This is a genomic window from Phycisphaerae bacterium (assembly GCA_035275405.1).
GTDB lineage: Bacteria > Planctomycetota > Phycisphaerae > UBA1845 > UTPLA1 > DATEMU01.
In genome coordinates this window covers 1-43,859 of the sequence record DATEMU010000018.1, presented here as the reverse complement: position 1 = coordinate 43,859, position 43,859 = coordinate 1, and the positions used below count along the sequence as shown (strand labels likewise).

At 61.3% G+C, this 43,859-nt stretch carries 40 protein-coding genes, 2 tRNA genes, 1 pseudogene and 1 riboswitch; of the genes and pseudogenes, 27 read left to right on the top strand and 16 right to left on the bottom strand.

Annotated elements, in window-relative coordinates; all coding sequences use genetic code 11:
* A partial coding sequence (locus VJZ71_21720; GenBank protein HKQ50702.1) for a hypothetical protein occupies positions 1 to 239 on the top strand: 239 nt, incomplete at its 5' end.
* A gap of 48 nt (positions 240 to 287) precedes the next feature.
* On the opposite strand, the gene VJZ71_21715 is transcribed toward VJZ71_21720, so the two are convergent.
* Positions 288 to 1,307 (bottom strand): inorganic phosphate transporter, encoded by a 1,020-nt coding sequence (locus VJZ71_21715; GenBank protein HKQ50701.1) that lies wholly within the window; start codon positions 1,305 to 1,307, stop codon positions 288 to 290.
* 12 nt (positions 1,308 to 1,319) lie between these two features.
* Positions 1,320 to 1,943, bottom strand: coding sequence for a DUF47 family protein (locus VJZ71_21710; protein HKQ50700.1), 624 nt, complete (start codon positions 1,941 to 1,943; stop codon positions 1,320 to 1,322).
* 303 nt (positions 1,944 to 2,246) lie between these two features.
* On the opposite strand from VJZ71_21710, the gene VJZ71_21705 reads away from it, so the two are divergent.
* The 8 genes from VJZ71_21705 to VJZ71_21670 all read left to right on the top strand — a co-directional run bounded on the left by VJZ71_21705 (position 2,247) and on the right by VJZ71_21670 (position 13,198).
* On the top strand, positions 2,247 to 2,957 hold the full coding sequence (locus VJZ71_21705) for a response regulator transcription factor (GenBank protein ID HKQ50699.1): 711 nt from the start codon (positions 2,247 to 2,249) through the stop codon (positions 2,955 to 2,957).
* 16 nt (positions 2,958 to 2,973) lie between these two features.
* Positions 2,974 to 4,779, top strand: coding sequence for an ATP-binding protein (locus tag VJZ71_21700; GenBank protein ID HKQ50698.1), 1,806 nt, complete (start codon positions 2,974 to 2,976; stop codon positions 4,777 to 4,779).
* 49 nt (positions 4,780 to 4,828) lie between these two features.
* Positions 4,829 to 5,332, top strand: coding sequence for a MogA/MoaB family molybdenum cofactor biosynthesis protein (locus VJZ71_21695; protein ID HKQ50697.1), 504 nt, complete (start codon positions 4,829 to 4,831; stop codon positions 5,330 to 5,332).
* Positions 5,329 to 6,168, top strand: a complete 840-nt coding sequence (locus VJZ71_21690) for a rhomboid family intramembrane serine protease (protein ID HKQ50696.1) — start codon at positions 5,329 to 5,331, stop codon at positions 6,166 to 6,168. The genes VJZ71_21695 and VJZ71_21690 overlap by 4 nt, the downstream gene beginning before the upstream one ends.
* Positions 6,169 to 6,501: 333 nt before the next feature.
* Positions 6,502 to 8,199, top strand: a complete 1,698-nt coding sequence (locus VJZ71_21685; GenBank protein HKQ50695.1) for a tetratricopeptide repeat protein — start codon at positions 6,502 to 6,504, stop codon at positions 8,197 to 8,199.
* A 674-nt stretch (positions 8,200 to 8,873) separates the two neighbouring features.
* Positions 8,874 to 9,060, top strand: a riboswitch (cobalamin riboswitch).
* A gap of 166 nt (positions 9,061 to 9,226) precedes the next feature.
* Complete coding sequence (locus tag VJZ71_21680; protein ID HKQ50694.1) at positions 9,227 to 10,312, top strand: hypothetical protein; 1,086 nt, start codon at positions 9,227 to 9,229, stop codon at positions 10,310 to 10,312.
* 3 nt (positions 10,313 to 10,315) lie between these two features.
* Entirely contained in the window at positions 10,316 to 11,221 is a 906-nt protein-coding gene (locus VJZ71_21675) for a prepilin-type N-terminal cleavage/methylation domain-containing protein (protein HKQ50693.1), read from the top strand.
* Between the two features lie 60 nt (positions 11,222 to 11,281).
* The gene (locus VJZ71_21670; GenBank protein HKQ50692.1) at positions 11,282 to 13,198 is read left to right on the top strand and encodes a MutS2/Smr-associated SH3 domain-containing protein; all 1,917 of its coding nucleotides are present in this window, start codon (positions 11,282 to 11,284) and stop codon (positions 13,196 to 13,198) included.
* A gap of 8 nt (positions 13,199 to 13,206) precedes the next feature.
* Here the strand turns inward: VJZ71_21670 and VJZ71_21665 are convergent, their stop codons facing one another.
* A complete protein-coding gene (locus VJZ71_21665) occupies positions 13,207 to 14,583 on the bottom strand; it encodes a cystathionine beta-synthase (GenBank protein ID HKQ50691.1) in 1,377 nt (458 codons plus the stop codon).
* A 203-nt stretch (positions 14,584 to 14,786) separates the two neighbouring features.
* On the opposite strand from VJZ71_21665, the gene VJZ71_21660 reads away from it, so the two are divergent.
* The 4 genes from VJZ71_21660 (at position 14,787) to VJZ71_21645 (ending at position 18,249) form a co-directional block, all read left to right on the top strand.
* Positions 14,787 to 15,047: a hypothetical protein gene (locus tag VJZ71_21660; protein ID HKQ50690.1), complete on the top strand. Its 261-nt coding sequence runs from the start codon at positions 14,787 to 14,789 to the stop codon at positions 15,045 to 15,047.
* Positions 15,048 to 15,058: 11 nt separating this feature from the next.
* A complete protein-coding gene (locus VJZ71_21655; GenBank protein ID HKQ50689.1) occupies positions 15,059 to 15,769 on the top strand; it encodes a CPBP family intramembrane glutamic endopeptidase in 711 nt (236 codons plus the stop codon).
* A gap of 3 nt (positions 15,770 to 15,772) precedes the next feature.
* Entirely contained in the window at positions 15,773 to 16,579 is an 807-nt protein-coding gene (locus VJZ71_21650) for a TatD family hydrolase (protein ID HKQ50688.1), read from the top strand.
* 113 nt (positions 16,580 to 16,692) lie between these two features.
* On the top strand, positions 16,693 to 18,249 hold the full coding sequence (locus tag VJZ71_21645) for a hypothetical protein (GenBank protein HKQ50687.1): 1,557 nt from the start codon (positions 16,693 to 16,695) through the stop codon (positions 18,247 to 18,249).
* A gap of 37 nt (positions 18,250 to 18,286) precedes the next feature.
* On the opposite strand, the gene VJZ71_21640 is transcribed toward VJZ71_21645, so the two are convergent.
* The 6 genes from VJZ71_21640 to VJZ71_21615 form a co-directional block, all read right to left on the bottom strand.
* Positions 18,287 to 19,591: an alkaline phosphatase family protein gene (locus VJZ71_21640; protein ID HKQ50686.1), complete on the bottom strand. Its 1,305-nt coding sequence runs from the start codon at positions 19,589 to 19,591 to the stop codon at positions 18,287 to 18,289.
* Between the two features lie 6 nt (positions 19,592 to 19,597).
* Entirely contained in the window at positions 19,598 to 20,446 is an 849-nt protein-coding gene (locus tag VJZ71_21635; protein ID HKQ50685.1) for a sugar phosphate isomerase/epimerase family protein, read from the bottom strand.
* Between the two features lie 9 nt (positions 20,447 to 20,455).
* Positions 20,456 to 21,349: a UbiA family prenyltransferase gene (locus VJZ71_21630; protein ID HKQ50684.1), complete on the bottom strand. Its 894-nt coding sequence runs from the start codon at positions 21,347 to 21,349 to the stop codon at positions 20,456 to 20,458.
* Positions 21,346 to 22,197: a sugar phosphate isomerase/epimerase family protein gene (locus VJZ71_21625; GenBank protein HKQ50683.1), complete on the bottom strand. Its 852-nt coding sequence runs from the start codon at positions 22,195 to 22,197 to the stop codon at positions 21,346 to 21,348. The genes VJZ71_21630 and VJZ71_21625 overlap by 4 nt, the downstream gene beginning before the upstream one ends.
* Entirely contained in the window at positions 22,194 to 23,420 is a 1,227-nt protein-coding gene (locus VJZ71_21620) for an inositol-3-phosphate synthase (protein ID HKQ50682.1), read from the bottom strand. The genes VJZ71_21625 and VJZ71_21620 overlap by 4 nt, the downstream gene beginning before the upstream one ends.
* A 77-nt stretch (positions 23,421 to 23,497) precedes the next feature.
* Positions 23,498 to 23,570: transfer RNA gene (locus VJZ71_21615), tRNA-Lys, on the bottom strand.
* Between the two features lie 200 nt (positions 23,571 to 23,770).
* On the opposite strand from VJZ71_21615, the gene VJZ71_21610 reads away from it, so the two are divergent.
* Both VJZ71_21610 and VJZ71_21605 read left to right on the top strand, forming a co-directional pair.
* Positions 23,771 to 23,844 (top strand) — tRNA-Val (locus tag VJZ71_21610).
* 296 nt (positions 23,845 to 24,140) lie between these two features.
* Positions 24,141 to 24,800 (top strand): rRNA adenine N-6-methyltransferase family protein, encoded by a 660-nt coding sequence (locus tag VJZ71_21605; GenBank protein ID HKQ50681.1) that lies wholly within the window; start codon positions 24,141 to 24,143, stop codon positions 24,798 to 24,800.
* Positions 24,801 to 24,876: 76 nt separating this feature from the next.
* Here the strand turns inward: VJZ71_21605 and rpsU are convergent, their stop codons facing one another.
* Positions 24,877 to 25,074: a 30S ribosomal protein S21 gene (rpsU, locus tag VJZ71_21600; GenBank protein ID HKQ50680.1), complete on the bottom strand. Its 198-nt coding sequence runs from the start codon at positions 25,072 to 25,074 to the stop codon at positions 24,877 to 24,879.
* A 308-nt stretch (positions 25,075 to 25,382) separates the two neighbouring features.
* Here rpsU and VJZ71_21595 point away from each other — a divergent pair, with 308 nt between their 5' ends.
* From VJZ71_21595 to VJZ71_21585, 3 genes are all read left to right on the top strand, one after another.
* A complete protein-coding gene (locus VJZ71_21595; GenBank protein HKQ50679.1) occupies positions 25,383 to 27,752 on the top strand; it encodes a PEP/pyruvate-binding domain-containing protein in 2,370 nt (789 codons plus the stop codon).
* 153 nt (positions 27,753 to 27,905) lie between these two features.
* Positions 27,906 to 28,628: a PEP-CTERM sorting domain-containing protein gene (locus VJZ71_21590; protein ID HKQ50678.1), complete on the top strand. Its 723-nt coding sequence runs from the start codon at positions 27,906 to 27,908 to the stop codon at positions 28,626 to 28,628.
* A gap of 227 nt (positions 28,629 to 28,855) precedes the next feature.
* Positions 28,856 to 29,710 carry a hypothetical protein gene (locus VJZ71_21585; GenBank protein HKQ50677.1) on the top strand — a complete coding sequence of 285 codons (855 nt, stop codon included), beginning with the start codon at positions 28,856 to 28,858 and terminating at the stop codon, positions 29,708 to 29,710.
* Between the two features lie 485 nt (positions 29,711 to 30,195).
* Here the strand turns inward: VJZ71_21585 and VJZ71_21580 are convergent, their stop codons facing one another.
* Positions 30,196 to 30,885, bottom strand: a complete 690-nt coding sequence (locus VJZ71_21580) for a DNA alkylation repair protein (protein HKQ50676.1) — start codon at positions 30,883 to 30,885, stop codon at positions 30,196 to 30,198.
* A gap of 324 nt (positions 30,886 to 31,209) precedes the next feature.
* Here VJZ71_21580 and VJZ71_21575 point away from each other — a divergent pair, with 324 nt between their 5' ends.
* Positions 31,210 to 31,878: a hypothetical protein gene (locus VJZ71_21575; GenBank protein ID HKQ50675.1), complete on the top strand. Its 669-nt coding sequence runs from the start codon at positions 31,210 to 31,212 to the stop codon at positions 31,876 to 31,878.
* An 18-nt stretch (positions 31,879 to 31,896) separates the two neighbouring features.
* Here VJZ71_21575 and VJZ71_21570 read toward each other — a convergent pair.
* Positions 31,897 to 32,070 (bottom strand): annotated as a pseudogene (locus tag VJZ71_21570) (adenosylhomocysteinase).
* A 134-nt stretch (positions 32,071 to 32,204) separates the two neighbouring features.
* On the opposite strand from VJZ71_21570, the gene VJZ71_21565 reads away from it, so the two are divergent.
* The 3 genes from VJZ71_21565 (at position 32,205) to VJZ71_21555 (ending at position 35,578) form a co-directional block, all read left to right on the top strand.
* The gene (locus VJZ71_21565; GenBank protein HKQ50674.1) at positions 32,205 to 33,083 is read left to right on the top strand and encodes a 4-(cytidine 5'-diphospho)-2-C-methyl-D-erythritol kinase; all 879 of its coding nucleotides are present in this window, start codon (positions 32,205 to 32,207) and stop codon (positions 33,081 to 33,083) included.
* A 151-nt stretch (positions 33,084 to 33,234) separates the two neighbouring features.
* Complete coding sequence (locus VJZ71_21560; GenBank protein HKQ50673.1) at positions 33,235 to 33,900, top strand: SpoVG family protein; 666 nt, start codon at positions 33,235 to 33,237, stop codon at positions 33,898 to 33,900.
* Positions 33,901 to 34,162: 262 nt separating this feature from the next.
* Complete coding sequence (locus VJZ71_21555; GenBank protein ID HKQ50672.1) at positions 34,163 to 35,578, top strand: hypothetical protein; 1,416 nt, start codon at positions 34,163 to 34,165, stop codon at positions 35,576 to 35,578.
* Here VJZ71_21555 and VJZ71_21550 read toward each other — a convergent pair.
* On the bottom strand, positions 35,568 to 35,849 hold the full coding sequence (locus VJZ71_21550; protein HKQ50671.1) for a hypothetical protein: 282 nt from the start codon (positions 35,847 to 35,849) through the stop codon (positions 35,568 to 35,570). The two genes, VJZ71_21555 and VJZ71_21550, sit on opposite strands and share 11 nt — an antisense overlap.
* A gap of 119 nt (positions 35,850 to 35,968) precedes the next feature.
* Between VJZ71_21550 and VJZ71_21545 the strand changes: the two genes are divergently transcribed.
* The 3 genes from VJZ71_21545 to VJZ71_21535 are packed head-to-tail and all read left to right on the top strand — an operon-like array spanning position 35,969 to position 38,180.
* Positions 35,969 to 36,892: a hypothetical protein gene (locus VJZ71_21545; GenBank protein ID HKQ50670.1), complete on the top strand. Its 924-nt coding sequence runs from the start codon at positions 35,969 to 35,971 to the stop codon at positions 36,890 to 36,892.
* Positions 36,893 to 36,950: 58 nt separating this feature from the next.
* Entirely contained in the window at positions 36,951 to 37,616 is a 666-nt protein-coding gene (locus tag VJZ71_21540) for a hypothetical protein (protein ID HKQ50669.1), read from the top strand.
* 42 nt (positions 37,617 to 37,658) lie between these two features.
* Complete coding sequence (locus VJZ71_21535) at positions 37,659 to 38,180, top strand: transcriptional repressor (GenBank protein ID HKQ50668.1); 522 nt, start codon at positions 37,659 to 37,661, stop codon at positions 38,178 to 38,180.
* Positions 38,181 to 38,596: 416 nt separating this feature from the next.
* Here VJZ71_21535 and VJZ71_21530 read toward each other — a convergent pair whose 3' ends face one another.
* Entirely contained in the window at positions 38,597 to 40,258 is a 1,662-nt protein-coding gene (locus VJZ71_21530; protein HKQ50667.1) for a hypothetical protein, read from the bottom strand.
* Positions 40,259 to 40,553: 295 nt separating this feature from the next.
* Between VJZ71_21530 and VJZ71_21525 the strand changes: the two genes are divergently transcribed.
* Together VJZ71_21525 and VJZ71_21520 are read left to right on the top strand one after the other, a co-directional pair.
* Positions 40,554 to 41,201, top strand: a complete 648-nt coding sequence (locus VJZ71_21525; GenBank protein HKQ50666.1) for an endonuclease/exonuclease/phosphatase family protein — start codon at positions 40,554 to 40,556, stop codon at positions 41,199 to 41,201.
* 222 nt (positions 41,202 to 41,423) lie between these two features.
* Positions 41,424 to 42,959 (top strand): glycine--tRNA ligase, encoded by a 1,536-nt coding sequence (locus VJZ71_21520; protein ID HKQ50665.1) that lies wholly within the window; start codon positions 41,424 to 41,426, stop codon positions 42,957 to 42,959.
* A 12-nt stretch (positions 42,960 to 42,971) separates the two neighbouring features.
* Here VJZ71_21520 and VJZ71_21515 read toward each other — a convergent pair whose 3' ends face one another.
* Positions 42,972 to 43,562 carry a hypothetical protein gene (locus VJZ71_21515; GenBank protein ID HKQ50664.1) on the bottom strand — a complete coding sequence of 197 codons (591 nt, stop codon included), beginning with the start codon at positions 43,560 to 43,562 and terminating at the stop codon, positions 42,972 to 42,974.
* Positions 43,563 to 43,728: 166 nt separating this feature from the next.
* A partial coding sequence (locus VJZ71_21510) for an IS5/IS1182 family transposase (GenBank protein HKQ50663.1) occupies positions 43,729 to 43,859 on the bottom strand: 131 nt, incomplete at its 5' end.

Sequence of the window (43,859 nt, the reverse complement as noted above, 5' to 3'; positions counted from 1 at the left end):
TCCTGGCCCTGGCAAACGTCCAACGCTGTAGCGAGAAAATGCCCACGCTCCTGATCGCCGTGTCCGACGTCAACCTCGACGCGTCCGCCTGGCTCGGCCAGCTCTGGGCGGATACCACCCTCGTGTATTCGCGGCTGATTGGCGTCGATCCCGGCTCCAACCCGGAAGTCAAAGCCGTCCGCACACGTGCGGCGCAGTGGCTCGCCGACTCGGACAAAGCTCGCGCGCTTCTGCGCTGACGGCTTGAGTGCCGACCCTGCCGGCGTCGGCGGGACCTTCCGATCCGATCAACGAACGATCAAGTTAATGAGAAAGTAAATGGCCGCGGCCATGCCCGCCGACGCCGGCAGGGTCAGCACCCAGGCTGTCAGGATCTCCGTGCCTACGCCCCAGCGCACGGCGGAGAGCCGCCGCGTCACGCCCACTCCGAAGATCGCCCCGGTGATCGTGTGCGTCGTGCTCACCGGGATCCCGAAACTCGAGAGGGCCAGGATTGTGACACCGCCGCCGGTCTCCGCGCAAAACCCGCCCACGGGTTGCAGTTTTGTCACTCGGTGTCCGAGCGTTTGAACGACTTTCCATCCCCCCATGTAGGTTCCCAACGCGATCGCCAGGTGGCAGGAGATGATGATCCACCATGCCAGTTCCTTGGAGTTGGGATCGCCCCCGTGCCGGGCATAGGCGGCCAGGGTCGGTTGACTGACCAGCAAGGCGAAGATGATCCCCATCGTCTTCTGGGCGTCGTTGAGCCCGTGGCTCAGGCTATAGACCGCCGCGGAGATTAGTTGCAGGAACCGGAAGGTCTTATCCACGCCCCTCGGCGTGCGGTACCTGCAGATCCAGGAGACCGCCACCATCAGCGACCAGGCGATGGCCAGTCCGATCAGGGGGGAAAACACAATAAACATCGCCACTTCGCCCAGCTTCGACCAGATCAGCGCCGCCACGCCTCCTTTCACGAACGCGGCGCCTGCAAGAGATCCGATGAGGGCGTGGGAAACGCTGATGGGAAGCCCTTTCTGAGTACAGAGGATCGTCCAGGTAATCGCGGAAAGGAGGGTTGCGAGAATCAGATGGGGGTCGATGACGTTTGCGGCTAGCAGTCCTTTGCCAATGGTCGAGGCCACGTGTGTCTCGAACCCGAACGCGGCGATAAAGTTGAAAAACGCAGCCCACAACACGGCCTTGCGCGGCGATAGCACGCGCGTCGCGACAATGGTGGCGACGGAATTGGCTGCGTCATTAAACCCATTGCTAAAGTCGAAGAGAAGGGCGATGACGACGATGATGATGATGTAGGTCAGCATGACGTGCGAGGATCACGTGTTCTTCAAGACGATGGCCTCGATCGTGTTGGCGATATCCTCGCAGCGGTCGATGGCCCGCTCCGTCAGGTCGTAGATCTCCTTCCACTTCATCGCCAGGATGGGATCGCGCGTCGTGGCATACAGCTCGGCGATAGCGGAGTGGTTGTTTTCGTCGCCCATGTTTTCGAGCAGGTGAATCTCCACCAGCTTCTGCTGAAGCCCGTTGGGGCGGCGAAGATCGCGCAGCCGCTTGACCGCCTCGCCGACCAGGGTGCAAGAACGCACCAGGATTTCGGTCTGCTTGATGATCCACGGCGTCGGTTCGTTAATCTGATACAGATTGAGTCGCTTGGAGGCAGCGTCGATCTCGTCGATCACGTCATCCATCAGCTTCATCAGGGCGTGAATATCCTCGCGATCGAAGGGCGTGATGAATGTGGTGTCGAGTTTCTCCAGCGTACGATGCACGACTTCGTCGCCGTCGTGTTCGAATTGTCGAATTCGGCTGATGTATTCGTCGCGTTTGGGATAATCGCGCACGACATTGGAGTAGGCCTCGCTGGCGTCGTAAACAATGCGGGCGGCCTTTTCGAACAAGTCGAAAAAGCCGGTGTCGCGAGGCATGATGCTGAACACGCCGAAACCTCCAAGCCAGATCGCGGTGGGCAAACGTTTTCCTGAGCCGTGAACCGCGCGTTTGGATTCTACCCAGAAGCCCCCGGCCTGCAATCGTCGAGCAAGCAGTTTGAGGCCATTTTTGCATCCATTTTATGTGTTTGTTGTGGATACCTGCCATGAATTGTTAAGTTTCGGTTAATAAACGACTACGCAGTTCTTGCGCGTCGTTTTTTGATTGCAGGAAATTGCGTATAATGGGCCTTGGCAAGACGCCTTGGTGTTAGGTTCAAACGCGGCTATCCGCAAATTCAAGGATGAATCATGGCGAGCGAGAAAATACTGATCGTCGATGACGAGCGGGATCTGGTCGATCTCATTCGCTTCAATCTGGAGCGGAGTCAGTACCAGGTGCTGACGGCGCAGGATGGGGAAACGGCGCTGGCCGTGGCGCGCCGCGAGCGCCCCGACCTGATCGTGCTCGATATCATGCTCCCGCGCGCCAGCGGTCGCGACGTCACGATGGCGCTGAAGAACGACGCTTCCACGAAGTCCATTCCGATCATCATGTTGACGGCACTCACCGGAGAAGGCGATGTCGTCCTGGGCTTGCAGCTCGGGGCGGACGATTATGTAACCAAGCCCTTCAGCATGGACGTCTTGCTCGCGCGTGTGGGTGCCGTCCTGCGACGCCGCAAGCCTGTCGCCGATGAAGAGAAGGTTCTGCAAGCCGGTCCGTTGAGCATCAATCGTTCTCGACACACCGTCGAACTCGACGGTTCCGAAATCCCCACGACCCTGACCGAATTTCGGCTGCTCGAAGCCCTCGTAACGGCCCGGGCCCGCGTCCTCTCCCGCGACCAGCTTATGAGCAAGGCCATGGGGCCCGATGTCGCGGTGACCGACCGCACCATTGACGTCCACGTGACGTCGCTCCGCCGCAAGCTCGGCCGGCATCGCGAACTGGTTGAGACGGTGCGTGGTGTCGGATACCGGTTTGCCGACGTGTGGCAGCAGGCCGCGGTAGGCTGTTAACGGTCAGACGACGCCCATGCCGAACTCAGCGCCGAGATTCTGGAAGGGACGCTTCTTTCGGCGCGTCTTCACCCGATTGGGACTGCTCTTGTCCACCGGGATGGTCCTGGTCTGCGCACTGACGTGGCAGATCATGCAGCGCTGGCTGTACGAGTACACCTCGCTACAGCTTACTAACCACGCCCAGCTTGCCTGCCTGACGATCGAATCCGCGGACGTCTCCCTGTCCCCCGACGCCCTGATGGCGAGCTGCGCGGAGATAAGCCGCCGCACCGGCCTGCGCCTGACGGTCATCGCGACCGACGGCCGCGTGTTGGCCGATTCGCACGCCGAGGCGGCCACCATGGAAAACCACGGCCATCGGCGGGAGGTCGTTGATGCCCTCGCCGGCCAGGTCGGTCACGACGAACGCCTCAGCACAAGCGTAGGCCGCTCATTCAACTATATCGCCGTGCCGATGATGCGCAACGGCGAGGTTGCCGCGATCGTACGCGTCGCCGCGCCGGTGGAGGATTTCCAAACTCGCGAAGCCGCACTCATCAAATGGGTGATGATCGGTCTGGCCGTCTCCCTGCCGCTCGCCCTCATCATCGCCTACCTCTTTTCGCGCACGCTCGCGCGGCCCGTGCAGGAAGTGGGCCTGCTCGCGCAGCGCCTCGCGACGGGTGATCTGGATACGCGCGTGGAAATCACCGGCAAGGACGAGGTCGCGCAGGTGGCCGAGTCGCTGGAACGCATGCGCGTCCACCTTTCCGAACGCATCCGCCAAGTCCAGCAGCGGCGTCAGGACCTCGAAGTGACGTTGGGGAACCTGGAAGAGGGCGTCATCGCCGTCAACGAACACGGTGTCGTCCTCCAGGCCAATCGCGCCGCCCGCGAACTGCTCGGCACCGAGGGGGCCGTCGTCGGCTGGCCGCTGACGATCGGTCTCCGCCACGCCGCGCTGTCGACGCTTTGGAGCGAGGCGATCCGCTCGAAGACGCCCGAGCTGCGCCGCGATGTCAACCTCAACGGCCCCGGGCCGCAGCGAACCGTCACGGTCACCATCGTCCGCGTGAACGAGCCGGACACGCCGATCGCATGGCTGCTGTGCGTGAACGACATCACCGAGCTGGCCCGATCGTCGGCGATGAAGGCTGACTTTGTCGCCAACGCCTCCCATGAGTTGCGCACGCCCGTCGCCGCCATCCGCGCCGCCGTCGAGACGCTGCGCTCCGACGGTCTCGACGGCGCGACGCAGTCCCGGTTCATGTCCGTCATCGATCGCAACGTCGTCCGCCTGCAGGACCTGACCGAAGACTTGATGCACCTGAACAAAGTCGAATCGCCCTCCGCCGCGTTAAGTCCGGCCGAATTCGACCCCGCCGACGTGTTGGCATTACTGAAAATGAGCTTTGCCGAGGCTCTGCGCGGGAAGAACGCCGAGTTTCATGTCACATGCGAGCTTGCCGTCATCGTGACTGATCAGCGCTGGCTCGAACTGGTCCTCAAGAACCTGATCGACAACTCCGTCAAATACGTCGGCCCCGGCGGCCGGATCGACCTGCGTTGTCGCGGCGAGGGCGATCGCGTCTATTTTGTGGTGCAGGACAACGGCTGCGGCATTCCCCCGCAAGATCTCGAGCGCGTCTTCGAGCGGTTCTATCAAGTGGACAAGTCGCGCGACCGCACCGTCGGCGGGACCGGCCTGGGCCTGGCCATCGTCAAACATGCCGTGCATGCGCTGGGGGGAGAGGTGAGCATCGCCAGCGAAGTCGGCCGCGGCACGACGGTCAGTTTCTGGCTTCCCTTGGCGCCCACGACCGCAGGCGCTGCGACGTAACGCCTCTGTCCCGATTGCCGTTCACCTTTCGCGCGGATACGATCCGCTCATGCCCGACGCGGTTGTGATCACCATCTCTGACAGTCGTTCCGCCGGCGAACGGGCCGACACCAGCGGTCCGGCGGCGGAGGAATTCCTGCGCGATCTGGGTTTGACCATCTCGGATCGTCGAGTCGTGCCGGATGACATCCCTGCGATTCAGCAGGCTGTCCGCGATGGGGCGGGCCGCGCGGCCCTCATCGTCACGACCGGAGGCACGGGGATCGGCCCGCGCGACGTCACGCCCGAGGCCCTTACGCCGCTCTTCGACCGTGAACTGCCGGGCTTCGGCGAGATCATGCGGACCGGAACCTATTCACGAACGCCGCTTTCGATAATCTCCCGAGGCGGGGCCGGCCTGATCGGCAACACGCTAATAGTCATGCTCCCCGGCAGCCTCAAAGCCGTTCGTGAATCGCTCGCGCTCGTCGGCCCGGCCATCAAGCACGTGCTGAAGATCGCCTCGGGCAAGCCGATCGATTGTCAGGAAGAGACCGGGGCCGCCGGCCGATGATCCCCATCCGAGATGACAACCCCACCCACGGCACGCCGATCCTGACGGTCACGCTGATCGTGATCAACGTGCTGGTTTTCTTGTTTCAGGCAACGATGCCGGAAAAAGAGGGGGAGGAGTTTGTTTGGAAGTACGGCTACATCCCCGCCAAGCTCGTCGTTGGGCCTGAACGATTTCGCGAAGAGTTGCAGGAGCATCAACCGACAACTCCGGTCATCGATCAGTTTGGACGAATCCGGGTCGACCCATTTGGTCGGCCACTTCGGGTGCAGCATGAGGCGCCACTGGAAGCGGCCACCGCGACGCCTGCGTGGATCAGCCTATTTACTTGCATGTTCCTGCATGGAGGGTGGGCTCACCTGCTAGGCAACATGCTCTATCTCTGGATCTTCGGCAACAACATTGAAGATCGCCTCGGCCATGCGCTGTTCCTGGTTTTCTACCTGGGAACCGGCCTCGTTGGCAATTTCGCGCATACCTACTTCAATGCCAGTTGGGTTCCGCTGGTGGGCGCCAGCGGTGCGATCAGCGGTGTCATGGGCGGTTACATCCTCGTGCACCCGCATGCCCATATTCTGGCGATCGTGCCGTTGGGCTGGTACTGGTTCACCGCGAAACTGCCCGCGTGGGTCTTCCTGGGCGTCTATATCGTGCTGCAGAATCTATTCCCCGCGACGCTGGGCGGCCGAGAAGAGGGCGGCGTCGCTTATTGGGCGCACATCGGCGGCTTCGCGGCGGGCGCGGCCCTCATTTTTCTCCTGCCGCGCCGGCCCGTGCCTGCGTACGCGCGACCGGCCCGGCCGATCCACGACGATGACGCGGACATCATCATCTAATATTTGCGGCCCGAGGCTGGGAGGGCGAAGCTCCTGCCAAGCGTTGCACTAGAAAAACGTCGCCGCCAGGGAGGCGAAACCATCGATGAGGCACGACCCTCCCCAGCACGTCGCCGTCGTCAAGGCCGCGAGCCAGGCATACTTCTTCGCGAATCTCGGATTGTTCATCAAAGCCTCACCTTCGAAAAAAGCCGTTACCCTGAATACGGCGACCGAGTCTATGAAACGCCGCCGCGCCGGTCAATGGCCGCCGGTCAAGGATCGGCGAACCGGCGGCGAGTTTGAGTGCGGTTTGCCGTCGATCTATAGTGCGGGGCGCACAACGGGATCGCCATGAAACGGGAATCGCGGCAGGATAAGAAAGAGCGGCGCTCCGAAGGGCGGCGCGGCCGGCGGGCCGAGCCGATGATCGAGCCGCTCGCCCCGTCGGCGTGGTGGGCCCGCTGGATTTTGGCGGTGCTGGTCGCATCGGCCGCGGTCGTGGTTTACTGGAATACGCTCCAGAACGGGTTCGTGAGCTGGGACGACGGCGACTACGTGTACCAGAATCCACTGCTGCAAGGGGGCCTGGGCTCCATCTGGGGGGAACTCTTCAAAGAAGACAAGCACGAGCAGTACTATCCCCTGGTCTTCACCTCCTATTGGATCGAGCACAAGTTCGTTGGCGTCGAGCCGCGGCTGTACCACGCCACGCAGATCGCGCTCCACGCCGTCAATTCGATGCTCTGGCTTTTCGTGCTGCGCTGGCTGGGCGTGAGCCTGCCGGTGGCCACGCTGACCGCCGCGCTCTTCGCCGTGCATCCCGTCAACGTCGCGTCCGTTGCCTGGGTGACTGAGCGAAAAAACACGCTTTCGGGTTTGTTCTTCCTGCTATCGCTCCTGCTCTATTTGCAGCACCGCCGCAGCGGGGGGGCTTGGCGCTATTGGGCCGCGCTGGGCTCCTTTCAACTCGCCCTCTTTGCCAAGACGGCGGTCGTCGTTCTGCCGGCCCTCCTCATCGTGAGCGATCGTGTCCTCGACCGGCGTTGGACGAAATTATCGTTTCGGCGGGCCGTACCGTTTCTGGCCCTGGCCTTTCTCATGGCCATCATCACCATCGGCGTCGAAGGTGAACAAAGCAAGAGCGGACGGCCGGTCGATCCAATGCTCCGTCCGCTCATCGCCTGCGCAGCCCTTGTCCATTACGTCGGCAAGGTGGTCTGGCCCGCGAACCTGCTGCCGTTATATCCCCGCTGGCCGGAGTCATTCCATGAATATCGCTATTGGCTGAGCGCCGCCGCGCTCATAGTTGTCGCTATTTTACTCTTGCGATTTCGCAAGAAGCTCGGCGATCGGGTGTTGTGGTGTGTCGCCCTGTTTCTGCTGCCCCTCCTGCCGGCGCTCGGGCTCAAGCACTTCAACCTGATGCAGTTTTCATTCGTCGCCGACCACCTGATGTACCTTAGCGCGCCCGGACTTTTTCTCGCCGCAGCGTTGGTCGTCGAGAGATTCGTGCGGTCGGCCGATCATCTCGCTGTGGGTTTAGGAAGGGGGGCGGTGATCGTCGCCGCTTTGGCGGCCCTCGGCTGGCTCACGGTCCGCCAGAACCACGTCTGGCATGACACCGAGACCTTCTGGGTTTACACCCTCGCGGGGAATCCTGATTGCGTGCCCGGCAACATTAACCTTGGAAATTACTACAAGCGTAACAAAGAGTGCGAAAAGGCCCTGCCGTACTATCGAGCGGCGGCACGACTCTTGCCCGATCATCTCAACACTCCTCGCTTCTACGCCCAATGCTGTCGCGAACTGGGCCGTCACGAGGAGGCGCTGCAGTGGTATCAGGAGGCACTCCAGCGCGCGGAAAAAAAGAGCCCTCGATTTGTCGCCATCCATCTTGAATACGCAGGCTTTCTTCGGTCCCTGAAACGCTCGGAGGAAGCCCGCGCGGCCTACGAAACCGTCCTGCGCAAGGATCCGCGTAACCGCACGGCGCTCCTCGGTTTGGAACAGGTGACCCGGGCGACAGGTACGGGAGAGGGCGCGAAATAGCCATTTTGGGGTACCCCATTCCTGGGGAGATGTCCCCAAATTACACCGAATCCTTGTGCCGCTTCCCGCCGTCAACCACCTTGCAAGATTGTCAGCCGCTTGCGACATAGAGAGTTATGAACCTTGCGCGCTGGCATGGAGATATATGCGGCACATCTGGCATGGGAAGTGATTAACCCAAGCTTGCCTCACTGATCGTCGCGGCATCCCGCGACGGCAACTCGGTGGGGGAAGTCCCTCGGAGATTTCGGCCCCAGGGAGAGGGGATGCGAAAATTCTGAAGGACCTCGCCCAGCGGGTTGCTACTGTGCGTAGCACCGAGGCCGCGCCAAGGGGAGTTGGCGCGGCCCTTATTAATCATCAATGCGCTGGGGTGAAACCAGCGGGTGTGGGCTCAGGCGGGCATCCCGGAGGGGAATGCCTGCCTGATTTTTTCGCACCCGTCATCGCCGAGGACCGGTGCACTTCTCGCCTTTCTATGAGAATTCTCCACAGAGACCCAGAGGACACGCAAAAAATCAGCAAGTCCTTGTCGTTTCATAGTCTTGTATCGTCACCTCTGTATTCTCTGTGCCTCTGTGGCGAATAATTTTCTTGACGCCGATTCCTCGTACTTGTTATCGTGCCTTTGACTTCGCGAGGCGATTTCGCCATCGCACCGCAAGGTTGACAAGTGAATACGATTCGATGCGGGTCTCCCGCGTGGGGAGACAAAAAGGGAAGGTGGTTCGAATCCACCGCGGTCCCGCCGCTGTAATCGGGGACGAACGCCGCAACAGCCATTTCCGCTAAGCGGAGAGAAGGCGCGGCTAGTAGGACGATCCGAGAGCCAGAAGACCTGCCCGCGTCGAAGTGTCGCCCCGCCCCGGATCTGGGCGGAGGAGTGACGGCCCTTCGTCCTGTGGCACCGGCACTTAGCCGGTGCGAATTCCTGCACGACATTGGCTTTCCCGCCTCCGCAACCGGCTCACCGGGTGCGGAGGTTTTTTTGTGGCTCCGAACGAGGGCCACGGAAGGGAGTGCCGACGTGTTCAAGGGTAATAGGCTTCATGGATGGCATGGGGGGCGGATCGTCGCGAGCCTGGTAATGCTGACTGCTGCGACAATCTCGAAGGGAGAAGACATCAGTTGGGTGGAGGATTTCGTGGACGATCCCGTCATCGCGGGGCGATTCGAAGTCCCGGTCGGTCACGATGCGAGCCGTTTCGACTACGACAACGGCGGGCCGCTCCTGACGATCCATTACAATACTTCCGAGCCGACGGCGTGGTATCTGCGCCCGATCGATGCGAACCAGCCCCGGACGCTGGGCCGCTGCGAGGATTTCGAATTCACGGTGACCTTTCGCATCAAGAGCATGGGCTTCATCGCCGACCCCGCCAGCTTCGCCCAGATCGGCTGGGGCTTGATTAATTCACAGACGACGGGCGAAGACCGTGTTGGCGGATCACTCAACGGCCCCTATGCCTTCGACTCGGTCACGCTGGATTATTATCCGAACGTCACCTCGTTTGGAGGCCCGACGTTGGGCGCGACGATTTGGCATAGCGACGTGGGTGACGATTATTTTTCCAGCTTTGATTTTCCCTTTGGGCCGGAGTCCGACATAAACACTGCTTTCGGGGACGAGCCGCCAGCGCTCGACACCGTGTACACCGCGGGTGTCACCTATGACTCCGGCGCGCAGACCGCAACGCAGACCGTGCAGGGGACTTCCAGCTTCCTCGGAATCAATACCGACGGCGGGGGCGGTGCCGGCGGCCCGGATAGCGACGCCGCCACGATTCAAACGGCGCTCTTCGTCAATACGCCGTTTACCGTCGATACCTTCGCCTTGACGGCGTGGGAGGATACCTATGATTTCGATCCCCAAACCCCCAGCGTTGTGGCCGACGTGGATGTGATGGAAATTACGTTTTTCGCCCGGACGCTCGTCAAGGGTGACATGAACCGCGACGGCCGCGTCGATGGGGCCGACATCGCGATGTTCGTGGACACGCTGCTCGCCGCACAACCCGCTCCGTGTGCCGTTCAGCGCGCCGACTTTACAAACGATGCCGCGGCGACAACCGACGACATCCCCGATTTCGAGGCAGCGCTGCTCGCGCCATAGGACATGAAACATTCGCAAACAAACAGGTTTGCCGGTAGCGGAATCGGGGAAAGGGGATTCACGCTGATCGAGTTGCTGGTCGCCATCGCGACGATCACGCTGCTGATCGGTATTCTTCTACCGGCCCTCGGCCGCGCCCGCGAGGCCGGCCGAGGATCTTACTGCGCGGGCCTGCTGCACAACGCGGCGCTCGCCACAAGCATGTACCTCGACGACAACGAAGGCTCGTTCTGGCCCTACTACGTCGATGTGCCGGGTGCAGGAGGGGGGCGGCGCTGGTGGTTCGGCTTCGAGCCGGGCGGCCCGCCGTCGAATCCAAATCAAAAGCACCGATTCCTCGACAAGCCGGCCGGTCTCTTGGGAACATATTTTGGCGATGAAGCCAAGGAACTGCGCTGTTCCAGCTTTCCCTATGGACGTGGCAAGTATTTCCCAAAATTCTCGCCTCCCGCAGGTGGGTACGGCTATAACACGGCGGCGCTGGGCGGTTACAACACGCTCGACCCCGCCAACTCGCGCGTGCGCCGCGTGCAGCAATTCGGCGGACGCACGTCCGAGGTCTTCATCTTCGCCGACGGCATCCATTTTGATCGCCTGTCGTTTTCGGGTTCGGTCCCCCTTGAGCAGACTTTTAACGAGCCAGCTTACATCCAATGGCAGGACCCCACGGCGTTCAACTCCAACGCCGGCGTAAACGGCGGCTTCGGCCACTTCCGCCATCTGGGGCGGGCCAACGTGCTGTTCCTCGATGGCCACGCCGCCGCGCAGCCGTTGCGGCACGATGCCCACCCTTACAGCGCCAAAGGCTACGGTCCAGTGGCAAACCTCTCCGACGAGGCGCTCCGAACGCTCCCCGTCCGCCGCGGCAACCGCGAATGGCAGGTCGACGTGATATACGGCCTGCCGTGACGATGCGGACCGTCCGATGGGTTGGCCCCACGCTCGCCGCGAACACGGTAAAATGCCTGCGTGGACGCACATACGCTTGAGAAGCTCGATTTTCAGCGGGTTCGGGAACTGCTCGCCGAGCAGGCCGCCTGCGGTCTGGGCCGCGAGCTGGCCCAGCGTATTTCACCGTCGCGCCGCGCCGATCAAGTCTCAATCTGGCTGCGGCAGACGGAAGAGTTTACCAAGTGGGTCACGACGCATGGCCTTCCGCCGTTCGGAGGCATTCGCGACGTGCGGCCGCAGGTGAAAAAGGCCGTTCCTCCCGCCAAACTGGAACCCGCCGAGTTCGCCGAATTGGCCGAGACGCTCGTCGGCATCGACGCCGTGCGTTTGTATTTCCAAGGCTGTGAGCAAGTTTTTGAATCGATCGGCAAGATTGCCGGCCGGATCGGCGACTTTCGTGTCATCGCGGAGCGGATTGGCCGCGTCATCGACAACCGCGGGCAGGTCCGCGATGAAGCGAGCGAACGCCTTTACCGGATTCGTCACGAGATCGAGGATGTCCGCCAGAAGACCCGCGAGGTGTTCGAGAAGCTCCTCCGCCAGTCGCACATCACGAAGTTCCTCCAATACGCCAGCGCGACGTTTCACGACGATCGCATGGTCCTGCCGGTCAAGGCCGACCAGCGCGGCCGCGTACCCGGCATCGTGCATCGCAGCAGCGACACCGGGCAGACGCTCTTCGTCGAACCGTCCGAAGCCGTCGAGCTGAACAACACGCGGATCAATCTACTCCTACAGGAGAATGAAGAGATCGGGCGGATTTTGTGGGAGCTGACGCACCTCGTTCATCTCAACCAGAAGGAGATTCTGCGCACGCTGGAGGCCGTCGCGGTCGTGGATCTCTTGGCCGCGAAGGTCAAACTTGCCCGCCGATTCCAACTCAACCTCCCACAACTCAGCCCCGACCGCCGGTTGGTACTGCATCACGCCCGCAATCCCATCCTTATGGCTGAATTCGAGACCCATCACGGTGCTGGACACAATCACCCGGTCGTCCCGATCGATGTTCGCCTCGGCGACGACTTCGACATCATGATGATTACGGGGCCGAACACGGGCGGAAAGACCGCGACCCTCAAGACGGTCGGGCTGCTCGTGCTTATGGCGCAAGCGGGCCTGCCGATCCCCGCCGGGGCCGGTTCGACTTTGCCGGTCTTCGACGGCGTCTGGATCGACGTCGGCGACGAGCAGAGTCTCGTGCAATCGCTCAGCACCTTCAGCGCGCACCTGAAGCGAATCCTGGACATCCTGCAGCGCGCCCGCCGCTCAACGCTCGTGCTGCTCGACGAACTCGGCGCGGGGACCGATCCTGAGGAAGGGGCCGCCATCGGCCGTGCGATCGTCGAGCACCTCCTTCAAAGCGGCAGCCTGGCGATGATTACAACGCACCTGGGCGCGCTCAAGGCACTGGGCTATGAGACCAAACGCGTGGACAACGCCTCCGTGGAGTTCGACGTGCAGACGCTACGGCCAACGTATCACCTGCGGATCGGCGAGCCGGGCAACAGCAACGCCCTCGCCATCGCGTCCCGTCTGGGTATGCCCAAGCGGCTCGTCGATGCCGCACGTCGCCACCTGACCGGTCAGTACCGCGCACTCAATAAGGCCATCTCCCGCACGCTTGATTCCCGCCGCGACGCCGAGCGAGCCCGGCGCGACGCGGACATGGCCCGCCAGGACGCCGCGCGGGCCACGCTCGCGGCCATCGATCGCGCCAAGGCGCTGGAGGCAGAACATCGCAACTACGCCGCCTGGGTCGAACGTGTGATGAAACTTCAACCGGGTGACGGCGTCCATGTCCGGTCCTTCGACCGGCCGGGCCGTGTGGTTCGTGTTCGGCTGGACAAGCAGCAGGTCGCGGTGGACCTGGGAGCCATGCAAGTGGACGTCGCGCTGTCGGATCTCGTTCTCGACGGCCTGGCCCCACCGGCATAATTCGGCCATTAGCGCGCTTCGGCACCCGCGTCGCCATCTCCGCTCAAGTAAGAGATGAAGTCGCTCTTGGTGAGCAATCCGACGGACTTGTCGTTGTCCCGAACGAGGATCGCCGGCGCGCCCAGTGTGAGCGCCTTGAAACCTTTCTCGATCTCGGTCGATCGGTCCATCTTGGGAAAGGGCGAGCCCATGACGTCGCCGATCTTCTTGTGCGCGATATCGACGTGGTCGAACACGAGTTGCATGGCGGTCACTTCCTGAATCGAGCCAATGATCACGCCGTTGTCATCGGACACCGGAACCTGCGAAATATCGTTGTCGCGCATGAGGTCAATCGCCTTGCGCACGGAGTCGTTCTTGTGGACCGTGATGAGCGGCTCGCGATCGCCCTTGGCCGCGAGCACATCGCCGAGCGTTGTGCCATGCCCCGGGGAGGCCATGAATCCCATGTTCTGCATCCACTCGTCGTTGTAGATCTTGCTTAGATAGCCGCGGCCGCTGTCGGGTAGCAGCACGACGACGAGCTTGTCTTTCGGCAGGTCCGCCGCGACCTTGAGCGCCGCGCACACGGCCGTCCCCGACGAGCCGCCGACGAGCAACCCTTCCTCACTCGACAGTCGCCGGGCCATTAGGAACGAATCCTTGTCGCTGACCGCGATGACTTGATCGACGATCTTCAAATTGACGGTGCGGGGCACGAAGTCCTCGCCGATGCCCTCGACCTTGTACGACTTCGGCATGTTGCCGGGCGTGTAGATGGAGCCTTCGGGGTCCGCCCCGATGATCTTGATATTCGGATTTTTTTCCTTGAGGTATCGGGCCGTGCCGCTGATCGTTCCGCCCGTGCCGATGCCCGCGACGAAGTAATCGATCTTCCCATCCGTCTGCGCCCAGATCTCAGGGCCGGTCGTGTCGTAATGCGCCTGCGGGTTGTTGGGGTTTTCGAATTGATTCGGTTGATACGCGCCGGGAATTTCAGCGGTCAGCCGGTTGGCGACGCTGTAGTAACTCTCGGGGCTATTGGCCGCGACCGTCGGGACCGTAACCGTCTCCGCGCCGTAAGCCCGCAAGAGCGCGAATTTCTCCGGGGCCATCTTGTCGGGCATCACGAGGATGCATCGATAGCCCTTGATCGCCGCGGCCATGGCCAGGGCCGAGCCCGTGTTGCCGCTGGTCGGCTCGATGATCGTCCCGCCGGGCTTGAGCTTGCCCTCTTTCTCCGCCTTTTCGAGCATCAGGACGGCCGCGCGATCCTTGACCGACCCGCCGGGGTTGAAATACTCGACTTTCGCGGCGACGGTGCACTTCACACCGTCGGTCACCTTGCGAAGACGCACCAGCGGCGTCTTGCCGATCAATTCGAGAACGCTGTCGTGGATTTCCATGGTGCGGGCTCCTGCTCATCGGATTGTCGTGAAACGGTCGCGGGGATGCAAGCGTACTCGCAAGCCTGATCAATACCACGCCCGCAAGGGCGTGCCAGGGGACTTTGCATCGAATATCAAAGGTCACTTCGGATTCCGTGTCATCCCTCGTCCTTGCGGCCGTGGCTCTGCCCGACATAATGTGCGGATCACGAGGTGCCATCATGAACCCACCGCTCACCGCCGAGGCTGCGCTGAATCGGTACTATTTGGAGACACGTTGCAAGATCATCGAGATCGCCGCGAATCTGGATCGCATCGACCGCGGCACAGGGGCGACGGGGATCACGATTGATCCGCGGCTGGCGAAAGTTCGCGAAGCGATCAGCGCATTGACCGACGGAAAACCTGATCGAGCCGAGCGATGCCAGAGAGTCTTTTCGCTGCCGTATGAATCGAACTGGCCGCACCCGAACCGACCTTGAGCGTGTAATCAATGATTGCCGCACGACCCGTTCCAGAAAGCAGCATGCCTTATCGCGTCGTCGACGATGACGTTGGGATTCGATTCAGGCGCTGGGAAACCCTGGCCCTCGCGTTGGCCTTAACCGCTTCCTGGCATGCAATTCCAAGTTGGTTGCTCGGATCATATCTTCCGGCACGGTCATGGTACGACCGCTGGGGTATCGAAGGCTATAGTGCGATCCGTGATTGCATCGCCTCGGTCATGCCGCTCTTACTTTGTTTTTCCACTCCTGTTCGGTCGGGGTTGGTGATCGGTCAGTGGAAAGGTTGTTCGATCAGGGTGCTGGTAATCTGTCTGGTGCCGATCATCCTGACGGCCATTGTCTATCCACTTACTAGCGCCCCTTTTAAGGGCCAACCACACAGTATGTGGACGATCTCACCTTTGGCGCAAGATGCCCTGTTTACCGGCTACCTCTACGGCCTGATCTCGGAGCGATTTAGCGGGAAAATTAGGATTGGCCTTTCGGTGCCGATCGCCGTATTTATCACTGCCGCTTTTTTTTCACTTTGGCATGTACCCAACTTCCAGGGTATCGGAGCCGCCTACGTCGCCTTTCAGCTTATATATGTTTTCATTGGCGGCGCATGGACGCTCATGGCCCGAGTAATGACCGGGAGCATGATTCCCGGCGTACTCGTCCACATGGCAGTCAACTTTATTGCCTGGAAGGGTTGGTGACGGTTGCGTTACATCGACCCCCACATCCATATGATCTCGCGGATCACCGACGACTACCAGCGTCTGGCCATGGCCGGCTGCGTGGCGGTCAGCGAGCCGGCGTTCTGGGCGGGCTTCGATCGCGGCAGCGCGGCGTCGTTTCACGACTATTTCCGGCATCTTACAGACGTCGAGCCGAAGCGGGCGGCGCAGTATGGGATCAAGCACTATTCGTGGCTGTGCATCAACGCCAAGGAGGCTGAGAATGTCGCGCTCTCGCGCGAGGTGATTGCGCTCATTCCGGAGTTTCTGGACAAGCCCAACGTCCTGGGCATCGGCGAGATCGGCCTGAACAAGAACACGCCGAACGAATGCACGATCTTCTGCGAGCACCTGGAACTGGCCGCCAAGCGCGACGAGTTGGTGCTGATCCACACGCCGCACCTCGAGGACAAGTACAAGGGCACGCGGATGATCCTCGACATGCTCAAAAACGAAACCCGCCTGCGCCCCGAGCGCGTCTGCGTCGATCACGTCGAGGAGCACACGATTAGGCCTGTGCTCGACGCCGGATACTGGTGCGGGATGACGCTTTACCCGATCACGAAATGCACGCCCCAGCGAGCGGCCGACATGATCGAACGCTACGGTCCTAACCGGATGATGGCCAACTCGGCCGGCGACTGGGGGCCAAGCAACCCCATGGCCGTGCCGGAGTTGAACCTGGAGATGCGGCTTCGCGGACACGCCGACGCGTTGATATCAAAGATCGTGTACGAAAATCCACTGGCGTTTTTCAAACAGTGTCGCCGCTGGGTTGATACATTCTGAAATGGACGGCACGTATGCCGCTGGATATCGCTTGCGCCGCTTGCGGAAAACGCTATCGGCTGGCCGATCGATTGGCTGGGCGCCAGGTCCGCTGCCAACAATGCGGTAAGGGAATGTCCATTCCGTTGTCGCCGCTGGAATCCCATCCGGGTGAATACAACAGAGGCCCATTACCCGTCGCAATCGAATTGGAGACGCCGATCGCGCCGCGCCAGTTGTCGCCCCGCAAGGATGGCGAGACGGAACCGAATTGGTACGAAGCCCGTACGATCGACGAAATTGCGGAGAGGGGAAGAGCCGCCCTTGCCGAAGGAGATTATGAACGGGCGGCGCAACATTATGCCGCGGCGGCCGGCGATTCACCCGATCTCAATCTCCGCGATCGATTGCAGGACGCCCTGAAACTCCGGTATTCATGGATGTTAGTGCTCCACACGCTGGGCCTCGTCGGTCCGCTCGCTGCCGATGAAGGCGTATCGCGAGCGCGCATGTTCTTCCATTTTGCGTTGATGGGCATCGCGGGGATGATAATCAAGCTCGGGCGCGCTGGTCCCGAAATGGAGCGGGCGGCGATCATCGGCCTTTGCTGTTTGTTTGGTATCGTCATTCTCGCGAAGATCGCGGATTTCATCGCTACGCTTGTGGTGCGGGCGGACCACAACGGCGCTTTAGCGGTGTCCGGTGGCGACGTGGTGGGCGTATCGCTCGGGATGGCCTCGCTCATCTTGTCCGGAATCGCAGCGTATGCGTTTGCCGCGACGCAACAACAAGCCTGGGCGGCGGCGTCGATCATCCTGTTTGCGGATGCAACGGCCATTCGGTTTGCCTGTCGGACGAAGCGGCCCCTGGGACGCATCCTCATGGCGATGTATGTGGTGCTGATCAACGGCGCGGCGGGCTTTGGCATCTTTCAGCTTGCTTTGCACACGGTGCCCGGCAACCTTGGGCAGAGATTGCCGACGCTCGGTGCGGTGCTGATTCTGATTGCGTTTCTGATGGGGATCGGGGCAAAGCTGGCGCAAAACACCGTCGTCTACTTTGTCGGATCCGGAATGCGAATGTTGGACGACACTACGTTTGCATCGCGACCCGGCGGCTTTACATTATCCGACTCTCGCCTTCGGAGGCTGCACCCCGAACTTTACGGCATTCGCGGGTTGTTTTTTGGGTTGTTCCATCGGGAACTCGGTCTCTCCGCGAAAGACGCCCGTGATCATATCCGCCAGGCTATTGCCGGCGGGGACGCCCAGCCTGCCGTCGTTGTCAGCGATCAACCGCTGGTCGTGGCGGCCTATTCCGACGACTTGGATGCCGCGGTCCTGTTGGAATTCGATGTATCGCTAACGAAGGAATTCGGACTTACACGAGGACGGCGTCTGGTTTCCGTGAACACCTACATGCCTATGCAATACCGGCACCTTGGCAAGGATGTGGAGTTCGGGCCGAATTCCACCCAAGTGTGGGGCAACGTGTCTCCGCACATCGTCGATTTCTTGACCGATGATGAAGCGGCCTTGCATCGCTTAAGACAATCGTTTCGGGCGGAGGAGTGGAGTCGATTGCGGGACCGCTTGAAGGATCGCATGGCGAAAGGGGATGCGCCCCGAGATGGCCGGCCATTGTATTGCCATGTCTCGCGAGCCGTACTGAAGGGAGAGGATGGGGAATAAGTTTCGCGTCTCAGCTTGGAGTCGTAGCGCCGCCGATTCAAATCGCCCTTTCAATTGCCTCACGCACGTTCGTGTCCCGCCACTCACGATCTGCGTGTGCGTCACAGTTTGAGATTACGACCCCGTGCTGATCCGCTCTTGCCACAGGCGCGCCGTGGCTTCCTTTGATCAGAGTGGCGTTTAGCGGGATCGACTTCGTCGCCGGATCGAAAAACAACTCGACAGGGTCGTACCCCGGCTTGGCGTGGATATCGACCGTGCGGGCAAACGGCGGGGCCTTGGCGTCGTCGCGCCACCAGTAGTACGCCAGCCACGCATCCGGCTCGCAGATCAGCACGACTTCCCCGCTTCGAGGATGATCGAGGTGGTACTTTCGTCGGTTCTCTCCGTACAACGCCTCGGCGATGCCCTCCACACCCTCAAACAGACCGGCGACGCCGTCGATGTCGGTTGGGTCCTGCACATAGACATGGGCGAACTGGTGATCGACGACGGCGAACGCCTTGCAGCCGCCGACATCCAGGTACTCGCGGCCATCGCGATCCTCAATCATCAACATCCCGGCCTCGCGAAGCACGCGATTGGGGTAAACGACGCGGGACACCTCCGTCATCGCGTACTCACTGACCACCATGCTTGCCACGTCGCCCAGGCTCAGCGCCGCCGCGCCATCAAACAGCCGGCCGAGCTGCGTGTCCGCTTCCACGCACGCGGCGATCTGCTGCGGGCTGTTCGGCCCGAACTTCTGCGCCGCGTAGTCCAGGTGCGGCACATAGACGTAATTGAATCGCGGTCGCTTCCGTTGGAGCAGCCATAGCGCCGCGTTGACGATCCACTCCGTTGATTTAATGTTCGCCATCGGCCCCCAGTAGTTCATCAATGGAAAGTGGCCGAGGTCCGCAAGCAGGTCCTTGTAAAGACCGTCCGGTTTGGAGTAGCACCACAGGTCCATCCGACCGTCGGGGTGATGAATCGGCTCGGGAGTCACAATGTAGTCCGCCGCGGCGTCCTTGATGTTCTGTGCCATCCAGACGGCCGACGTAATCCCGCGCGCCGCCAGCCGGCCCCAAAGCTGCTCGCCCTGCACCAGCCCGTTGCGGCCCACCCACATCTCGACTTCGCCCCGATCGCGATGGTAAAACCCGTTGCCGATGATGCCATGCTGATCAGGCAACCGCCCGGTCAGCATGTTGGCCTGTACCGACGACGTGACACACGGAAACGAGGGGACGAGTTCGCCCGCGCCGCCGGTCTTGGCCATCGCCGCCAGTCGCGGCATGTGCGCAAGATCGCGCATCCGCAGGCCCGGCATCGAGACGAAGATCAGAAAGTCGGCGGACATCGCACCCTATTCGCACATCGGTGAAAGAAAATCAAACGCCTTCCGCGCCGCCGCGACCGCGTCCTTGCTGTGGCGGCTCAGCTCCACGTGCACGCCGCCAGTGTAGTCAATCTCGCGGAGCGCGGCCATGATCGGCTCGAAACGCATTTCGCCTTCCCCGAACATCAGGTGCTCGTGGACGCCCCGGCGCATGTCTTCGATATGCACGTTGAGCAGTCCATCCCGAAACTCACGGATTCTTGCCGCCGGATCGCCGTCGCCTATGCAATGAACATGTCCCACATCCAGCGTAAGACCCAGTATCGAGCCGAGGAGGGGGCTCTCCAGTTCGGCGCGCAGCCGGTCATACTGTGCCATAGTCTCGATGAACATGCCGGGCTCCGGTTCAAACGCAAGATTCACGCCCCGGGTTACAGCATGGGCCCCTAGTTCGCGGCATCCTTCAACAAGACACTCGTGGGCGACAATTTCAGGCAAGCCTTCGGGCTTGCGTCCGGACCAGAAGCTGACGGCGTCCGCCCCCAGATCGGCCGCGATGGCTACTGCCCGCTCGAGAAAATCCACCCGCCGCTTGCGGCCCTCGGAATCCTTGGAAATCAAGGTCGGTTCGTGCTTGTGGAGAGGGTCGAGCAGAAACCGAGCGCCCGTTTCGATGACGCACGACAGTCCCCACTTTTCTAGCCGACGGCGGACATGCCGCGTCTCCTCCTCAATGTCCTCCCCGAAGGGATTCAACTGGTCGACATCAAGCGTGATGGCCACGGATTGGTAGCCAATCTCCGCGATGATCTCGATGGCATCGTCGAGAGCATGATGCTCGAACCCGTTCGTGTTGTAACCGAGCTTCAGGGACATTTTTCAATTTTAGGTCGAATAGATCCATCGACCCAGCACCAGCGCGGGGATCAACAACGAGAGTACAATCAAGACTTGGGGCCAGTCTTGGGCGGTCGAGACAATCGTCGCATCAAAAACGATGATGCAAAAGATAAAGGTTTTCATGGCGTACTGAACTGTTGATGGGTGTGGATTTCTAATCGCGCGCAGGCCCACGCGACCGATGTGAATGCAAAGGCCCAGCCACAGTACTAAAGCGAAGGTGCTCTGGGCGAGAGCAAGTCCGGCGAACAATCCCAATACTAGTAGAGATGCTCCAACACCGACAACGCCAGTTATGAGTGTGCGGCGATTGGACGTGTTCGCTTCCTGACGACCGAAGTAGCTGAACGATGTAACGTAGAAAAAGGAGGCCAGAATCGCCAGCGCGGGCCACTGCAATCCTGGCGACCAGAACGGAGACATACCCAGATACAAGTTCAATGCCCGACAAATCCCCATGACCCATGGACCCGCCGGAGTCGCTTTCGCCTTGAAATTGTACAAGATGATCGACGCGAGCAGCAGCAGCGCCGTGAAAAGCAATCGTGCGGATTCAAGGCCGATGACCGTCATGAAGAAGGTGATCAAAATGCCTGTCTGCGCCAACGTAGCTCCTAAAGTAAAGGCCGCATAAGGGCTGATCACTCCGGATGGCAGCGGTCGATTTGGCCGTTCGCAGCGATCGATCTTTAGGTCACAAAGGTCGTTAAAAACAATTCCACTCACGTAAAGACATGCCGAGGACAGCATCAGGAAGGCGAGCCTGCCGGACCATAGTTCTGTACCGCTGAACAGCCAGTAGCCCGCGATTACATCGGCCAGCGCCGTGAACACGTTTGGCAGCCGAACCAATTGCAGAAAAGCGCGAAGGCGGCTCATAACGTAACTGCAATTCGTTCGAGATTGTCCTTCGCCTCGCGCCCGGCGGCATCGGGGTCGTCGACGTAAGGATACAACTCGACCGTCACCCAGCCGCCATAGTCCGTCGCGCGAATCGCACCAAGCGTCGCCGCAAAATCAATCGCCCCATGGCCCGGAACTAGATGCTGATGTACGCGGGTCGCGGCGATGTCCTCGAAGTGATAATGCGCTGAATGTCGCGCCATTCGGCCTATCCACTCCGACGGCTCCTGACCGACGCAATAGGCATGGCCCACGTCGAAGTTCAGGCCGAGGTACGGTGAATCAATGTGCTCGGCCAATTCCTCGTACTGCTCAAATCGTTCGATGAGCAGCCCTGGTTCCGGCTCAACGAGAAGCCGCACGCCTCCTCGCTCTGCATGTTCGACGACCGGCTTGAGCGCTTCGACGAAATCGTCCATGGCTTGGCTGTACGATTGTCCGGGACTGAGCGGCCCACCGGGCTCCGTTGTAATGTTGCCCGCGCCCAGTTGGCGTGCCATGGTCAATGCCGCCTTGGAATGGTCGATGCGAATCTGGCGATAGGCGGCATCCGGCTCGATCCAGCTTGGATGCCAGTAGGGCTGGCGCTTGTCGCCGATCTTGTTCATCATAAAGGCATTGATATTGGAAATCGTCAGCCCCAGCCGATCCAACTCTGCCCGGACTTCGTCCAGACGATGCGGCGTCGTATCCGAGGGCCAGAGGTGGGGGGTATCGGCCATCAGTTCCACGCCGTGATAGCCCAGCGCCGCAATTCTCCGCAACGCGTCGAGGAGATCGAAACGCATGTACGCGTTCGTGCTGTACGCCAGCCGCAGATTCACACGGCCCCCTTGCGCCCATCGACCTTGACGACGTACTGTTCGAGCATCCGCACCTGCTCGGAAAACGCATGCTCGCGAACATCCATCGGCGTCTTGAAAAAGCAGGCCAGGTGTGTCATCACGCCCGCCAGCCCCAGATGCGCGTGCAGATCCGCCAGCCGCGCCAGGTCAATCACCAGTGGCGCCGCCAGGATCGAATCGCAGCCCTGCCACGTGAATTGCAGGCTCATCTTTACGCCCAGGAACCCGCGAAAGTGAACGTGGTCCCACGCCGTCTTCCAGTCGTGCAGACTGGAAACGTATTCGATCGACGTCCGTGTCTCCGGGGCGTCGCCGACGAGCGACGAGATGACGATGTTCTTGCCTTCCAGCTTGGCAGCGCGGTGGCGCGGCGACGACAGCACCTGACCGTCGCGATTACCGAGGATGTTGTAGCCGGCCCAGCTCAGTACTTGCAGTTGCCGTTGGCGAAACAGGGGGGCGAGCACACTGCGTATCAAGGTCTCTCCGGTCTTTCCGTCGCTCCCCATGATGGGCACGCGCTTTTCCATCGCCCGCTCGCGAAGGGCCGGCAGATTCGCGCCAAGAGACGGCGTGAAGTTGATATACGGCATGCCCTCCTCAATGGCCGCCAGTGCATAGAGGCTGCTGGCGGGAAGCGCCAATGAGCGGCCATTGTTTAACGCCTTTTGCAACGCCGACCATGATCGAGGTGCGGCGGCCCCGCGAAAGGCGGGCTCCGTCGACGCCACGTTGACCATCACAACGCGGTCCAGCCGATGCCGCCGAGCAAACGACCGCAGGTCATCTCGCAGACGTTGCACAATTTCCAGGGGTCGCCGCCCGCGAAGCCGTGCAGGCGCGGGCACCCGTTGCTCGACAACCTTTCCACACCCCTGAGCCGTACCCGGTCGGATATTCGCCTGCCACGCACCAAGTGTCGGCGCGATCTTCCTCAGCAGTGATTCCCCAAAAAGCCCGCTCTCGCGATGTAGTTCCTGCGCCGTAGCGAACGGTCGCGCCGATCCCACCTCGTGGCCGCCGAGAACTATGCGCCGCAAGCCAACAAGTGGCAACCGTGTAAACGGGGGTGCCCCCGTAACGAGTCCGACAGGATGACCTAGGCCCTTCTGTAGCGCGGCCAGTCCGACGGCCACCGTGGTGGCAACGTTGCCGCCGGCGCCGATCAACCAGAGACCGAGCTTACGAGTGGGTTGGGGCAAGGGCCGCCAAATCGATGTAGGGCCACGATCCGCCGAACGGTCGCCGAGGGTAAATTTTGCACCTCAGCAAGACAAACTGCGCGACCCGGGACTTGAACCCAGAACCCGCTGATTAAGAGTCAGCTGCTCTGCCAATTGAGCTAGTCGCGCCCCTGGGGGCCTCAAGGGGCCATGAACAGGCTTTATAGCTGGCTCAATGCAGAGGGTCAAGCGATACAAACCCCGCAGCCACAAAGGGCTGCCGCACAATCGTCTTGACAAGTCCTAATTGCTCCCCGACGATGGCCCGTTAGAATCCAGGCAGGGAAAGCGGCGATCAAGTGGCAGCGGTCGTACGAACCACTGATCCCGGGCGTTTAGCTCAGTTGGCTAGAGCGCCTGCTCGACATGCAGGAGGTCACAGGTTCAAGTCCTGTAACGCCCATGCGAACGAGGGTATTTGCCTCTGGGGCTCATTTTCGACGGACCGGCTTGGCATGGCGGTCCGTGTGCCCTTAGGATGCCGACACGACATCGGCTGGCGCGGTGCCGATGCCGTGGGCTAATGAGATTGCGAGTGTTGAAGTCCCTGATTATGAAGCGGCGAATAGGAAACACGCGGGAGGTCGCGCCGTTTTCTTGAATTACACGGCCGCCTTTCCGGGGTGATCGCTGGATCGGTCACATCGGCCAGGCAGCGCGGCGAAGGGCCGGCCGCGACTTTTTGTCGATGGAGACTATGTGAGCAGCGATCCCCTGAACGCCAACGTGGCCGAACCCGCCCTTGTCGAAACCACCCTGGCCCCCCGGGCCGCGCGTCTATCGGATGTCGGACTCTTTTTTTCCAAGTTCGTCGCCAAGGGCCGCACCATCTCCTCAGCCGTTCCCTCCAGCCGGGCCATGGTGAACGGTGTTCTGGACCACGTGGACTTCAGCCGTCCGGGCACGATTGTGGAACTGGGCGCGGGCACCGGACCGGTCACGGAACAAATCGTCGAACAACTCCGGCCGCATCATCGCTTCGTCGCGGTGGAGAATGACGCTGATTTTTGCGAAGTTCTCCGCCGTCGCTTCCCGGAAACGACGCTGCTTCAAACCGACGCTACACGAATCGCCGAGCCGCTTTCCAAGCTCGGCGTTCACAAAGTGGACTATGTGCTCAGCGGTCTGCCCACGCCCAATCTTCCGGCGCAGGCCCAGGTCCGATTGTGGCGCTGGCTGAAAGAGAGTCTCGCCCCCGGCGGCCTGTTCATTCAGATCACCGTCGCGCCGATCCTCTACCGCGGCTTTTATGAGCGCTTCTTCCGCGATGTCAGCTACCGCATGGTCTGGCTCAACGTGCCGCCCGGCGGCGTCTATCGCTGCGCCGCCCCGCGCAAACACCTCCGCAAGCAGGGTTGATTCACCGGCGGCGCGCGGAAATTCCCCGCCGAATACTCGGTATTTCCAAAGAATATCAAATTGATTTTGGCCGCGACTAGCGAGTTTCGGGCACGCCGAACTTCTGCACACGGCGCTTCGACTTGCGAAGATTGCGGCGATTGCGATCGGAGGGCTTCTCGTAATAAGCCGTCCGCTTCATTTCTCGCAGGACGCCTTCGCGCTCACACAGCTTCTTAAGCCGTCGCATGAGCTGTTGAACGGGTTCATTGGGGCGGGGACGAACCTTGATCATGTGTTGCCGGGTTACACCTTTCAATTTCCGATAGACCAGTCTCGACCCGAGTCTCGGTCACTCCAAGATCACTCAGGCGGACATTAACCCCACCAGTCTAGGGTACTATCGGCGGGGATGCAACGCGGCCATTCACAGGACTCCTGAATACCTCTAAACCGCTTACCGGATTAAACTTAAGGGATAGTCCGTCGCCTATCGCCAACGTCTGAGGCAGTTACAATCGTCATCACGCCCGGCGGGCTGGTGGACGCCGGTCCAAGATACCGCCGGCGAACCGCCGCGAGCTAGGATTTTACATGGCGGGCATGCCCGAACGAATCACTCCGGCTGACCGGCTGGACGAGCATCTCACGCTCAACCCCAACCTTGTGGATCGGATACTGCGCCAGCTTCTCGTCGCCCTGCACGAACGCGGGGTGGTCACCATCGACCAGGTCTATGACGAGGCCCGGATGGCAGCGGGCAACATCGAGCGCGGCGGGAGCTGGTCGGGCGTGAATCCCAACGTCGTGGAGGCGCCGCGGGGCGATTCGCGCGAGCGGGATTTGGTCAACGAGGCCACGCGGCGCTACGCGGCGCAGCATTTCACTCCGCACGAGATCGATGACATCGTGAACCTCGCCCTCAAGCGTGAGGAGGCGGAAAAGCTGCGGGCCATCGTCACGCTCGGCTCGCTTTCTTTCCGGCTTCTCGCCGACACCGTCCGCCGGTTCTGCGCGCTGCCCGAAGGGGAGTCGCAGCTTACGCCGGACGAGGCCATGGGCATTCGTGTCGGCCTGATCCGCCACCTCATCAGCGACCAGCTCGAGTTCATCGCCGTCGCCAAGAAGTTCCTGCGCATCCGCGACATCGAAGAGATCATCAATCGCTCGATCGGGGCCGAGGCCAGCCTGGGCCGGATCGGTGGAAAAGCGGCGGGCATGTTTCTGGCCTCGCGGATCATCGTCGGCCCGAAGCAAAAACCCATCGACGAGATCAAGCAGTACGTCGAACCGATCGCCGTCAGCCAGCCGCAGCGCGCCCCTGCGACTCCCCTCGTCGCCATCCCCGAGTCGTACTACCTTCGCTCCGATGTCATCGAGGACTTCATTGCCTTCAACGGCCTCGGCGAATATCAGAACCAGAAATACAAGACGCCCGACGAGATCCGCAAGGAATACAGGCTGATCAAGTCGGTCTTTCGCAACGCGGAGTTTCCCGCGGGCATCGTCGAGCGGCTGCGTCTCATCCTGCATCAACTCGGCGAACTGCCGCTCATCGTCCGCTCCAGCAGCCTCCTCGAAGACCGCTTCGGCACGGCGTTTAGCGGAAAATACGCCAGCATCTTCCTGCCCAACCAGGGCAGCCCGGAGAAGCGCCTCAAGGCCCTGCTCGGCGCGATCGCCGAGGTCTATGCCAGCGCCCTCGGCCCCGACCCGCTGCTTTACCGTCGCGAGCACGACCTCATCGACTACGACGAGGACATGGCCGTCCTCATCCAGCGCGTCGTCGGTCGCCGCTTCGGACCCTACTTCGCCCCGTGCTTCGCGGGCGTCGCCTTCAGCCGCAACGAATACCGCTGGAGCCCGCGCATCAAGCGCGAAGATGGTCTCATGCGCATCGTCATGGGCCTGGGCACCCGGGCGGTCGATCGCGTCGGCGCGGAGTTCCCCCGCATGGTCGCCCTGGGAATGCCCACGCTGCGGCACGAATCCTCCACCGGTGAAGTCAAGGCCCATTCGCAGCGCTCGATGGATGTCATCAATCTCACCAAGAACCGTCTCGAGGCCGTCTCACTCGAACAGCTCATGCAGCACGCGGCCGAATATCCGCTGCTGGATAAGCTCGTCAGCATCAACCGCGATGGCGTCCTGACGCCGCCGACCGGGACGTACATCGACGCCAACGCGTCGCAACTGTGCATCACCTTCGACAAGCTCATGAGCGAAGGGACCTTCCCCGCGCAGATCCGCGGGATCCTCAAGCGCTTGGAGACCGCCTATGGGGTCCCCGTGGACATCGAATTCGCGCACGACGGCACGCAGCTCTACCTCCTGCAATGCCGCACGCTCAGCCACATCGAGGAGATTCAGGATATCACCATCCCCTCGGATATCCCCGAGGAGCGCACGATCTTCAGCGCCCAGAAGTTCGTCCGCGCAGGTCTCGTCGAGAATATCGAATACGTCGTTTATATCGACCCGCGCGACTACGACAGCGTCCCCAGCCGCGAGAAGCGGACCGCCGTCGCCCGCGTCATCGGCCGACTCAATGAGCGCCTCGCCGGCCGCAACTTTATCCTCATCGGCCCCGGTCGCTGGGGCAGCAACGACATGCTCCTCGGCGTCCCGGTCACCTACGCCGACATCAGCAAGGCGAAGATGCTCATCGAAGTCGCCCGCGAGCGGGACGGCTACGTCCCCGAGGTCTCCTTCGGCACGCACTTCTTCCAGGACCTCGTCGAGGCCAACATCGCCTACCTGCCGCTCTACCCCGACGACCGCCGCAACCGCTTCAACGAGACCTTCCTCAACGACTCGCCCAACGCGCTCAAAGAACTGCTCCCCAAAGACGCCGACTCCGCGAGCGTAGTCCACGTCATCGACGTCCCCGCAGTCAGCGGCGGCCGCCGCCTCCGCGTGGTCATGGACGGCAAGGTGGACAAGGCCCTGGCCTACCTCTACGACGGCTCATAGCGTCGCCCCTTGTGGCTGACGACGCTTCGTAGGGCGGGCTCCGCCCGCCACTTTGCTCTTGCCGTACGCGTGCCACCTACATTAGAATAAATGCCATCGGCCGGACGAGAGTGGCTTTGGTCCCATTAGGGACCCGCTGAAAGGAGGCAATCCATGTGCCGCCGATCCATCGTCTCGTTAGGTGCGCTGCTGTCGATTCTATCCTTGCCGGCCGGAGCCTGGGCCGACCTTCCCTACACCAATTACGTCTGGTTCGAGGCGACCAGCCTGAACCCGCAATCCGGCGTCCTGTCGCAGGGTGCGCAGGAGGCAGACCTGCGGCTCGCGTGCGACACGAGCGCCGGCCCGACGCTGTGCGAGTGGAGTCTCGCGATGCGGATGCACAGCACCCAGCAGTTCGGCGGAATGGGCACGAATCTGCTGGGAGATACCAACAAACACGCGATCGTCAATCTGCTTCACGGTGGTGAGTTTCCATCCGACGGCCATTACTTGTTTACGGAGGTCAATACCGGCGGGACCCTCGCACGACTCAAGGAGGCCAACATTCCCATCCTTCCGGGCCCGATCTATGACCCCACCGATGGTGCGGCCGGAGATTACCTGCTCGCGACGATGACGCTGCGAACCTTCAAGGCGGCCGGAGAAATGACGACCGATGGCATCAATGCCACCATCAACGAGCTGCTCTGGGCGGACGTGAATGAGTCTGGGTCGAACGAGCCAACCTACGTCATGTTTGGAGATGGGCCCGTCCTTGATGGGTCTGTTCAGGGCGGTCTTGCGGAGTGCATCACCATCCGAAACATCCCCGAGCCGGCGACGCTCGCGTTGATCGTCACATCACTTTGCCTTTCGGTGAATCGGCGAAGGTAGCTAGTCTTATGCGTCCGAGCCGTTTTGCGATTATCCCGTTGCTGGCCGGCGTCCTCGTCGAGCCCGTGCATACGCGCGCCGACCTAGTGGTCACGCAGTGGTCTCTAGCATCCGCTGTCCACGCTGATTCTGGCAACAACATTGTTGGATCCAACACCGTCCAAAACCCCTATTTCAACCTAATTCATGCGCAATCTGGAAACTCGTACGCAGACACTTTGTATGACATGTCATGGTCAGGCGACTCCGCGGCCTTCAACATCACGAGCGACCATTACATGGCCCAAATAGACGGGCGTGTCAGCACCGGCGGCCTGATTTATTTTACGCCGAGGTTCGATTCGACCCTGTCCCTCTCCGCCTATTATTACTACGATTGGCCCGCGTCAGTATTCGGTCAGGCCGGATTGGCCATCCTCATCTACGACTTTGCCACCGAGGAGCGAATCTACGATCAGGGAGTCCAGGGCGACAATATCGGCTTCGATCCGCCGCACGGCACGTTAATACTACCCGCCGCGACGGTAGCCCTCATCGCCGGCCACGACTACATCGTCAACATTGAAGCATTGACCGACCAGTTCAACGCGGGCCCGCCGGCTACATCCGGCCAATCCTCCGGCGAAATTCACATTTCCATCACCCCCTGCGCTGAGCCCGCCCCGCCAACAAGCCCGACGGCGACGCCGGACCGCATCTGCGTCGGACAAACGTCAACGCTCACCGCGTCCGTCGGACCGGGACAAACAGTCGATTGGTACACAGGGAGTTGCGGCGATTCGCTTGTACCTTGCGGGGCATCGCCGGTCGTCAGCCCCGCCGCCACGCAAACCTATTACGCGCGGGCTCGAGTCATTTCGTCGGGCTGCGTCGCAGCGACGTGCTCCACCGCAACGGTGACGATCGCCAACGGCACGGGCGATTTTGACGGCGGCGGCGTGCAGGACTCCGACCTGCCCACGTTCGTGGACATCCTCCTCAGCCCCGGAACTCCACAAGACTGTATCGCCGACATGAACGGCGATGGCGCGCCGGACGGCCGCGATGTCCAAATGTGGACGGACGCCCATCTGACGCCATAAAAAAGCCATGGGCTAATCATTTTTCAGGGAACGGCGAGCAAGAGTACCGTTCAGAGGGCAGATGAGGGGGGGAAGCCCCCGTCGCTTTTTTGTCTGGTTCACGGCCAATGGCAAAAGGCCAACGGCTCGTGAGGTCGGACATTCCCCGCGCCGGCCTTGACGCCACGCGTTGGACCGCTCGTGAGAAACTTGTTCTGGGAAGTTCAGTCTTTTTCAGGTTGCCAGGCCCGTTTCAGCCGAACAGCGGAGCCTCGGGTGTTAAGATGGGTAACTCGACCGCGAGATTATCTGGTGGGCAGGCAGGTTGCATCTGTGTCGATCTGCGCCATCTGTGGTTCAGCGTCCTTCCGGCTCCTTCAGCCTTGTTCGCCCACCCAAGGGGTCATGCAGAACAACCCGCAACCCGGGACAGGTTCGATTTTTCGCTTTCTTTCACTATCTTTCGGCCTCTCAGTGCCCTCTGTGTCTCTGTGGTGAACCATCTTTTAGCACCGCGCCGTCATGCGCTTCCGCCCGACGCGGCCCGCCTTGGCGACCTTGGCAATGTATTGGGCCGCATCCGGCACCTTGCAGGCCGTATCGCCCATGTCCACGCTGACCTTGCCGATCTTTTTGGCCACGGCGACGGCCTTGTCCGAAAGCGGCGCGACATACGAGCCGACCGCGATCACAAAGCCGTTCATCGTGTACTTCACGCGGTTGGGCGCTTTGTGAATCGACTTCGCCACGCGGTCCATCAGTTTCTCCAGCCCCTTCAGATCCAACTCGTCATCGGCCCGCACCGACACCATGCTCGACAACGTCGCCCAGCCGGCCGCCGCGATCGTCTCAATCTTCGAGTCGATCCACTCCTTTCCCAGCTCGTACCCGCACTCGCTCTCTCCCGCGACCCACGGCACCGTGTATTCGCTGATCATCCCCCACTGCGCCTGCTTCACCCAGCGCGTCAGGTCCTTCTTCGTCATCCGCGTCTCGTCGGCGATCAGGCCCGCCAGATACTGCGCATCCCCGATGCCGGTCTCATACAGCGCCAGGGCCAGTGCGTGGTCTTTCTTGATCTTCTTCTGATACTTTTTCAGCTCCTCGATCTTGACGCCGAAAAACGGCTCGACCGCCCCGTGCCTGAGCATCGTCCGCTTGTATCCCTCGCTGCCCAGCCTGGCCAGCTCCTTCATGATCTGCCCGCAGCTCAACGTCGTCGTAGCCATCTCCAAACCTCCGGTGATTTCGCCCCTTCTGGGGCGTTAGCGCCCGCCCGCCATGATGATACGGGATTTCTCATCCAGCTTCCGGCGTTAAGACTACACCGATGTCCGGCCCGGTCTACGATCAGTGTGCCCTCAAATTAAGGCGTCGATTAGGCTTTTGACAAACGGGGCAGTGGGTTATGATATCGAAAAGGGCCATCGATCCTCCTCGCAACTGGCCCCGGGCCGGGGAAGAAAGTTGAGGGTCACATGTCTAGTAAGAAATCTAGCAAAACCGTTCGAGCAGGAATCATGGTCATCTTCTGGCCGCTCAGCCTCTTCGTGCTCGGCGGTCTCAACTGCGATCAGACTATGATCAACACCGTCGAACTGAACCCCTCAAAATCGGCCACGATCAATGACTTTGAGGAGGACTGCGACTGTAGCGGTGCCCCGTGCCCTCTGTTTCCATCGGTCACTAACGGGCCCGCGAAGGTCGGGTACGCGCGCAATTACGACGCCGGTTCGGGGCTGTTCGACTGCTCGTGGTGGTGGGCGGAGGTCTACCGCGGAGTCATTCAATTCGACGTGGCGTCGCTAGGCGCCCCGGCCGACCGGATTACTGGCGCCACGCTCGAGTTCGACCTCTCCACTATTTATGACGATCCGATCTTCGCGGACAATTGCCCGAACGACCTCCTCTCCTCGATCTGGATCGTCAACGAACCGTGGGCCCCCAAGCTCACTCTGGCCGCCGATTTCATGACCGGCAATACGTCGAAACCGAATTGCATCGTAAACCACCATTCCGTGGACGCGTCGCAAGTCGTCCGCGATTGGATCAGCGGCGCCCGCCCCAATTTCGGCTTCATGTTCATCGGCTGGGACGAAAGCACCCCCGCCAACGACGAGGTGACGTACGTGACGACGGTGACCAACGTCAAGTTGAAGGTGCTCTACACGGTGCCCGCCATGCCGTAATCGGCGGATGCGCGGGTGTTAAAATCGATAGTGCTCCGGCTTGTACGGGCCATCCGCCGGGATGCCGAGGTAGTCGGCCTGCTTGGGCGTCAGCTTGGTCAGCTTCGCGCCGAGCTTGTCCAGGTGCGGCCGGGCCACACGCTCGTCGAGGTGCTTGGGTAAGTGGGGGACATCTACTTTGTGAACTTCCGCATGCGCCCTTGCGACGCGAAGCCTCCGCTCCCCCGACTCCTCAATCCCCGGCTGCGGTGGCCGGTCGGCTTCGCATGGCCGACGCGTCGTCGTATCATCGATCGGAGGATTAGTACACCGGGCAAGGTGGGATCATGCCGAAAGACCCTGCGCCGATAACCGTCCAGGCCCCCGCGAAGATCAATCTTACCCTTGCCGTGCTTGGGCGGCGGTCGGATGGGTTTCATGAGATCGAGTCGTGGGTCGTGAAGCTGGCGTGGTATGACCGGCTGACGATTGCGCCGGCGCGGGAGTTGAGCCTGCGCCTCGACAGCGAGGCAAACGGATTAGCGGCGGATGACACGAATCTGGTCCTGCGCGCGGCGCGGGCGCTGGCGCTGGCGGAGGAGGCGAATCGCCCGCCGGAGGCTGCGATCGCGCTGGAAAAGCACATTCCGATCGGGGCGGGGCTGGGCGGCGGGAGCAGCGATGCGGCGGCAGCGCTCCGTTCGCTCAACGAACTGTGGGGGCTGCATTGGGGCATCGAGCGCCTACAGGCGGTCGCTGCGCGAATCGGGTCGGACGTTCCGCTCTTTGTCGACCCTGCACCGGCCGTCGTCATCCGCGGCCGGGGTGAGCGTGTGGAGCCGCTTTCGACGTCGCCGCGTTGCTGGGTGGCCGTCGTCGTCCCCGCCTACTCGATTTCCACCGCGGATGTTTATCGCGCGGTGGACGCGCGCGAGGTTCCGCGAAGGACCGGCGCGCAACCGTGGGCGGAACCCTCTCGCTCGGCCGCGCAACTGCAATCGGGGCTGTTCAACGACCTTCAGGAAGCCGCGATGGCTATCGAGCCGAGATTGGCGGGCCTGATCGCCCGACTGGACGGATTGGACGGACGGCGGGTCCACATGACCGGGAGCGGAAGCTGCCTGTTTGCCCTTTTTGCTGATCGCTCGGAGGCCCGGATGTGGGCTCACGCCGCGCAGACGGCGGCGGGCCAGTCTATCCGGATCGAGGTCGTCGAGATGCTATGAGGCCGAAGTGGCGGCGGGCCACGACATCGATTAGAGTTGTCGGGTAAGTGGTGGGCGGTCGCCAGATAGTAGTGATGAAAGGAGGCGGCGGCCGTAGCGGCGGGATAGCACAATGAATTGAACGGTCGGGACTCTGGGCGAGGCTGACGAGATGAACATCACAGAGATCCGAGTCAAGCTGGTGGGGAGCAATACGGAACGGCTGAAGGCGTTTTGCAGTGTCACGCTGGACGACGCCATCGTGATCCGCGACCTGAAGATCATCGAGGGCACGAACGGGCCCTTTGTGGCCATGCCTTCGCGAAAGCTGGCGGATCGCTGCCCCAAGTGTGGTTCGAAGAATCACTTGCGAGCCCGGTTCTGCAATGAGTGCGGCGCTCGCTTGGCGGAGAATCGCGCCCCGCGTGAGCAGGATGGCCGCGTCAAGCTTCATGCGGATGTGGCCCATCCGATCAACATGACGGGGCGCGAGCAGCTCCAGCGCGAGGTCATCGCCGCTTTTGAACAGGAACTCGCCCGCTCCGGCGAGCCGGATTACAAGCCGCAACAGGTTGATTTTGACGACTTCGGGCCTTCAGAATACGACGATTTGATCTCCGAACTAAAGGAAACAGTGGGGCAAAGAGGAACGCGCCGAGAGACATCCGCCCCCCGGAACGAGCCGTCTCCCGCGCCCCCGGGGCCGATCGGGGCATCGACGGCACCGCCGAGGAGAACGCCGCCTCCCCAGCCTGTGCGTCCACCTGCACCGCCGAAGACACCTCCCTTGCAGACCGCCGATCGACCGCAAGATCCGTTCAGCGCGGGAATCCTCTAAGAACGCCTGGATTCGCATGTCGGACATATGGGTGCGACGTACAAATTCACCTGTAAGCGGGTGACCCGGGGACAAATTCCCCTGGACGGGTTGATTTCGGAGTCCTGACTGGAGAAAATCTGGGGAGGCATGGACGGCGATGCATAGAATTTCCGACCCACCAGCCAGATATCGTGGTTGAGCTTACCAGGGGCGTTTTTCAATGAATAAATCCGTATCAGGACGGAGTTGGTCTACACGGAACGTCCTTTGCATCGCCCTCATGGGTCTGCTTGTCGCGACAGTGTCCCCGGCGCCGGTCTTTGGCGACGAGGTCTCGGTCAAGAATGATTCCGTCGTTGATGGAAGCACCGCCGTCCTTCAGCTTGGGTTTGATCCCGGCGAAAGCGCCGCCGCATGGCTGACGTCCCCCTGTAATGGCGAAATCGTCGCCGTGCAGGTCTTTTGGAAGTCCGCGTCGGGCGGCGCGCCGCCGAGCCTCGAATCCAGCATCCACATTTTTCAGGCGGGGACCTTTCCTGTTCCCGGTCCCAGTCTCGCGTTCCTGGAAGGCCCGGTCATGACCGATGGCGTGCTTAACGAGTTTCGTTACTTGGACGAGGAACAGACCATACCGATTGAAGTCCCCGTCGCGAACGGCCAGGTTTTCGTTGTTTCATTTAAGTTCGATAGTAATCCCAGCGGGGCCAATGGCGGTCCGACGGTTGTAACGGACAGTAACGGCTGCCAGAATGGAAAAAACGCGATCGATGGCATCGGGGTTGGGTGGTTCAATCCTTGTGCGATCGGCATGAGCGGCGATTTCATGATCCGCGCCGTGGTCGAATGCCCAGCCGCGACCGGCGCGTGCTGTCTGCCTAATGGCACCTGCAATCCCAGCATGTCCGCGAGCCTGTGCACTTCGGCGGGTGGCACTTTTCAGGGAATCGACAGCATCTGTCCGCCGAGCTGCCCGATCCTGACCGGCGCCTGCTGCAAGCCGGACGGCAGCTGCGTGGGAGGCGTCACTCAATCCGTCTGTCAGGGCACGCATCTGGGCACTTATCAAGGCCACGGCACGAATTGCGGCACCGTCAACTGTCCACAGCCTCCGCAGGCCTGCTGCAACCCGGCCAACGGATTCTGTTCGATGCAGGTTCCCGATACCTGCATCAACTTTAACGGCGTCCCCCAGGGAGCGGGCACTGTTTGCGTCGGCACCAGCTCCAACCAGTGCCCTCGTGGCGCCTGCTGCCTGCCGAGCGGCCAATGCGCGGAGAACAAGACGCCGGTCGAGTGCGCTTCGATGAGCGGCGCGTATCAAGGTACGGGTACGACCTGTGCGCAGGCCAACTGTCCGCAACCCCAGGGGGCGTGCTGCCTGACCGGTGGGGGCTGTACGGTCTCGGATCAGACAACTTGCGAAGGCTTCGGGCACGAGTGGATGGGGAGCGGCACGGATTGCTCGGACTTGAATGGTAACACGATCGCCGACGCCTGTGAGAGCTGCGACCCGCCGGACGGAAACATGAGCGGAGACGCGGTCACGGATGGCCGGGACGTGGGCTATTTTGTCGCGGCCCTCCTGGCGATGTCCACCAATGAAGGCGACTTGTGTCATGGCGATTTCGTGGTCGACGGGATCATCCTGGACGACGACATCCCGGGAATGGTGGACCGGCTCCTGGTCAACCCGTAATTACGTCGTCCAGCGCGGACACGCTGATCACCACGTGCGCGGCCACGAAAAGCCGCCGACGGTTCGCCCGGATCCCCTGGAGTTTTGCCTCGCAGGCGTAGTGCTCTTTGGTGTCGTGGCCCTCGCTGCGATCGCGAAGATCGGCGTCCGCCAGCCAGAATCCATCGGGACGGATTTCTTCGAGCGTCCCCAGAAACATGATTGGCCCCGCCGTGTCCAGGACGACCTGGCGTCCGACAAATTCACAAAAACTCGAAGGTTTTCGGGCCATAGGGTCAATCTCACCTTGCGCTCCAACGGCCTCACCGTAGCCTGAAGGGCGTCCCTAGGGTAGGATTGTTGAAGCGCTGCGGCAACCACCCCGGCGCCGCAGAGGATCCAATGGCTCGGGTGAGAACAACCGACACGTGCTGGCTGCTTGCGGGGTTGGTCCTGATCGTCTCGGTCGGCACCCTCGTCGCCCGTGCGACGTACGCGCAGCCAATGGATGATTCGCAAGATCCCAAGGTGGGCCAGCCCGCCGAGGCGGAAGACCCGCCGGCGGACGACGATGCGCTCAGCTCCCGCTACCTTCGCAAGCTTACGAAATCGGAAATCAACCGAATCCGCTTCCTGGAGCTGCGTGGGATGCGCTTGACGCAGGCCGAGCAGCCCGATCGCGTGACCGTCAAAGTTCCGCAGGCCGTCGTGGATGACTTCCTGCTGGAGATGCAGGGGGAGCCCGATTTCTCGAACGAGGCCGCCCGCCGCGAGTTTCGTAAGCTGACGCCGCCCCAGAAGCTGCATATCATCGCCAAACGCAAGGGCGAGGCGTATGCCGACAAGATTGAAATTCAGTCCGACCCCGAGGTCTTTGTCGAGTTTCGCAAGCACGTCATGCCGACCATCATTCGAGGCTGTGCCATGGCCGGCTGCCATGCGCCGGGGATGGAGCAGGAGACGCGATTCTCGCTATTCAAGGACCCCAAGAAGGCCGCGAATACCACTTATGCGAACTTCGTCGTTCTCAATGAACTTGCCGTCGAGGAGTATCCGCTCATCAATCGCTCCCAGCCGGAAAACTCGCTGCTCTTGAGCTACATGCTTCCCATCAAAGACGTGCGACCTGGTATGCGCCATCCCGGCACGGAGCAATTGCGGCCGCTTTACCAATCGCGAAATGCCCCGGCGTACCGGAGGATTGAACGCTGGATCGCGTCGCTCAAGCATCCGAAGTCCGATTACGGCGTTCGCCTGCTTCCCGGGGGCGATGCGCCGGCCAGGGAAGCGGCGGGGCCTCCCACGTCTCAACCCCAACAGCAGTCGGAACCATGATGCCGCCGGAGCGCATTCACGATTCCGCGAGCCCCTTACTCCTTGGTCCCTTCGTCCCTTGAGTCTCGTTCTCATTATCGCCGGTTGGTCACTGGCCCTCATCGCGGCCTCGACGCTCGTCTGGCACCGCCGCCGGGAAGGCGCCGCACGATTTGCATGGGCTCGCGAGAACAAGCTCGAACTTTACCCGGGCCGATCCCGGGAGTTAATGATGCAACTGGGTGAACTCGCGCTGTTTAAGGTGGGCCATAGCCGCCGAATGGAGGCGGCGTTCGTCCTGCCCGGCGGCGGATTGGCCTTTTGCTACGCTTGTCAGACCGGCTTTGACCAGGATCGATTTCGTCATGCCTGGATCGTCGCGGCCTTGGAAGTCGATCACGACGCCGGCCGGGCCGTCATTACGACTCAGGATTGGCTCCGCGCGGCCGCTCACGCGACGTCGCGGCGGACCCTTTCGCTGGGCACGGGCGACTCGCAGGATCAAGTCGCTATTGTGGAAGACGCCGACACCTGGCGACGGCGACTGGAAGGCCCTATCGGGCGTTGGTTGAAGACGCAGTCCGCAGAACGAAGCTGGGAATTTTTCCCCGGATGGGTCGTGGGTTACGAGCCAGGCAGCGCCGAAGGAAGGCCGCTCCTGGCTTTGACCGCCGCGGCCAGGGAGTTGGCGGAGTTGGTGGCGGGCGAACGCGCGGAGTTAGACGCGCCCTCCACCGTCGACTAGAGTCATCGGCGGTGCAAAGGCCGCCGCGAGAGGCAACCGAGAATGGCCCGGGAAGTCAATGAAGACGTCGTCGCCACCGCGGAGAATGTCTTTCATGAATTCCTCCGCGATCGCGGCTTGAAATACACCGATGAGCGGCGGCGCATCGTTCGCGCGGTGATGCACAACGACGAGCATTTCGAGGCCGAGCAGCTCCTCCTCGACATGCGCCAGGGGGATGCTCGCGTGGGCAAGGCCACCATCTATCGCACGCTAAAGCTTCTCGTCGGATGCGGCATTGTCAAAGAGGTGCATTTCTCGAACAAGCAGGTCCATTACGAACATACTTACGGCCAGGACCCGCACGATCACATGGTCTGTCGGCGCTGCGGGCGGATCATCGAGTTCGATGCCCGCGACGTCGTGCGCCTCCGCGCGGCCCTGGCGGCCCAGGCCAGGTTCCATGCGCTGTCGCACCGGTTTTCCATCACGGGCCTGTGCGAGGCCTGCGTCAAGGCCTGTCCGGTCGGGATCACGGCGCGCATGCTGACGCGCGAACCGACGGCGAGGCCGAGGCGGAGGTAAAGCTTCCCTCCGACGCGCGGTTGCGCAAGCTCGCGATGCGGATGCTGTCGACGCGGACTTGTTTTCCCGTTCTAGCAAAGCGCCAGATAGGTGAAGAACGCCAGGAGGATGATCTTCGCACGGCGGCGAAACGCCTCCACCAGCCAATCTGCGGCGACGATGACCATGACGTGTTCCCCCTCGCCTGACACGAAACCGATGGGTCGCGTAGTCGGGCCTCTCTCGCTCCGCTGGGCCAGAGAGGCAGGTGAAATGCCGGGCAGGTGGATCGACGCCCCGTTCCGCCGTGAATCGTGTTGGTCGCGAGGTGGGGCGAGTTTTTTCGGTCCTTGGCGCGGAGTGAAACCGTACGGTCTGTGGCGACGCGTTGATTTGCGGCGACGGCGCGTTGATTCAGAGGTCAGTGGCGGAGGGTCTCAATGGCCCTGAACGCACAGGCAGCTTGTACCGATCTTGATGTCCGCCCGGGCCCAGACTGTATCGAAGCGCTTCCTCGCGTCGGCCGCCTCGGCGGTCCTTTCCTGCGCATCCAGGCATTGAGCAAGGCCGAAGAGCGACCACGCGTTATCCGGCCAGTTCTTCAGGTCCTCGCGGTAGACCTGCTCCGCCTCGGCGTAACGCTTGGCGTTCACGAGCACCGCTCCCAGCGTGTGCCGCAGGGGCTGCACCCACTCCGGTGGCTCCATGTAAAGCAGCTCGTCCTCCAGGCGAACGCCTTCGCGCAGGAGCCGCACCGCCTCCTCGATGTCTCCGCGCCGGAAGGCGATCTCTCCGGCCAGCATGTGATCCGCAATCGACAACACCTTGTGCGCGGGGTTGATCGCCATAAGGGCGTCCTTGGGCACCTTGGCAACCGCTGCCCTGAACTTCTCCTGCTCGCGAGACGCTCGTTTGAGGTTTCCCTTGGCCGCGTAGGCCAGACCGCGGGTGAAGAGGTGCATGGCCCGCGTGATCGGCAGATTCCTGGGCGGCGACGGTTCGCGGAGGATATCGTCCCACCGGCCGAAACGCTTGAGGACGTCGAGCGCGATCATCATGTAGGGGTCGACGAACTGCGGCTGATCCCGGAGAAAATCAGGCGGGACGTTGGCAATCATCGTCCGCGCCGCGTCCAAGGCTACCTGTCTCCGGCCTTCCATCATCGCCGCAAAGGCCAGAAAGTGGTGGTTGTGCGCCATGTAGACGTTGTTGAAGCCTTGCCGCGGCGAGACCTTTCGATACGCGGCGTCCGCGCGGATGGCCGCTTCGTTCTGGTCCGACGCCTTCGCCCACCGACCGACCTGCACGTCGATATGAGACGGCATGTGGACGAGATGACCCGACGCCGGGACAAGAGTGCGCAATAATTCCGCCGAAGCATCGGCTTTTTCCGGAAACGGCGACGCCTCAGTCGCATGAATGTAAAGGTGATTCGCCCCGGGGTGCTGCGGGTTGATCTTGAGCGCGTGCTCCAGGACCGCGAGAATCTCCTCGGTCCTTCCCTTGGGCTGCCCGTCGCGCGTCCAAAGATCCCACGGTTGCAAATCCATCAGCGACTCGGCGTAGAGCGTGCCGTTGTCGGCATCGTTGATGTCCAGTTCATGCACCACTTTCATCGCCGCGGCGTAGGCCTCGTCCAGATTTCGTCGATCGCTCGGCGGGTTGGCCGCATAGCGGGCCGCCAGCGCCTCGATCAACTGCGACTCCAGGTAACTTGCATTGTCGCGAAGCGCCATCGCTTTCTGAATCGCCTCCCATGCGTCCCGCGATTGCTTTTCGGTCATGACCGGGTTGTTGATGTGTGGCCCGTTGCACAAGGCGATGCCCCACCAGGCCATCGCGCAATAGGGATCAAGCCGCGCCGCCTCGCGAAACGAGCGGATCGCCTCGTCGTGGTTGAAGGCATAGGCCCAGGTCATGCCCTGGTTGAAGTAATCCCGGGCCTCAAACGACGTGGTGGTGATTGCTCGCTGGTGATGGCCGAGACCGTCGAACAGCGGCGGCGGCGAATCGTCCGTCTGGACAATCTTCTGCGGCACGTTGCAGGCCATGTCCACGCCTGAAAGAAGCAACATAAATAGAAATAGTCGTCGTTGCATGGCACACTCACCGAAATATGGCAGGTCCTATCCGGCAATAGTAGACCGGCAGAGGTCTATTGGGCAACTCGAGGTTTTACGTGAAGGAGTGGGGAGAGAAAGGCCGGGAATCATGATCGATGCTCCGCGAGCGAGGCCACGATCGAAGCGGAGGCTGATCGCCGCGTTTTTGATGCTCGCGATTGCCGGGATCGCAGCCACTGTCACCTATCCGCGATGGGGTTGGCGAATCGACGCACTTCGTGAGACCCCGCTTTCGGGGCCATGGAGTACACCCGGACGGCCAATCACCCTTATGACTTTCAACATCAAGTTCGGCGAGCGGCTGGACGAGGCGCTCGACGTGATCCGCGCGGCGCAGCCGGACGTGGCGTGCCTGCAGGAAATCAAGCCCAGTCAAGTCTCCTACATTGAGGACAATCTTGGAGTGAATGGCTATTGGGCGCCGTCATCAAACCTCATCGGCGACGCGGCGTGGGGCAACGCGGTCTTCGCCCGGGGGAGGCTGGACCAGGTTCAATCACTCCGCGTGCCGGGCGGAGGGGCGTTCGGCGTTTGGGCAACGGTGGAGATGGACGGCGGCCGTTTCATTGTCGCCTCGGTGCACCTGATGCACGCTAAGCGGAAATATGGCGGGATCCTGGAGCGGATTCGGGAGACCGAGGCGATGTTGGATGCACACCGTCGCCTGGAGGCCCCGGCCATTATCGCGGGTGACTTCAACGAACCAGCTTGGGGAGCCGTCCACCGGTTGCTTCGCGGTCGTTTCATCGATGCCGGCCAGGAGAGCGGCAACACCCTGCCTGCCGGTTTTCCGATCGCCCGCGTGGATTACGTCTTTTGTTCTGACGATTGGGAACCGGAATCTGCGCGGACGGCCGCGACCACGATCTCGGATCATCGCCCGGTGGTCGTCGTCCTCACCCCAAACCTCAAGAACTAACCAAAGCCGGATTTGGTTCCGGGCCGAATTGTTATTATGATGGCCGGTTTCTGCGCGGCCCGATCAGAGCCGCAGCTTGCCCGCCGTGGCGGGACCGAGAGGGAGCGCCTGGTGGCAATCGAACGGGGTCACTCATTTGATACTGAGCCGTGAACGCCAGCTTGAACATCTGTGTTTATCTGCGTTTATCTGCGGATAATTTTTGAATATTGAAAGGCACACATGCCCAAAGACGCGACCAAAATGGAAAAGATCGTCGCCCTGTGCAAGCGGCGGGGCTTCATCTTTCAATCGAGCGAGATTTACGGCGGCATCAACGGCTTCTGGGACTACGGGCCGCTCGGTGTTGAACTCAAACGCAACATCAAAGAGGCCTGGTGGCAGGACATGGTCAAGAACCCGCCGACCGGCCCGGACGGGAAAGAGATTTCGATGGTCGGCGTGGACTGCTCGATCATCATGAACCCGAAGGTCTGGGTGGCGAGCGGTCATGCGACGGGGTTTGCGGATCCCATGGTAGATTGCAAGGAATGTAAGGGACGGTTTCGCGCTGACAAAGTCTTTCACATTGCCCTCTACCGACCCGACCAAGCCGTTCCATTCGCCGCTTGTGCGGTCCAGGCCGAGAGCGCCGCAAGCGCCGTTGAGGAATGTCAGCCCCAGGCGGTCAAACTTTCGAAGAAGCATGGTGGCGGTGAATTTACCGCTAATGCTGTTGGGCTCATTGAATGGCAGGGTGCCAACAAGGAAGCCTACATGAGAATGAACTGTCCCAATTGTGGAGCCGCTGGGACATTGACGGAACCGCGCGCATTCAACCTTATGTTTGAAACGTTCATCGGAGCGTTGCGCGACGCCGAGAACACAGCCTTCCTTCGCCCCGAGACCGCCCAGGGCATCTTCGCCAACTTCAAGAACGTCTGCGACTCGACGCGCGTGAAGATTCCCTTCGGCATCGCCCAGGTCGGCAAGGCCTTTCGCAACGAGATCAACCCCCGCAATTATACCTTCCGGTCCCGCGAGTTCGAGCAGATGGAGATCGAGTTCTTCTGCCACGACAAGGACGCGATGAAGTGGTGGAAATGGTGGCGGGATGTGCGGATCAACTGGTACAAGTCGCTCGGCCTCAAGAGTGAGAACCTCAAGCCGCGCAATCAGGAGGGCAAGGAACTCGCCCACTATTCCAAGGCCTGCACGGACATCGAGTATTTCTTCCCCTTCGCGGACGAGCCGCAGGAGCTGGAGGGCGTCGCCCATCGCGGCTGCTTCGACCTGACGCAGCACCAGCAGCACAGCGGCAAGGACCTGTCGTATTTCGACGACGAATCCAAGGAACGCTTCACCCCCACGGTCATCGAACCCTCCGCCGGGGCCGACCGCAGCACGCTGGCCTTCATCTGCGAGGCATACAGCGTCGATGAATCGCGCCCCAGCCCGGAGCTGATGCGCTTCCACCCGCGTCTCGCCCCGATCAAGGCCGCCGTCTTCCCGCTCGTCAACAAGGACGGTCTTCCGGAGATCGCCGAGCCGATTTTCCGCGAGATCAAGAAGCAGTTTACCTGCCAGTTCGACGCGAAGGCGTCCATCGGCAAGCGCTACGCCCGCATGGACGAAGCCGGCACGCCGTTTTGCTTCACGATCGACGGGCAGACGAAGGACGACGGCACCGTGACCGTGCGCGATCGCGACACCGGCGCGCAAGATCGAATCGACAAGACCAGGTGCCTCGATTTCCTCCGCGACAAACTAAAGATGTAGAAGTTGGGCGACCTATTTACGCATCGGGCGGCGCCTTATCGTCACGACAAGCGCGCACATCATGAAAAAAGTAGCTGGCTCAGGAGTTGGATACTCAACTACATAGCCGCCATCAAGCGGGTGGTTTTGGGTCACGTCATTCCAAAGTCCAATCGCCGGATTCACGTCGCCACGGAAGGTAAGAGCGCTTTCGGGACCGAACGGTCCGCTGTTATTCGGTTCTCCAGGGGCCCAATTTGTGTATGACCAAGGCTCTCCGGTCACCCATTGCCAACCGCCGGCTGGTTCCTGGCTCTCAGAGATTTGAAAGCCTCCTAGCGAGTATTTAATTAACGCGGCCCCGCCGAGGTTGTTAATAATAAACCCGTTTTCCGCGGCCGACGTGATCGTGGCCAAGTAACCGTCGACACCGGAATAGGTGCGGTTTTCGGCCGCTACTCGCGCCTGATCCCAAGTCAATCCTAAATCGTCAACCCGTTCGTAGTAATGGTCGTTCCCTCCATTAAGCGAGGACCAAAGCACAATACTGCCTTTGGCGTCACCGGTCCAAGCTAGGCAAATGGCAGGTGTCATCGCGAAGCTCCACAGAGTACATTTCTTCATGTTGAACTTCTCCTCCCCATTTGAATGCCTCGAAACGCCTTAAATATTAGCGAATTTGAGGGAATGGATCAAGGATTCTTGCGATTTAGTGCGACGAAGTCTCCGCCTTCCTTAGGAGCCCTGCGCTGCGCGACGGCGATATCGACGCACAAGACTCTAAGAGTCCCTAAAAGTACCCATTCTTTAATCGTCGCCAACAGATCAAGGCGCAGCCCAGTGTGAGAAATGCCGTATGGATGTCAGCGCGACGATCATAGCGAATTCGAAGGCGTCGGAATTGGCGCAGCCAACTGATCG

Bases quoted from the DNA above. Each gene is read 5' to 3' on its own strand.
- VJZ71_21715 (HKQ50701.1), bottom strand. From the start codon at position 1,307: ATGCTGACCTACATCATCATCATCGTCGTCATCGCCCTTCTCTTCGAC.
- VJZ71_21705 (HKQ50699.1), top strand. From the start codon at position 2,247: ATGGCGAGCGAGAAAATACTGATCGTCGATGACGAGCGGGATCTGGTC.
- VJZ71_21700 (HKQ50698.1), top strand. From the start codon at position 2,974: ATGCCGAACTCAGCGCCGAGATTCTGGAAGGGACGCTTCTTTCGGCGC.
- VJZ71_21695 (HKQ50697.1), top strand. From the start codon at position 4,829: ATGCCCGACGCGGTTGTGATCACCATCTCTGACAGTCGTTCCGCCGGC.
- VJZ71_21690 (HKQ50696.1), top strand. From the start codon at position 5,329: ATGATCCCCATCCGAGATGACAACCCCACCCACGGCACGCCGATCCTG.
- VJZ71_21685 (HKQ50695.1), top strand. From the start codon at position 6,502: ATGAAACGGGAATCGCGGCAGGATAAGAAAGAGCGGCGCTCCGAAGGG.
- VJZ71_21675 (HKQ50693.1), top strand. From the start codon at position 10,316: ATGAAACATTCGCAAACAAACAGGTTTGCCGGTAGCGGAATCGGGGAA.
- VJZ71_21665 (HKQ50691.1), bottom strand. From the start codon at position 14,583: ATGGAAATCCACGACAGCGTTCTCGAATTGATCGGCAAGACGCCGCTG.
- VJZ71_21660 (HKQ50690.1), top strand. From the start codon at position 14,787: ATGAACCCACCGCTCACCGCCGAGGCTGCGCTGAATCGGTACTATTTG.
- VJZ71_21655 (HKQ50689.1), top strand. From the start codon at position 15,059: ATGATTGCCGCACGACCCGTTCCAGAAAGCAGCATGCCTTATCGCGTC.
- VJZ71_21645 (HKQ50687.1), top strand. From the start codon at position 16,693: ATGTCCATTCCGTTGTCGCCGCTGGAATCCCATCCGGGTGAATACAAC.
- VJZ71_21640 (HKQ50686.1), bottom strand. From the start codon at position 19,591: ATGTCCGCCGACTTTCTGATCTTCGTCTCGATGCCGGGCCTGCGGATG.
- VJZ71_21635 (HKQ50685.1), bottom strand. From the start codon at position 20,446: ATGTCCCTGAAGCTCGGTTACAACACGAACGGGTTCGAGCATCATGCT.
- VJZ71_21630 (HKQ50684.1), bottom strand. From the start codon at position 21,349: ATGAGCCGCCTTCGCGCTTTTCTGCAATTGGTTCGGCTGCCAAACGTG.
- rpsU (HKQ50680.1), bottom strand. From the start codon at position 25,074: ATGATCAAGGTTCGTCCCCGCCCCAATGAACCCGTTCAACAGCTCATG.
- VJZ71_21595 (HKQ50679.1), top strand. From the start codon at position 25,383: ATGCCCGAACGAATCACTCCGGCTGACCGGCTGGACGAGCATCTCACG.
- VJZ71_21590 (HKQ50678.1), top strand. From the start codon at position 27,906: ATGTGCCGCCGATCCATCGTCTCGTTAGGTGCGCTGCTGTCGATTCTA.
- VJZ71_21585 (HKQ50677.1), top strand. From the start codon at position 28,856: ATGTCATGGTCAGGCGACTCCGCGGCCTTCAACATCACGAGCGACCAT.
- VJZ71_21580 (HKQ50676.1), bottom strand. From the start codon at position 30,885: ATGAAGGAGCTGGCCAGGCTGGGCAGCGAGGGATACAAGCGGACGATG.
- VJZ71_21575 (HKQ50675.1), top strand. From the start codon at position 31,210: ATGGTCATCTTCTGGCCGCTCAGCCTCTTCGTGCTCGGCGGTCTCAAC.
- VJZ71_21565 (HKQ50674.1), top strand. From the start codon at position 32,205: ATGCCGAAAGACCCTGCGCCGATAACCGTCCAGGCCCCCGCGAAGATC.
- VJZ71_21560 (HKQ50673.1), top strand. From the start codon at position 33,235: ATGAACATCACAGAGATCCGAGTCAAGCTGGTGGGGAGCAATACGGAA.
- VJZ71_21555 (HKQ50672.1), top strand. From the start codon at position 34,163: ATGGGTCTGCTTGTCGCGACAGTGTCCCCGGCGCCGGTCTTTGGCGAC.
- VJZ71_21550 (HKQ50671.1), bottom strand. From the start codon at position 35,849: ATGGCCCGAAAACCTTCGAGTTTTTGTGAATTTGTCGGACGCCAGGTC.
- VJZ71_21535 (HKQ50668.1), top strand. From the start codon at position 37,659: ATGGCCCGGGAAGTCAATGAAGACGTCGTCGCCACCGCGGAGAATGTC.
- VJZ71_21530 (HKQ50667.1), bottom strand. From the start codon at position 40,258: ATGCAACGACGACTATTTCTATTTATGTTGCTTCTTTCAGGCGTGGAC.
- VJZ71_21525 (HKQ50666.1), top strand. From the start codon at position 40,554: ATGACTTTCAACATCAAGTTCGGCGAGCGGCTGGACGAGGCGCTCGAC.
- VJZ71_21520 (HKQ50665.1), top strand. From the start codon at position 41,424: ATGCCCAAAGACGCGACCAAAATGGAAAAGATCGTCGCCCTGTGCAAG.
- VJZ71_21515 (HKQ50664.1), bottom strand. From the start codon at position 43,562: ATGAAGAAATGTACTCTGTGGAGCTTCGCGATGACACCTGCCATTTGC.